Below are 57,534 nucleotides of genomic sequence, written 5' to 3'. Positions count from 1 at the left end.
ATCTGCCACGCTACGCCGGCCTCGCCTCAGCCCTCGCCCCGCTGGCGAACCTGCGCAACCGCAGCGCGGTGCTGCGAAAGCTGTTCGAGCGCTTTGCCGGCATCAGCGCGCGCCGGGCGCTGCCCGCCTTCCGCCGCGACGTCTTCGTGCCACCTGCGGCCAGCGTCGGCCCGAAGGCTGGCCACGAAGTCGTGCTGTTCATCGACACCTTCAACCGCATCTATGAGCGAGAAAATCTCGACGCCGCGCTGCGTGTTCTCACGGCTGGCGGCTATCGCGTGCACCTGCCGCAGCCCTCGGGCGGCGGCCGCCCGCCATGCTGCGGTCGCACGTTCCTCTCGGCAGGCCTCGTCGACGAAGCCAAAGCCGAGCTCGATCGCCTCGTTGCAGCCTTCGCTCCCTTTGCCGCGCGCGGCGTGCCGATCGTCGGCCTCGAGCCGAGCTGCCTGTTGACGCTGCGCGACGAGCTCGCTTCGCTGCGCAAGGACAATGATGCGAAGACCGTCGGCGCCCACGCGCTCACCTTCGAAGAGTTTCTGGTGCGCGAGGCGGAGGCCGGACGGCTGCAACTGCCGCTCGGCGCCGTCGCCGACAAGGCCATGGTGCATGGCCATTGCCACCAGAAATCCTTCGGCGCCTTCAAACCGGTCGAGCAGGTGCTGCGCCTGATTCCCGGCCTGAAGGTCGAAACCATCGAGTCGAGCTGCTGCGGCATGGCCGGCGCCTTCGGCTATGGCGCAGACACCTACGATGCCTCGATCGAGATGGCCGAGCTGTCGCTGTTGCCGGCCGTGCGGCGCGCCGACCAGGCGACACTGGTGGTCGCCGACGGCACCTCCTGCCGGCATCAGATCCACGACGGCGCACAGCGCGAAGCCCTTCACGTCGCGCGCGTGCTGGCGATGAGCCTTGATCGAGCTACAACCCAATCCATGACCTCACCCGTTGCAAAGGACAACAACCATGGCTGAACTGCCCCTCGACGTCGCCCGCAAGATCCTCGACGCCGCCTTCGCGAAGGCCACCGAGCTGAAACTGAAGCCGCTCGTCGTCACCATCCTCGATGCACGCGGCGTCCTCAAGCTCGCCGCGGCCCAGGACGGCACCAGCCTGATGCGCGCGGAGATCGCGCACGGCAAGGCCTATGGCGCGCTCGCCCTGGGCCTGGGATCGCGCGCGCTGTACCAGCGGGCGCAGGAGCAGGCCTATTTCATCGACGCCGTGAACACGATCGCCAAGGGCGCGCTGGTCCCCGTGCCCGGCGGCGTGCTGATCCAGGACGGCACGACGCTGCTCGGCGCCGTCGGCGTATCCGGCGACACCTCCGACAATGACGAAGCCTGTGCCATCGCCGGCATCCAAGCCGCAGGGCTCAAGGCCAACGCGGGCTGAGACTTCGCCGTCACAAAATATCGAAAACAACCCCATGCAAAGTAGCCGGTGGATGCCGGCAGATGTCTTTGCGATCCCTGCGAAGCCAATTGACACGTCGGGCAAAACAGGAGCAAAACATCAATATCGGAAAATCAGCAATACTCGGCACCGTCACCCTCGCGGGGTGACGGAACGGGTGGAGACGGCACGGGGGGACTGAGCCCCCTCACCGCCCCGTCCACGCAGGCTTGCGCTTTTCGGCGAAGGCCTTCAGGCCCTCCTTGGCGTCCTCGGTCATCGCGAGCAGTGCGATCTGGCTTTCGGTGTAGGCGATGCTCTCGTCGAACGACATCGACGCGATCGCGCGCATGGCATATTTGCCGCGGCGGATCGCGGTCGGAGACTTGTCGACGATGCGGCCGATCAGCCAGTCGACCTTGGCGTCGAGCTCGGCTGCCGGCACGACATAGTTGAGCAGCCCTGCCCCTTGCGCTGACTTCGCGTCGAACGGCTCGCCGGTGAGCGCCCATTCGTTGACGAGGCGCGGCGGCGCGATACTCTGCAGCAGGCTCAGCACCTGCATCGGAAACACGCCGACCTTCACCTCGGGCAGGCCGAAGATGACGTGGTCGGCGGCGACCGCCATGTCGGTCATGCACAACAGGCCCATGCCGCCGGCCATGCAGACGCCACTGAGGCGCGCGATCGCCGGCTTGGTCGCGTTCTGCGACAAGCGCAACAAATCGGCATAGTCGACATTTGGCTTGGAATGATCCATCGCGAAAGCCGCGCCGGAGTTCTGCAAGTCCGCGCCGGCGCAGAACGCCTTGTCGCCCGCGCCCGTCAGCACGATGACGCGGACGTCCTTGTCGTCATGCGCGTCGCGATAGCCCTTGGCGACGCCGGCGATCACCTCGCCGTTCAGCGCGTTGCGCTTCTCCGGCCGGTTGATGGTGATCCAGAACGCCTGCCCGCGTTTCTCGGTGATGACGCTTGTGGTGTCGGTCATGGCACGCTCGCTTGTTGTCTTCCGCTTGCCCGACATTTGCGGCAGACAGGACGGCAGGCGCAAGCGCAATCTCTGACGCCATGCCGCTTTAGCGCCTCGACACAACTTTGCGGCGCGATCGCAGCGAAAGCGCGTGCCTCAGGCCGCGCTGGCCGCCTTCCGGATCCAGACCTTGTTGTCGTGGAACGCCGCACCGCCGATCGGCGCGATCGTGTCCGCGCCCGTCAGCATGTTGATGCCGCGCCCGCCGATATGGTCCATGTTGGGATGAACGGACTCCGCGATCAGCACGCCGCGCCGCACGCCCTCGAACAGGGTCGCGATCAGCGTGGTCTCGCCGCGGGTGTTGCCGAGCGTCACCGCATCGCCGTCGGCGATATCGAGCGCGGCCGCATCCAGGGGATGGATCATCACGCTCGCCTTGCCCTCGCGCGCCTGCGAGGACGGCGTCTCGTTGAAGGTGGTGTTGAGGAAGCTGCGCGACGGGCTGGTCGCAAGCCGGAACGGATGGACCTGGTCGGCCTGCTCGATCACGGCCCAATGGTCCGGCAGCGCCGGCATGCTGTCGATATCGCCCATCATCTCGCCGAGCGGTGGATGCGCCCAGTCGGCCTTGAAGTGGAACTTCTTGTCAGCGTGCGCAAAGCCGTCGAGAAAATGCGAGGTGCGGAAATCCGGCTGCAGGTCGCGCCAGATGTCGGCCTCGAGCCCGGCGATGTCGCCATGGCCGCTCAGCTTCAGCGTCGCGTCGATCAGCTCGCGCGACGTCATCGCGAAGCCCTGGTGCTTCGCGCCGACGCGCAGCGCCAACGCCTGCAGGACCTCGTGGTTGGAGCGGCATTCGCCGGGCGGATCGATCAGCTTCGCGCCCACCGAGATGTGCTGGTGGCCACCGCCGTAATAGAGGTCGTCGTGCTCCATGAACATGGTCGCCGGCAGCACGATGTCGGCCATCTGCGCCGTCTCGGTCATGAACTGCTCATGCACCGCGACGAACAGGTCCTCGCGCGCAAAACCCTGGCGCACCAGTGCCTGCTCCGGCGCCACCGTCATCGGGTTGGTGTTCTGGATCAGCATCGCCTTGATCGGCCCCTTGCCGTGCAGGGCTTCGGTGTCGCCGGTCAGGATGCGGCCGATCTGCGACTGGTCGAGCGCGCGCGTGGCCTTGTCGATCGCGTCGTGGCCCTCGATGATGGATTCGTCGAAATGCCACAGCGCGTAATTGTTGAAGAAGGCGCCGCCGCCTTCATACTGCCAGGCACCGGTCACCGCTGGAATGCAGAGCGCCGCATGCATCTGCGTCGCGCCATTGCGCGAGCGGGTGAAGCCGTAACCGAGGCGAAGGAAGGTCCGCTTGGTCTCGCCGACCGCCTTCGCGAAGGCCTCGATCTCGGACACCGGCACGCCGCAGATCGCCGACGCCCATTCGGGGTTGCGCGTCTTCAGATGCGCCTCGAGCTCGGCCGGGCAATCGGTGTAAGCGTCCATGTAGGCACGATCAGCATAGCCGTCGCGGAACAGCACATGCATGACGCCGCAGGCGAACGCACCGTCGGTGCCGGGCCGCAGGATGATCCTGATGTCGGCCTGCTTCATGGTCTCGTTGTCGTAGATGTCGACGGCCGCGATCTTGGCGCCGCGCTCCTTGCGCGCACGCGCAGCATGCGTCATCACATTGACCTGGGTGTTGACGGGATTGGTGCCCCAGATCACGACGAGGTCGGACAGCGCCATCTCACGCGGATCGACGCCGGCGATCCTGCCCGTGCCGATCGCATAACCGACGCGGGCGACATTGGCGCAGATCGTCGAGTAGAAGCGCGAATATTTCTTCACATGCGTGAGGCGATTGAGGCCGTCGCGCATCACCAGCCCCATTGTGCCGGCGTAGTAATACGGCCAGATCGATTCCGCGCCGAACTCGCTCTCGGCTGCATTGAAGCGATGCCCGATCTCGTCGAGCGCCTCGTCCCAGGAAATCCGCGCAAACTGGCCGGATCCCTTCGGGCCGGTGCGGCGCATCGGATACATCACGCGCTCGGGGTGATGGATGCGCTCGGCATAGCGCGCGACCTTGGCGCAGACCACGCCGGCCGTGTAGGTCTGCCTTCTCGAACCGCGGACGCGGCCGATGCTGCGGCCTTCGACCACCTCGACATCGAGAGCGCAGGCCGACGGGCAATCATGCGGGCAGGTGGAGTGGCGGATCTCGATCCTGGCGTGCTGGTTCATGGGAAAATTCGTAACATCAAAATTCCCGGCAGCCGAGGGCATTTATCCGGCAGTGCCCATGCAATTGGCTCAAGCCGGGGGTACCGCCGGTTCCTGCCGCGACCGCGAAATGGCGCGTGGTCACCCCGAAAACGGACCGATATTCCCACCCGGATCGACTTTCTGAGGCGTCGACAGTCCGCGCGCCCCGCCGCTACAGTGCCGGCCAACAAGAACGACAGAGGGAGGTGGGCATGACGGCTTCAAGATTCGTGCTGGCGCTGGCGGCCGGCTTGCTCGGCGCATTCTCCGCACTCCCCTGTTCGGCGCAAGAATATCCTGCCCACGCGGTCCGCATCGTCGTGCCCTTCGGCGCCGGCGGCCCGGCCGATGTTGCGGCGCGGCTGATCGGCAACGTCCTCCAGGAAAGCTTTGGCCAACCCTTCGTCATCGAGAACCGAACCGGCGCCGGCGGCGTCATCGGAACGGTCGAAGCGGTCAAGTCGCCCGCCGACGGCTACACGCTGCTGATGATGTCAAACACCCAGACCGCCAACGAATCGCTGTTGACCCCCGCTCAGCGCAAGTACGAGCTGATGCGCGACCTCGTGCCGATCGCCCCGGTCAACTATTCCGATCTCGTCATCGTCGTGAACCCGCAGGTCGCGGCGAAGACGCTGCAGGAATTCATCGCACTCGCCAAGTCGCAGCCGGGCAAGTTGAACTACGCCTCCTCCGGCCAGGGCACGCCCTACCACATGGCCGGCGAGCTGTTCAAAGCCATGGCCGGCATCGATGTCGTCCACGTTCCCTATCGCAACAGCGGCGAGGCGCGCAGCGGCGTGATCGGCGGACAGGTGCAGATGATGATCGATGCGGTGCCGGCGATGGCGCCGAATATTGGCGAGAACCAGGTGCGGGCGCTCGCGACCACCGGCCAGCAACGCTCGGCGGTGTTGCCGAACGTGCCGACCGCCGGCGAGGCCGGCGTACCCGGCTATGAGGCCACGATCTGGCTCGGTCTGATGGCACCGGCCGGCACACCGAAGCCGATCATCGACAAGCTCAATGCCGCCGTGAACGCAATGGTGAAGAGGCCCGACATCGCAAAGCTCTGGACAGAACAGGGTGCCGTGCCCATGTCGATGACGCAGGAAGAATTCGACAAGTTCCTGCGCGGCGACATCGCCAAATGGGCCGACGTCGTCAAGAAGTTCGACAAGTCCTGAGGTCCCGCTCGATCATGCCGACCATTCGTTTCCATCTCAACGGCGCCGCCATTGCAGTGGACGCCGAACCGGATCAGATGCTGCTCGATGTACTGCGCGGCCGGCTCGGCGTGACCGGCCCGCATTTCGGCTGCGGGGCCAATGAATGCGGCGCCTGCTATGTCATGGTCGGCGATCACGCGATGGCCTCCTGCGACATGCCGATGTGGTCGGTCGCCGACAAGGGGATCACGACGATCGAAGGCCTCGGAACGGCCGAGCAGCCGCACCCGCTGCAGCGCGCCTTCATCGCCGAACAGGCGATGCAGTGCGGCTATTGCGTGTCGGGAATCATGATCAGCGCGGCGGCGCTCTTGAAGCGCAATCCGTCGCCGACGGAGACTGAGGTCAGGGCGGCGCTCGATCGCAATCTGTGCCGCTGCGGATCGCATAACCGCATGGTGCGCGCGGTGCTGCGGGCGGTCTCGGAGATGGCGGCGTCATGACCACGCCCTCCCCTGCCCCGAAACTGCCGGTCAGCCTGGCGGCCAATCCAAAGCTGTCGTCCTGGGTGAGGTTCACCGACGAAGGCCGTGTGGCGATCTCGCCCGGCAAAGTCGAGATCGGCCAGGGCATCGTCACCGCGCTGGCCCAGATCGCCGCCGACGAGCTCGATGTCGATATCACCCGGATCGAGATGATCCGTGCCTCGACGGCGAGCAGCCCGAACGAGGGCGTCACCTCCGGCAGCCTCTCGATCCAGCAGTCCGGCCGCGCGCTGCGCCAGGTCTGTGCGGAGGTGCGCCAGCTCTTCCTCGCCGCTGCATCGGAACGCCTCGGCGTCGATGCGTCGCGGCTCGATATCAATGATGGCACGATCTCGGGCCCCGGCAATGTCAGGACCAGCTATTGGGAGCTGGCCGGCGACGTCTCCCTGGACCGCGAGGCCAGCGCGGGCGCGACGGCGAAGCTCGCCGCTGCACGTGGCGTTGCAGGGCATTCTGTTCAGCGCGTCGACATTCCCGACAAGGTGTTTGCGCGGCCTCGCTTCATCCATGACCGTCCGCTGCCGGGCCTGCTGCACGGACGCGTGCTGCGGCCGGATATCTCGGGCGCGAGGCTGATCGCGCTTGACGAAGATGCTGCACGAGGCGTTCCCGGTCTCGTCGCGATCGCCCGAGACGGCGGCTTCGCCGGCGTGGTCGCCGAGACCGAAGCAGCGGCCGAAGCTGTGCTCAAGGCATTGCGAAAAGGCGCGACATGGTCAGCCGGCGAGCCTTTGCCCGACGAAGACGACCTCGCGGGTTTCCTCAGGAGCCAGCCGGTCGAGACGACTGTCATCGACACCAGAACATCGGCGGCGACCAAGAAAGCCGCCCACACCCTCCGCCGGCAATACACCCGGCCCTATATCGCGCACGCCTCGATCGCACCGTCCTGCGCCATGGCGCAGTGGAACGGCGATCGCGTCCGTGTTTGGACCCACAGCCAAGGCGTCTATCTGCTGCGCGCCGATCTCGCCATCGTGCTCAAGCTGCCGGTCGAGAGCATCATCGTCGAGCACACGGAGGGCGCCGGCTGCTACGGACATAATGCGGCCGATGACGTCGCACTCGATGCCGCGCTGCTGGCAAAGGCCGCCGGCGGCCATCCGGTCAGGGTGCAATGGTCGCGTCACGACGAGATGTCCCATGCGCCGTTCGGCGCGGCGATGGCGATCGAGATCGAGGCCGATCTCGATGCGGACAATGAGATCATCGGCTGGCGCCATGCGATCTGGAGCAACGGCCATGCGGCGCGGCCGGGGCGCGCGGCGCAGCCGGCGCTGCTCGCGGCAACCGAGATCGCGAACCCCTACCCCCGTATGATCTCCTCCAATCCGCCCGCCGCGAATGGCGGCGGCGGAGACCGCAACTCCGTTCCGCTCTATGATCTCCCGGCCTGGACGATCACGAGCCATCGACTCCTGACCATGCCCGTGCGCACCTCGGCGCTGCGAACGCTGGGTGGGCAAAGCAACGTGTTCGCCATCGAATCCCTGCTCGACGAGATCGCCGCCCTGCGCGGCGAGGACCCGGTCAAGTTCCGCCTGCGCCATCTGCGCGACGAGCGAGCGAAGGACGTCATCCGCGCCGCGGCGCGACGCGCGCACTGGAAGCCGCAGAACCGAGCCGGCGTCGGTCACGGTGTCGGCTTCGCACGCTACAAGAACACAGGCGCCTATTGCGCCGCGATTGCCGAGATCGAAGGTGCCGACGACATCCGTGTGAAGCGGCTCACGCTCGCGGTCGATGTGGGTGAGGCCATCAATCCGGATGGCGTGATCAACCAGATCGAGGGCGGCGCGATCCAGGCGACGAGCTGGGTGCTGAAGGAGCGCGTTCGCTTCGACCGGACACACATCACGTCCACCTCCTGGACGGACTATCCGATCCTGACGTTCAGCGAGGTGCCGGCCGTCGATGTCGAGATCATCCAGCGGCCGGAGATCGAGCCGGTCGGCGCCGGCGAGGCCGCGCACGGCCCGGTGACGGCGGCGATCGCGAATGCGGTGTTCGATTGCCTCGGCGTGCGCATGCGCGATCTGCCGATCACGCGCGACAGGATCATTGCAGCCATGGAGCTTGCGTCGTGACGACAGTGAACATTTTAAGCGGAGGCGCGGCGCAAGGCCTCGTTCATGGCCTCACCGAGACCTTCAAGGCGCAGACCGGATTCGGCATCGACGGCCAATTCGGCGCAGTCGGCATCATGGCCGACAAGCTGCGCGCGAGCGCGCCGGCCGATCTCGTCATCCTGACGCACGCGCTTGTCACCAAGCTCGCCGACGAGCAGCTCGTGACAGCCGCATCGATCGCGGACATCGGCAGAGTCGAGACGGCGCTCGCAGTTCGCGCTCGCGATCCCAAGGTGACGGTCAAAACCGAAGCCGATCTGCGCGACGTGCTGCGCACCGCCGATGCCATCTTCGTCCCGGACACCAAGGCCTCGACCGCCGGCATGCACGTCGCAAAAATCCTGGATCAGCTCGGCATCGCCTATGAGGTCGCATCGCGCCTCAAGATCTATCCGAATGGCGCGACGGCGATGCGGGAGCTTGCAGCGTCGACCGCGCAAAGGCCGATCGGATGCACGCAGGCGACCGAAATCATCGCGACCAACGGCATCGTGCTGTCGGGATCGCTGCCACCGGGATCCGAGCTCGTCACGATGTATACGGCCGGCGTTGCCACGCGTGCCGCGCATCCGGCAGAGGCCCGCGCGCTGATCGCGCTGCTGGCCGGCGCAGCCCAGAGCGAGCTGCGCCGGCGCGTGGGCTTTGCCGGCTAGATACGCGCGCCTTTGCTCAGCTGGGTAAGGCCTGTAGGCGGTCCGTCGACGGCGGTCCAGCCACCATCGACGAACAGCGTGCTTCCGCTGACATAGCTCGCGGCATCCGAGGCGAGATAGGCTACCGCCGTGGCGACTTCGTCGGCACTGCTCCAGCGATTGAACACGGTGTGGCCGGCGTAGAGATTGTAGATGTCGGGGTGCTGCTTGAAGGGACCAGTGAGCGCCGTCTCCGCGATGCTCGGCGCAATCGCATTGACGCGCACGCCGGAGCGGCCGACCTCTGAGGCAAATCCCTTCACCAACAGGCCGATCGCCGCCTTGGTCGCGCCATACACCGCAAGGCCTGGTTCGATGGTCACAGCGCGCACCGAGGAGCAGGCGATGATGCTGCCGCCCTTCTGCTCCACCATGATGCGACCGAAGGCCTGGAAGAACCAGACGGTGCCTTTCACGTTCAGCGTAACGACGCGGTCGAGATCCTCCTCGGTGTAGTCGAGGATGGTCTTGCGGATGTTGAGCCCCGGCGTCGTCACCGCGATATCGAGCCGCGGGAATTTCTGCATGACGGTCGCGGCCAGCGCGTTGACGTCAGCCGCGCTCGCAGCATCGCAGGCAGCGGCCTCGGCCCAGCCGCCCTTCTCCCGAATGCCGGCGGCGGTCGCCTCGGCAGCGTCAAGCGCGCGGTCGGCGCAGACGACACGGGCGCCGAGCCCGGCCAGCGCCTCGGCCGACGATTTGCCGATGCCCGAGGCGGCGCCGAGCACCACTGCGGTCTTGCCGGTGAGATCGAAGAGCTTGCGATAGTCAGTCACAGACAGATTCTCCTGTTGCTGCGACGCAAAGTATCGCAAGGCCGGTTCGCCCGCCAAGTGCCGGCGCACGCACGGCAGCTATCCCTTGTACCCCATCAGCAGGCGCGGCAGCCAAAGCGAGAATGCGGGAACGTAGGTCACGAACATGAGCGCTGCGATCAGCGCGGCGTAGAACGGCAGGATGGTGCGCATCACCGCGCCCACCGAGATGCCGCCGATGGCGCAGCCCACGAACTGCGTCGTTCCGACCGGCGGTGTGTTCAGCCCCAAGGCGCAGTTGATCAGCATCAGCATGCCGAACTGCACCGGATCCATGCCCGCCTTCATCGCGATCGGCAAGAAGATCGGGGTGCAGATCAGGATGGTCGCCGCCATGTCCATGAAGGTGCCGAGCAGGAACAGGATGACGTTGATGAGCAGGAAGATCATCCAGGGTTCCGAGGATACCTTGTTCATCAAGTCGCCGGCGAGGTCCGCCACCTCGTAGAGCCCCATCAGATACTGGAACATGGTGGAGACGCCGATCAGCAGCAGCACCACGCCCGTCGTCTTCACCGCCTTGGCCGCGGCCCGCAGGAAGTTCTGCAAGGTCATGGTGCGGTAGATGAAGAAGGTCAGCAGGATCGTGTAGGTGACCGCGACGGCTGCGGATTCAGTTGCAGTGAAGACGCCGGACAGGATACCCGCCAGGATGATTCCGACGATCAGAAGGCCGGGCAGCGCGGCCGCGAAGGAGCGGAACACCTCGGCCCAGCCTGGAAACTTGCCAGCCGGATAGCCTCGCTTCACCGCGACGGCGTAGGCGGCGACCAGCATGCACGCCATCAACACGAGCGCCGGCAAGATGCCGGCAGCGATCAGCGCGCCGATCGATACCTTGCCACCGGCGGCCAGGGCATAGATGATCATATTGTGACTGGTCGGCATCAGCGCTCCGACCAGCGAGGCATGGGTGGTGACGTTGACGGCGTAGTCGGTGTCGAAACCCTCCTTTTTCATCATCGGGATCATCACCGCTCCCATCGCCGACACGTCGGCCACGGGCGAGCCGGATACGCCGCCGAACAGCGTGCATGCGACCACGTTCGACATGCCGAGCCCGCCGCGGATGTGCCCGACGAGATTCTTGGCGAGCTGCACGATCTTGTCGGCGACGCCGCCATGCAGCATCAGCTCACCGCTGAAGACGAAGAACGGTATGGCGAGGAAGGAGAAGATGTTCATTCCGGACATCATCTGCTGGAAGATGACGGCAACCGGCAGGCCTTCGTAGAGGATGGTACAAATCGCCGAGAGGCCAATCGCGAAAGCGACGGGTACGCCGAGGATGAGGAAGCCGAAGAAGGTGGCGCCGAGAATGATCAGTTCCATGAGGGGACGACCTCTTCGCCGCGCAGGAGAGCAATGATGTGCTCGATTGAAAAGGAGACGATCAAGACGCCGGAGGCGATCAGCGGTACGTAGCGGACGACCTCAGGAAGGCCGAGATTGGGTATCTTCACGGTTCCGACCGACGCCCCGAGGATCCAGCCGTTGTAGACCATCGCAATGCCGAACAAGGCCACCAGAATGTGGATCACAAGCTCGATCTTCTCTCGCAGATGATCCGGAAGCATCACCAGCAGACTATCCATGCCGATGTGTCCGGCATCGCGCACGCCGACGGCGGCGCCGATCAGCGTGACATACAGGATCAGAACCAGCGCAAGGTTCTCCGTCCAGGTCGGGCTGGAGTTGAGCACGTAACGCCCGAACACCTGGTAGAACACGATAGTGACGATGACGAGCAGGCCACTCACGGACAGATACATGCCCGCGCGAGCGACGACGGCATTGATCCGCGACAGCAAGCCGGTCGACGGGCGTCCGGCTGCTGCCTCCGGCTCGTGGCTTACGACGTGTGGGTCTGACATCCAGGTCTCCTTGCGCGTCTCCTTGCGAGGGTCCGGTGTCGCCAGTCGGCGGCTCCGGACCCGACGCCATGTTCTTACTTCGTGTCCTGGATACGCTTGACGAGGCTCTGCAGTTTCTCGTCACCGGCGAACTTCGCGTAGACCGGCTTCATCGCATCGACGAATTCCTGCTTGTTGGCGATCGTAATGACCTGAACGCCAGCCGCCTCGACGGTCTTGCGGGACGCCTGCTCACGCTCGTCCCAGAGCTTGCGCATGACGGGCACCGATTCCTTGGCCGCCTTGCGGATCATCGCCTGATCCTCCTTGCTCAGCGTGTCCCAGACCTTCTTGGACATCACGAGAACTTCGGGCGCCAGGGAGTGCTCAGTGACGTTGTAGAACTTGGCTGCCTCGAAGTGGCGCGACGACTCGTAGGAAGGCCAGTTGTTCTCGGCTGCGTCCACCAGACCGGTCTTGAGAGCGGTGTAGACCTCGCCATAGGGCATCGGCGTCGGGTTGGCTCCAAGGCTCTCGATCATGCCGACCCACAGATCGGATTGCTGGACGCGAATCTTCAGGCCCTTGAGGTCCGCGAGCGACTTGACCGGTGCCTTGACGGTGTAGATGGACCGCGCGCCGCTGTCGTAATAGGCAAGGCCGACCAAGCCCGCAGGCTCCATGGCCGCCAGGATCTCGTCGCCGATCGGCCCGTCAAGGACGGTGCGCATGTGCTGCGTGTCCCGGAAGACGAAGGGCAGGCACAACGCGATGGTTTCCGGCACGAAGTTGTTCAACGGCGATGCGTTGATCCGCATCATGTCGAGCGCGCCGATCTTGAGCTGCTCGATGGTGTCCTTCTCGGAGCCCAGGGCTCCATTGGGAAACACCTTCACGCCGAGCTTGCCGCCGCTCGCCGTCGCGAGCTGCTTGCCCATAAACTTGACGGCCTCGACGGTCGGATAGTCGGCGGGATGTATGTCGGCGGAGCGGAAATCGCGTGCGGTCGCCAGGGGTGCTGAGACCGCCAGAACAACGGCTGCGATGATGCCGGTTAATGTCTTCATCTGGGCTTTCCTCCTGAGTTGATTATGTCGTCGTCGGGCAGGTGCTGCGGGCCGCCTTGGGTCGCCCTCCTTCAGGTGTGAAGTCGAGCGCTACAACTGCACCACCTTGGTAGGATTGCGAGACGGAGTCGAGTGGATTTGGCTGCTTCGTGATCGGGGATCTGCGCGGCAAGTGCCGGCCGCCCTGCAATCGCGCCCCGCCGTCGGCCAATGCCGGATACGAGACAACGATGCTCGTTGTATCCATGAACGTTCCTCTCGTTTTATGCTCGACCGCTATTGGTTGCGGCTTGGAGGTTCGGACGAGACGGACGCCCCATCCCTGCGCGAACGCGCTGCATCAGCGCGCGACGTCGCCAATGTCGTCCCTAGGCCGGGCGGCATTCTGAGTCCAAGCCAAATCCGGCATCGATCAATGCAAGAGTTGCATCGATGGATCGGGCGGTGCTCCGGGGAGGCAATCAGTGGATGGTCCCATTTTTCCGAAGCCGACTGGCCGTACTTCAGCACGATGCGGTTCATGCTGATGCGCGTCATCTATACGCCAGAGATTTCGTTCTGGCTGCCGCGCATGGTGCTGCGGTGACACCCATCACGCTGCGTTGACGTCGCCGGCGCGTTACTTGACGTTACCGGTAGCCCGCCCTCAGGATGTGCGGACGACCCCGGACATCTCGAGGGAAATGCCATGCCGCGAAAGCTGATCGATATCTCCGTGCCGTTGCAGAACGACGTGCCGGCCGATCCGCCGGGCAATCACCCGAGGATCCAGTACATCGATCACCAGCAGGGCCTGCCGCACATGCTGCAGTTCTTCGATGGCCTCAAGGCGGAGGACCTGCCGGACGGTCAGGGCTGGGCCGTCGAGCAGGTCTCGCTCTCCACCCATAACGGCACGCATCTCGATGCGCCCTGGCACTTCCACCCGACCATGAACCGCGGCGAGCGGTCATGGACCATCGACGAGGTGCCGCTCGAATGGTGTCTTCAGCCCGGCGTGAAACTCGACTTCCGGCACCTGCCCGACGGCTACGTGGCCACCGCCGAAGACGTCGAGAAGGAGCTGAAGCGCATCGGGCACACGCTGTCGCCGCTGGAGATCGTCGTCGTCAACACCAGCGCCGGCGCCAAATTCGGCCAGACCGACTACGTCAACTCCGGCTGCGGTATGGGCTACGAGGCCACCATGTACCTGCTTGAACGCGGCGTGCGGCTGACCGGCACCGACGGCTGGAGCTGGGATGCGCCGTTCGTCTACACCGCCCGGAAATATGCGGAAACAAGGGACGCCCGTCTGATCTGGGAAGGCCACAAGGCGGGACGGCACATCGGCTATTGCCATCTCGAGAAGCTGCACAATCTGGACAGGCTGCCCTCGAGCGGGTTCACAGTCTCGTGCTTTCCGGTGAAGATCGAACGCGCCTCAGCGGGCTGGACCCGCGCGGTCGCCATCATCGACGGCTAGGTAGGCGCCGTCATTCGCCGTCGAGGCCGCTCTCGGCGAGCTCGCGCAGCGCATCGGTATCGAGCACGACGATCGCGCCATGCTCGAGGCGGACCCAGTTGCGTCCGGCCCAGGCGCGCAACTGCTTGTTGATGCTCTCGCGCGTCATCCCCACCATCTCGCTGATCTCCTGCTGCGTGATGGCCAGCGTGCCGCTGCCCGAATCGAGCTTGCGTTCTTCGGTGAGACCGAGGAGCGCGCTCGCGAGCCGGCCCGGCAGGTTCTGCAGGATCACCTGCTCGACCTGCTGGCTGGTCCAACGCAGGCGCGCGCAGAGCAGCTCGATGAACTTCATCGCCAGCGCCGGCTGGCTCTTCACGAAGGGCAGAAAGTCCCGCCGATCGATGACGTAGAGTTCGCAATTGGTGTTGGCGGTCGCATCCGCCGAACGCGGCGCGCCGTCGAGGACGGCGATCTCGCCAAAAATCTCTCCCGGACCGATCAGATTGAGAATGGCGTTCCGCCCATCGGGCGAAGAAGAGGAAATCTTTACTGTCCCCGAGATCACCGCAAAAAGATTGTTGCCCGCGTCGCCCTTCGCGGCGATCGTCGCGCCGCGCTTCACCAGGGTGTGCTTGGCATACCGGCAGAGCTGATCAAGCGCCTCCGGCTCCAGATCTGCGAAGATCGGGTGCTTGCGCAGGACCGATAGTTTGTTGCCCGACGACTGTCGGGGGTCACCGGCCTTGTCCTGAGGCACGCCGCGGGACTCCTAAGACTGCGAGGCACTGAGTTCCTGCGTAGTCAACGTTAGCAGGCTTTTCAACCGGAAAGCATGCACATGATTTGAGGCAAATGCCGCGAAAATGCCGCGGTCGTGCTGAAAGCCGCATCCGCAGGATGCGCCAATGCGATCCGGGCGATGCAGAGTTGCAGATGCCGCAAGCCGCGAAGGGCCGATCAAGGCAAGCAGACGCGCGCGGTGGGCGCGTTGGAACGCGACCGCGGTCTCAGGGGCTTCAGCGTTTGAAATCCGAATCGGGGCGCGCAGTGCTGGCCTGTCGGTCCGCCCAAGCCAAGGCCGCGGAAAAAACGGCAAAGACGGCTACGACGGCAATGGTCACCAGCAAAGCATCAGTCGGCATCGCGCCTCTCCCGAATCGCTTTCGGCATTATTCGCCGCACGCGCCGGGCGTCATTGATCGGGATCAAAAATCGGAGGGGCCCATGGAAGACCCTGGCTTCAGGCGGCCGCCAACGCCCCTGCCCGTTCGGCATCGAGCAGGCCGATGCCGCCCGGGATGATCTCGATCACGCCGAGGCGCTCCAGCTTGGTGAAGGTGCGGCTGACAGTTTCGATGGTGAGACCCAGATAGTCGGCGATGTCCTGCCGGCTCATCGGCAGCGGCACCGTCCCTATCGTTCCCTTGAGCAGGATCAGCCGTTCACGCCAGCCGAGGAGAAAGGTCGCCACCTTTTCGTCCGCCGAGCGGCGGCCAAGCAGGACCATGTGGTCGCGCGCCTGGGTCAACTCGCGGATTGCCAGCTCGTTGATCCGCCGCAAGAGATGCGGCCGGTCCTCGATGAAACGGGTGAAGGGCGCCTTCGCGAACTGGCAGATCGTCACCGTGCCAATCGCATCGGCGGAGAAATTATGGCGCCCGGAAATGTTCATCCCCAGGAAATCGCCAGGCAATGCAAAACCGACGATCTGCCTGCGGCCATCAGGCAACAGCTTGTACAGCCGCATGACGCCGTCGAGGACGTTGTAGAACGACGAAGTGATGTCCTCCTCGGAGAAGACGGTCTGGCCCGCGGCAAAATGGACGCGCCGTCCCAGATGCTCGAGCTCCCGGAGTTCGGCCGCGTCCAATGACGAGCAGACCGCGAATTCGCGGACCGCACAATCGCTGCAGGAATGCCCGTTCGGCTCAATCGTGACCAGGGAAGCCTTCATCCACCGCTCCAAGCGTCGGCTGCCCCTCGCATCAACCGAGTATGCCGCGCGGCCTGCATTTTACTGCATCGGGAGAGAGGCACTTGAGGCAAATCAAATTGGCGGACATGACCGCCTTGATCCGCCGCGAGGAGGACCTGTCCACGAGTTCAATCCTGTCCGGCAGCACCAGTCATCCTGCTGGGACCATTGATTTTCTTGAAATTTCGGTCCTGAGTGCCACACGAAAGTGCCACACGGACCATGGTTTCCCTGAAGTTTTCAATGTCCAAACGTGCCGGCTACAGTATTCTCCAATTCCGAATTCGTGTCCCTGCTAAGATCGTAGATCGGTTACGCGGCAAGCGTGTTTTGCTCAGCATCGCGACCCCGCACGACTACCGTGCGTCGCATCCAGACCCACTGTCGTCGCCGTAGCAGCGGTCTCGGACGGCATAGCCGATACCTTGCCCGGAGCGGGACTAAGCGGCCTGCACCGCTTCTGCCGAGATGCAGTCGTCGCGCTTCTTGTTGATGAGGTTCAACAGCCGGGCCGCCGCCCGAGCGTCGCATAGCGCGCGATGGTGATCTTCGAGCTCGATGTCGTAGATCGCGCACAACTTTCCGAGTCCGTACGATTTGTGCCCGGGATAGCGACGCCGCATTCCCACGCAAGTGCACAGCTTCGGAAAACGGAAGCGTCGTTCGAGCCGTTCGTACTCGTACGACAGGAAGCCGTAGTCGAAGTTCACGTTGTGGGCGACGAAGATGCCGTCGGCCATGAACGCCATGAAACTGTCGGCGATTTCGTGGAACACGGGCGCATCCCGAACCATCTGGTTGGTGATGCCGGTCGAGATAGTAGTAGACCGGCAACGTTGTAGGCTTCATGTGACGCGTGCCGGGTTCCCATCAAATCTGGTCAACGAATCTGTTCTCAACGACCAGCCGAAGACGTTTTATCGTTCCTTTTTTGTTCTGACAGCTTTATTTGTCAAGGCGGAGCGAAGGACAGACCCGTAGAGATGGACGCAAGCCGACCCGACGCCGGCCTTTCCCACCGCAAGATCATCCACATCGACATGGACGCCTTCTACGCGTCGGTCGAGCAGCGGGACAATCCGGATCTGCGAGGCAAGCCGGTCGCGGTCGGCGGCTCGGCGGAACGCGGCGTGGTAGCTGCGGCAAGCTACGAGGCCCGCAAGTTCGGGGTCCGCTCGGCGATGGCGTCCGTCATCGCCAAGAGGCAGTGTCCGGACCTGATCTTCGTGAAACCGCGCTTCGAGGTCTACAAGGCGATCAGCCGGCAAATCCGCGACATCTTCGCGGAGCACACGCCGATCATCGAACCGCTGTCGCTGGACGAGGCCTATCTCGACGTCACCGAAAACCTGCAGGGCATCCCCCTCGCCCGCGACGTGGCACTTCGGATCCGCGAGAAGATCAAGGCCGAGACGGGCCTCAACGCTTCGGCCGGCATCAGCTACAACAAGTTTCTGGCGAAACTCGCCTCGGATCACAGGAAGCCGAACGGACAGTACGTCATCTCTCCAGAGATGGGCGCCGCGTTCGTGGAGTCGCTGCCGGTCGGCAAATTCCACGGCATCGGTCCAGCGACGAGCGCGAATATGAATGGCCTCGGCATCTTCACCGGAATGGACATTCGCAACCAGACGCTAGAGTTCATGAATGCGAACTTCGGTAAGTCGGGCGCCTACTACTACTGGATCTCGCGCGGGGTCGACGACCGTCCCGTGCGCGCCAATCGCATCCGCAAGTCGATCGGCGCGGAGAACACGTTCTCAGTGGACCTCACGACATTCGACGCCATGGCTGCCGAGGTCCGGCCACTGATCGACAAGGTCTGGCGCCACTGTGAGAGCACCGGCAACCGGGGACGAACGGTGACGCTCAAGGTCAAGTTCTTCGATTTCGAGATCATCACGCGGAGCCGGTCCGTCCCGACGGTCGTCTCGAGCCGGGACGACTTGGAGAGCTTGGCGATCGCCCTGCTGCAGGCCGAGGTGCCCTTCCCGAAGTCGGTTCGCCTGCTGGGCGTGTCGCTGTCCTCGCTGCAAACGCTGGGGAACGACGATGTCGAACCTCAGCTCGATCTGCCCATCTAACGCTGCCCATGGATGCGACTTACCTGGCGGCCGAGATGGCGCCGAAAGCTTCGTGTGGCCGAACATGCGCGGCGCGGCCTATCCGTCTTCAAGATCGTGGATGATCGGTTTCAGTCCGACGGGCGTGACTTCGAGGCTCGCAAGCGTGATCGGCAGCTTGAAGCGCCGGCGCCCGGCACTGCCGGGATTCACGTAGAGTAAGCCGTCTACGGTAACGATCTTCGGCATATGGGAGTGGCCGGAAACAATGACATCGATGCCGGCGGCTACGGGATCGATCTGCAGGGTATTGAGGTCGTGCAGAACGTAGAACAGCCGTCCCGCAAGCCGCACGAACTCGGTTTCGGCAAATTCGGTGGCCCACTCGCCCGTGTCCACGTTCCCTCTGATCGCCGTGACGGGAGCAATTCTCCTCAGCGCGGTGATGATCTCGGGATCACCGATGTCACCGCCGTGAATGATGCGGTCGACCTGGGCCAGCACGCGAAGAGCCTCCGGCCGAAGCAGACCGTGCGTATCCGAGATGATGCCGATGGTGAAGGTCATCGAAGCGTCCGGTCGAAGCACCCTATCGCGCGTTTAGCCGCAGCAGTCGATCGCGGATCGCGTCTTCCTGAAACGCCGCCGGCTCCGGGCAACAGCCGCCTAAGCCGACTTCCGCCGCTGGCCCGTCGCCGGCTTCTTCGCCGCCGCTTCCTTCGCCGGCCGGAAACTAGTCGCGGATCCTATCGACGATCTCAACCCAATTCGGCTGCTTGCCCATCGGATATTGCTTGACGTTCTTCAGCTCGCCGCTGTCCTGGTCGATCGCATGGACTGTCAGGCTCGCTGAATCCATCCCCACCGCCAGCAAGAACTTGCCGCGCGGATCGATGTTGAAGCCGCGCGGGGTCTTCTCGGTCGGCCATTTGCCGATCCCGGTCAGCGTCCCCTTCTCGGGATCGATCTTGTACCCATACAGCAGGCTGGTCGTGCGCACGGCGCCGTAAAGGAAGTTTCCGTTCGGCGTGATATGGATGTCGGATGCGAAGGCCGAATCTTTTTGGTTGTAATCGCCGGTGTCGACGAACGCCACCTCGGTAAGGGTACCCTTGTCCTCGTCGATCGAATAGGTGCCGATCGTCGCGGTCGTCTCGGTGCTGAGATAACCCCATTTGCCGTTCGGGTGGATGGTGAAATGGCGCGGGCCGGCGCCGGCCTTGGTGGCGACCTTGGGCGGATCGTTGGGCGTCAGCATGCCGGTGCTGGCATCGAACTTGAACTGCATGATGTAATCGGCGCCGAGCACCGGGACATAGGCATGCTTGTTGCTGGCGTCGATGAAGACGCAATGGGCCTTCGGCTTGGTGTCGATGATCTGGGTCGCCTTGCCTTCGACAATATAGCGCGCGTCGATCGGGTAGACTGCCACCTTGGCGCCGGTATAGGACGCGCCGAGCAGGTGTTTGCCAGTCTTATCGACGTTGATGTAGGCCATTTGATCGACCAGTGGCGTCGCGTCGAGATGGGTGAGCTTCCCGCTGGCGTGGTCGATGGAGAACGTCGACACCGGATACGGCTCACTGCGCAGTTGCGCGTAAATGAAGCGCTTGTTTGGGGACAGCGCCATCGGTAAGCTGACCAGCGAGGTCTTCTCCGCGCCGGGCACCGGCGCCTTCTCGACCATGGTGAGCTCACCGGTGCCGCGGTTCATGCCGAGGACATAGATGTCCTTGGTGCCAGCGTTCGAAACGTAGACGAATGTTTCGTGGTCATCAGCAGCCATTGCCCTCTGCGCTCCGATCCGGGGAACGGCGCCGAGCGCAGCGATCCCGCCGAGCCCGAGTTGCAATACGCGGCGTCGTCTCGTGATGTCCTCCTACCGTTCCAATTCACGCGCGGCACGAGCCGCGGTCTCAAGGGCGCCGCGAGAGCCAGTTTGCGGCTTCGGGAACGGGCCGAAATGCGTTCCGCGCCGGCCAGGCTCAGGACAGGATGGCGGTGACGTTGAGGTCGGCGACGCGGTGAAATCTCCGCTGATTGAATCTTATACCTGAAACTGGGACCGAGCACTCAAAATCACACCGCAAAGGCGCTGGGCCTGACGGTACCACCCACGTTGCTTGTCCGCGCCGACGAGGTGATCGAATGACGAATGTCGTTTGCTGCAATGCATGAGTCAGGTCCTGGCCCGAATGCGAAGTCCAGGTCGCGTCCCGCGTTGGCTGCTTATTGGGGTAGACCGGAAGCGACCGGCCTCCCTTCCGAACAGCGTTCATGACCCATCTGCGACATGGGCAGGTTCAGCCGACCAGCTGGCAGTGCCCGCTGATGACAGTACCGTCGCGTTTATGCGCCTTAAGCGTGCCGTCGACGCGGTTGATGAAACCTTGCCAGACGGCGGTCGGGTCGAACAGATGTTGCCAAATGTTGCCGAGCGTAAGCGCCGTCTCAAAGAACAAGTGCGTATCCGTGACGTGGACGGCCAAATTGCTTCCGAATGTCCGAGAGTGCATCGTCCCCTCGTCCAGATTAACGGTGACCTGTTCCCCGTTTATGTAGACCGAGTTGCGCTCGCCACCCGTAAGGCCCCGCGCCCAGCATTTCAGATCGATCGTCTCGGCATGTGCAGCCGTTGCAGCTAGCAGCGCTGCGACGATGATGGTTGCTTTCAGCTTCACAGTTATCTCGTCGCTTTGTGACGGCCCTGCCGGGGAGTTCGGACACGGCAGGACATTCGATGACTTTGCCGAAATTTCGGCAAATTTGGGGGGTGTGGGCCGCGAGCCTCAGCCGCTATGTGTGGCGAGCGTCAGCCGTGGCCATGGGCCGCGAGCGCTTCGCGCTAATCTAGGCAATGGCCACCCTAAACGGAAATCGGGCGTCGCCTGATCGGATTCACAAAATCCCGCTCAATGGGGTTTGCGACAAGGTGCGTGGTTTGCTGCCTAAATCGCGCGGGCCGTTCGCCACATGGGGTCAAGCTGAAGAACCCGGTTTCGCCCTCGAAGGATGTGAAGAGGACTCAGTCGTTCAGAGATGAGCACGCGGCAATAGCCATCCCATGATCTTCTGATACGGATCGCGACGACTGCGGCCGCATGCGTTCTCGTTCTGCTGAGCGGCGGTCCTGGCGAATTCAGAAATCCCCTCCATAGACTGCCGTTTATCCTTCGGAAGCTTCGCCCATTGGCGAATGATCTTCCGGCGGGCTTCGCGTTGCTTTTCCCTTACGTCAGGCATCGGGACGCTGCTTGAAGAGGATTATACCGGTCGACCTAGTATTGTTTGGGCTCACTAGAACTTCAACGTCCAATCAAGAACTCTTAGCCCCTCTGATCGTGCAGCGCTATACACGGGAGCTAGTCTCATATTGGCTTTGCAGGCCCGCCGCCCTAGAATTGCGGCGATCGCAGGACGGGCAAAATGCAGTATGTTTGCGACGCGCCGAAGGGCAAGACCTGGTTCCGTATCGAGACGGAAGGTGAAGCGATGCATGAGTCGCGCCTGATGGGCCACACAGTTGAGAAATATTTCCGCCGCGAGCGGGAGAAGGCAGTCCAGTCCTGGCGTCCCGAGCGGCCCAACGCGATCGAGCGCGACATCGGCCTCGAGGCCCATGTACAGCGAGAGATGCCGCTTTTCCTCACGCTGCGCGACAGGGAGGGCAATGCACTAACTACAGCGATGCTGCCACCGGGTGGCAAGGATCGCGGCGGGTTCCGGATCATCATCGTTGCCGCATCCAATGCCGATCCTTATCCTCAGCAGGACGCGGCCATCGCTGCACTGGGAGCGCATTTCGGTCTCACACTCGATCGCAACCGCTGCTTCCCCTACGGCCGCTAAGGAGCCTGACAACTATCGCCGCTTGATTGGAGCGATGTCGGCTCATGGCCCGAAGCGGCTGATGGCCGATGGGCAGAGCGTGTCCGCTCTGCCCTGGCGATTCAGACATCAATCTGTTCGGCAATCGCGAGCGCATCGTCAACCTCGATGCCGAGGTAGCGGACCGTGCTTTCGATCTTGGTATGGCCGAGCAAGAGCTGCACGGCTCGCAAATTCCCTGTGCGGCGGTAGATCAGCGTTGCCTTGGTCCGGCGCAGGGAATGAGTGCCAAACACCTTCGGGTCAAGCCCGATGCTCGCCACCCAGTCGGAAAGAAGGCGAGCATATTGGCGCGTTGTCATCGCCCGATCCCGCCCACGGCGTCCAGTGAATAGGTATTCATCTGGCTTCCTCCCGGCTTCCTTCAAGAAGTCGTCAACGGCCTGCCGGGTTTGATCCGTCAATTCGAACTTAATTGGTCTCCCAGTCTTCTTCTGCCGGACGGTCGCACGATCGATCGCATAACCATTCGGAGCGACGTCTTCGACCCTCAAGGCAACGACGTCGCAACCACGCAACTTGCTATCGATCGCAAGGTTGAAAAGCGCCAGGTCGCGGGTCCGTCTTTCGATCAGGAGCCGGGCTCGGATCGACCAGACTTGGTTTGGCCGCAGCGGAGGTTTCGCTCCGATGAGCTTGCCCTTGTTCCAGGGTGTGCGACGAGCTTTAGTGGAGAGGCTGTTTTCCTCAGGCATGATCGTACTCCTCGGTTTGTGAGGGCCCGAGCATGCGTTGTGATGAGTCAGATCGTGTCTGCTTTCAGAGGCTTGCGCCGGAGGGGGTGCCGTAGGGCCGCTTTAGGTCGGCAGCGAATGACTCGTTGCAGACTGCCGCGGCGGTCCGGTTGGAATTCACGCTTGAGCCGATCGACTCGCGGACAGCCACAGCACGGAGCCGCCGAAGTTGTCGTTCTTGGTCAGATTGCGATCGATTGCAACACCGTCGATCTTGTCGTTGCGGATGATCGTCTGAATGAGCTGATAACCGCGATGCGGAATGTCGGGAACCCTGCTTCCTGATTTCCAATAATGTTTGGTCGTCAAACGCCAGAACAGCTCGTTCCCCGTCAGAATTGCCCTGGCTCCAACGTATACTCCGGGAACGAATCCCGCGCTCTCAACCTCGGCGAACCATGCGTTGCAGTACGCGATCATCGTCTCATGCGGTGTCGAGGTCTTCGCGCCCTCGAGGTCAAGCCAGACGTTGACGCCGTCCGGAAAACCGATCTGACGCGCATGCCTGGCCGCATTCTTCCCGTTCTTGGTCCCCAGCGCCTGCGACGGTGACCAATTCTCGGGGGCAACGTGCTGAACGACCATCAAGGCCAGCCCTGCATCGAGGATGACGTTGGCCTCTGCCTCGGATAGGTCTCCCACCGGCTGCACGTCCTGGCGGGACACGTATCGAATACAAAATTCAAACCCCCTTGCCTTCGCAACCTCGCAAATGCGGCGATTAAGCACCGAGTTGGCATCGAATCCGTGCACTCCCGGCGGTGCAGCTACAACTCTTCCCCGCAGCGGCATCTGGCGTCTCCCCCGTGAACCTGAACCGGTGATCGTAGGTTTTGCCGCACCGGTGCTCCTTCCCAACGCGGTTCGAACATGCGCCGATGCTGCGGTCACAATTACCCACCGGCCTTGTTTTTCAACGAATTCTTCGAGGTATCCCCTATCGGACCCTTCGCGCGAACGTCGAATGTGCGCGCTCCGAGCTCCGGCGGCATCGGCTCCAGCCACGGCGCAGCCATTATCGTTTCCTGCGCATCGGAGAGACCCTGCGCCCATCGCGCTTCCATCGTCGGGCGGTCGAATTCGTAGTCCTTTGATTGTCCCAGCGCGTGCTCCGGACGGTAAATCACTTCAACGATGTCCATCGTAGTCACGCAACGGAATTCGTCGAGCAAGGCGACTTCCGGGCCGATCCTTAGATCGTCGGGAAGTCTCTCCCAAAGCATGTTGATGCTGTGGCGCAGATCGTGCAGCCGCCGCAATGTGTCCGTACCCGCCCGAGTTCGGCTGGAATAGCGGATGTCCTTGTCCCGCTCGGTAACCTCGTTCAAATTCCCGGGCAGGGCGCCGCGGGCTGGGAAAAGGTCCACCTGGAAAATGAGATGGCTACGGCGCGGGTAATACTCGATCACGTATTGCAGCGGCGTATTGGATACCAGGCCGCCGTCCCAATAGTGCTCTCCGTCGATTTCCACGGAGGGAAAGCCTGGCGGCAAAGCGCCGCTCGCGAGGACGTGCTCCGGCCTTATCTCGGTCTCCGCATTATCGAAGTACGCGAAATTTCCTGTCCTGACGTTTACGGCTCCGACGCTGAAGCGAATTTCTCTGGAATTAATGCGATCGAAATCGACAAGCCGCTCCAATGTGGATTTCAGCGAGCTCGTGTCGTAGTAGCTGGTCGGCGTGTGGCCGAACCACCAGTCGGTAGGCTTTCGCGGTGCGAAGAAGTTAGACTGGCCGAAGATCAGCGCATGCATTGCGCTGATCTGCTTTCCAAGGTCGAAAGGCAAACCCGCGCTGTTGACGAGATCAGAAATCCGTACGGGCCATATCGCGGACGTTGTGATCGTGCGCCAGAATTCACGCAGTTTTTCAACCCGCATTTCCGGCGAATTGCCAGCGATCAGGGCGGCATTGATCGCGCCGATCGAGATGCCGGCCACCCAGTCAGGTTTGTAGTCCGACGAGGCGAGCGCCTCGTAAACGCCGGCTTGATAGCTTCCGAGGGCGCCGCCGCCTTGCAGGACGAGTGCAACCTTCTTCGTGTATGATTCTGGCCGCAAGGCAGCTTGCTTCATTGTCCTTCCTCTGTTTTTGATCGACAGAATTCTCCGGGCGCGCGCCCAAGCGAACTCCCGGTCGAGACCCCAACCAAATTCGAGCTAGTCATCAATCTCAAAGCCGCCAAGGCGCTCGGCCTCACGATACCGGAATCGTTCCTGCTGCGCGCCGACTAGGTGATCGTATAAAGCAGGTAATTGCTGCGGTGCATGAGTCTCTTCATGGCCCCAAGCAGCGGTTGCGGGACGTCTGCTATTCCGCCGCTGTCAGGGGATAAGCAGACATCCGCGAAACGAGCCCAAAGTGACGCGAGTGATCCCGAGCGGACCTCGATTGATGGTTCGGTTGATCCTCCAAAGATGCAGCCGCCCCAGCATCGTGCCCAGAACTGGTCTTTCAAGCCTGAGGCGGCCCCGTCGAGCGGGCGTCTGACCTCGACGGGTGATCGCGCGCGCGCTGCGGCCTGCCATTCGGTTCGGCGGCGATGCTTTTGCGGCGAGACATGAGCCGCCTCCGGGTGTAGGCTGCGTACCATCGTGCCAGCAGGGCCGGAAGGGCCGCGGCTGCGTCGATCAGACCAACAACGTGTCTGAATGATGCGTCGGCGTCGATGCCCCAATTTGCGGCATGCTCTCGATTGCGCCGAACAGACCATGCGTCTCGCCGTCGATGCCGTCTGCGAAGTAGAGGGTGTTCGGGCTGCCGTTGGTGGTTCCGCCGCCCCCGAAAGTCAGGGCCCAGAGACCGCCCGGCGTGTGTCCCGAACCGGGTGAGATCGGGATGGTGCCTTCGAACTGGTGGGTCTGAAGATTGAAAGCGTTGATTTCACTGTGCTGGAAGCTGAAATTGCCCACCAGAAGGTCGCCGCTGAACTGGCCGAAATTGTCCGGAGCGATAGCGACGCCCCATGGAGCGGCGAGAGGGGTGTGACGGCCACCGAGCAGCACTCCATGCGGTTCGAGTTTGCCGCTCTCGCTGAAAATGGCCACCGCCCCGTCGCCTTCGTCGGCCATTGTCTGCGCTGCACGACCGGAAGGCGCATAGGTCACATACACTTCGCCGCCGATGTCCGTCGCATTGAAGGGGACGAGCCCCCGGGCTGCGATCTGGCCCGGGGTCCGAAACGCATGATCGCCTAGGTCGACCGGGTCGAATTTACTGTCGAAGACGTCGATCGTCCCGGCGCTGGTGTTGGCGGCGTAGAGCATCGTATGAGCCTCGTCGACTGCCAAGCCGGTATAGACGGCGCCCGGCGTCGTCACTTCCACCTCCGCTTTTGTCAGGCTCGGGTGCCACGCAGAGATCGTCCCGTTGAGATCAGCGAAGATGAAGCGGGCGCTCATGTCGTCGTTCAGGTGGAAAGACGAGGCGTTCGTATTGGAGACCTGTCCCGTGGGGCCTTGGGGTCCGGTTGCGGTGGTTGGGATGCTTACCGTGAGAACCGGGCCAGAGACGTTGGTGCTGTCGGTCACCGGGTAGACAGTGGTCACATTGGAGCCCTGGTCCGAGATCCAGAAGGGGCTGCCGGGGCTGCCGGGGACAAACGAAACGCCCCAAGGATTCACCAAATTCGGGTCGGTTACCGTAGCGAGTCCGAGGATGTCCGAGACCAGATTCGTCTGAACATAGATGGCCACATCGGCGGCGTCGGCGGAGGTCGGGTCAGATTGGAATGGCGCTTTCATGATTGTTCCTCCATGATGCAACGACTGACTGAGAGGGTCGAGCAGCTGTCTTTCATCCGAGAACATTCGAAACCATGCCGCCTGGCGGATTCAGGCGGAAGCGATGAAGTCGTCAGCTCCAAGCAAAGGGCTTCAGTGCTTGATTGCAGAGGTAAAATGATGGGCGGCAATCACCGGCCCAGTGCCCCATTCTGCCGTGACCTGTTGAAGGACTGGCGCCCAACACTGCGCCCGCTGACGGAAGCAACAGGCAGGCGCAGATTGCGAGAGAGGCTAACACGTGTTTCATCGCTGCCCTCCCTTTCCAGACGGTTTTACTTCTAGACGATTTTGCGAGCAGTGCCGTATTGGCCAATGCAAGCGCGCATTGACCGTCCAAGCGATGAGGTCCTGATCGCTGCCAATAAAACCCCGACAAGGTACAAACTATCCCGCGCCGTCCCATTTTTTTTGCGCCGCTGCGAGCAATCTTGTGTGCACCACGGTCGACGGCAGATAGGCCGCATCTCATTTTGCCGCTGCGACAGCCCCTGACTTATCTGTCAGAAACTAACTCACGAATTATTTGCGGTTTTGTACTGGGCCCCAGCGCGTGGGCAATTGATGCTGTTGTCGGCTCCTCCACCGGCACGAGAGTGCCAAGGAGTGGGCGCCGTTTTGAGGCTCCCACGATTCGGAGGAGCAGCCTATGCAGTCAATTTCGACGATCGGTCTGGATATCGCGAAGTCGGTCTTTCAAGTGCATGGCGTTGATGCAGCCGGCCAGGTGCTCATCCGCCGTCAGTTAAAGCGGCAGCAGGTCGTGGCATTTTTCCAGAAGTTGCCGCCATGCCTGCTGGGGATCGAGGCTTGCGCCTCATCGCATCATTGGTCCCGCGAGCTGCAGACGTTGGGGCATACGGTGCGATTTGATGCCTCCGGCCTCTGTGAAGCCTACGTCAAGCGACAGAAGAACGACAGCACGGACGCGGAGGCGATTTGCGAGGCAGTCACGAGACCCAACATGCGGTTCGCGCCGACAAAGACGGTCGAGCAACAGGGCTGTCTGGTGCTCCACCGGGCGCGCCATCTCTTCATCCGCCAGCAGACTGCCGTCATCAATTCGATCCGCGCCTATCTTGCCGAGTTCGGGATTGTCGCCCCCGTCGGACCCGGGGGTGTCGAGCAGTTGCTGGAGGTCGTCGCCGATAGAGCTGACTGCCGGCTCCCAGAGGTGGCCCGCGCGTGTCTTGCGGCTCTCGGCAGCGATTTGCGGTCACTGAAGGCTCAGATCCTGGAGTTCGACCGCCGCATCATCGCCTGGCATCGATCACATGCGACGAGCAAGCAGCTCGACGCGATCCCCGGCTTGGTCCGGCGCTGGCAACGGCTTTGGTCGCGAGCACTCTGATTCGGAGGCCTTTCGATCGGGACGGGACTTCTCGCCTGGGTCGGACTCGTGCCGAAGCAGAACTCGAGCGGTGGCAAGGACAAGCTCGGCAGCATCGGCAAGCAAGGCGATCGCTACTTGCGCAGCCGGTTCACGGCAGGCGCACTCGCCGTGATCCGCTATGCCAAGATCCATGACACGGGGCATCGGCCCTGGCTCATCGCGTTGTTGGCGCGGCGCCCCACCAAGGTCGCGGCCATCGCACTCGCCAACAAGCTCGCCAGGATGGCATGGGCGAGGATGGCCAGGACGAATGCTACAAGGAACCCGCCACTCTTACGGCGTGAACGAGATCACAGCCGGTCATCCGGGTGCGACGTAACGGTTGGAAGGGCGAACAGCACTAATGCAGCGCCGGTCGATCCGGCGATCAGGACAACCCACTTGGGCCACAGCATCGTCGAATGCGTGCTATTGACCGGGACCTGATCCGCGGAGGGCATTATGGCCAGCGGTCACGTGAACCGCGCTAACAGGCCGAACACATGGCGCTCCGACCAACGCCGCAAGTGACGATTCTTCTTGCTAGCCCGGAGCCGTCCATAGGCGACTTCAGTCTCCTGAGTCGCAAAAGCGTGGCAACATTTCTGCTGTAACCGGCCTTTAGGGCTCGTTAGATTCGATTTCCGTCGGGCAGAGGAGCTAACCATGTCACATCTCGCGCGAATTGCACTCGCGTTCCTGCTGGCGACGGTGCAACTTCCGGCAGCATTTGCGCTAGACAATGCACCAGCGACCATTTCTCAGGAGCTTGTGCCATTCTCGTCGGATGAGGGGCTTGCGCGGCTGGCCCACTCAACTGCAAAGGTGGACTTTCCCGCCCTTGCCAATCAATTTGAGGCGGAGTCTAACGGCGCGTTCTGTGGACCCGCGTCTGCAGCAATTGTGCTCAACGCCGTTCGAGGTCGGAGCCCTGATCTGCCCCGGGACCGGAGCCGATTACATTCAGAAGACCTTAAATACATTCCGAGCGCATACGATCCCACGATCCCTCGCTTCACGCAGGACAACGTGATCATCAAAGGCCTGAAGACCCGCGCGCAAGTTCTCGGCGAACCGGTGACGATCAATGGAAAACAGATTCAGGACTTCGGCTATCAGGTCCGTCAGCTCGATGAGATGCTGAGGGCAAATGGCCTAACGACCCGGCTTGTCATCGTTGATGACAGCAAGCCCGAGCAGGATATTCGGACTGATTTGGTTGAAAACCTCAGGCGTCGGGGCGACTATGTGATCGTCGCCTACCAACGCAAGGCTGTGGGCCAACAGGGCCCCGGACATATCTCGCCGCTTGGCGCATATGACGCTGAATCCGACTCGTTCCTTGTCCTTGACGTCAACCCTGCGAGCGCTGGCTGGGTGTGGATGCCAACTGCGACCCTCGTTAAGGGTATGCGCACATTCGATACGGTTGAGAATCGCGGGTATATTCTTGTTGAGACCCCTTGAGGCGTTCTTCACTTCGCGTCGATGAAATTTCCGCACGGCCCGAATCGGCCCCCTGGCGACGTCCGCCTTCTAACCGTTCCTCGTCATGATGTCCTTTTCATGTTTACGCGGACGCTTGGAAGAGATGCAAAACATTTTGCAAACGCGAATGCATCCTTGAACGGAACGCGGAGTACCTCAAAACGCGAGTTAGCGCTTAGAACGGACCACCAGAGCGAGAGTATCGCGCATACATTATGCGCTCTACGGGCATATCGAGCTTCGTATCGATCTAATGTGCAAGGACGAGACCGAAGCCAAGAGGCGCGCCAGACGCTTGGCAGACCGCCACGACGTAGAGCTCTAGAGCCAAGATCAAAAGATCGCGCAGTTTAAGAGTGAGTAAGGCTGACGTCTCAAATGCTCGTTGGTTTCACAGTGAACCAGATGGGCGAGGTGGCGTTAGAAGGCAATGGACAATGACGACCTTCAAGCGCGCAGTGAACAAGCTCTTGTCGTAGTGTCCCTCAGTACGGCAACGCTGATTGCGTGCTCGGCCTCTTGGTATCTGCAACGCCGCCTCGGTTGGCGGCCTTTTTTTTAAGTACTCGGTCAACCTGCCATGTCGCTTGTTGGCCTACTTCAAAGCCCGGGCTGCACATGGCAGCACCAGGATTACCTGTGACGCGGGCGTCCGGGCTATCGAACGAAGCTATAACTGACGATGTTCACCAGAGAGACGGTCGTCCACCTGATCGGCGAGCCCTGCCTGAAGTTGTACCGGGCCAAAGGCAAAGACCATTGGTATTTCGAATTCGACGACCACGGGCTGTCCGGCATCAAGAGGGTGATGGTGAAGCGGCTCAACGACCTGCCGCTCGCTACATGGTTGAATGAAGGCAGAACATTTGCCGCCGCAATGCGGGCGAAGCGCGAGCGGTGACGATCGCAGGAGCAAGCGGTGATCGACAGACCCCAAGCAGCCGGGAGCTGCAGCCGGGCCGCAGGGCGCGATGAATCCACCGACGGCGGGCGGTCCCGCGCCGGGTGGTCCGCCGATCAGACCGGGCAGCTCACCGGCACGCCGCCGCCGCGTCCGCACCCGACACCGGCCGCGCCGCCGATGCCGGGTTGAGTTAGGCGCGCGCTTAAAAGCGCGAATGTCGGCTTTAGCGGGCTAGGCCGAAATCCTCTGCTCAATTAGGAAATGCCGGCTTTTGACCCTGGCTGGGTGAAAACGCTGGCGGCTTATGATTCTCATGTGATTCTTTGGGGGAATCGATGAGGCGCTTCGTTGAGGAGGCGGATCGTGGGCAACGGACGCTGCTGCCTGAATGCCTCGATGATTTCATTGACGAAGTGGAGCTCTACGCCTTCGATATGTGAACAGCGCAAACTGGTACTGTCCGCGTCCGGATTTGTGCTCCTGGCTGATGTCCTAATCTGCCTGTGCGGGTGTCAAACGAAAGACCCCAGCCGGGATCGGATTGGGGCCTCCCCGAACAAGACCCTGCAAGGCCCCATCACAGCGCTTACAGGACCGCAGACCCCACCGCTTACCGAAAGACCGTTCCTAACTCTGCCCCACATGCAGCGGCCCCGCCTCGCGGGGGGTGCGTGGTAGGGCCGCCTGCTTCCCGGACAGTGGGGCTGAGTTAAGTCCGGTCAGCCCTCTAACTCTATGCCCGTAAAGGACAAAAGGTACTTAATTCTGAATGTTTTAATCCGCTTCTTCAGAGCGCTCGTTCCTAAACACAAAGGGCCGCTGCCCGGCCACAGCGACCCTCTCCGGGTTCAATGATTGCGCGATGAAATGGATTAGCCAGCCCGGGATTGCCTATTTTTCCCGACAGCATCGGGTCCGGCGAACACATATGTGAATCGAGAGTGTCCTAACTTCAAATCTCGCCCCGCGCATGAAGAAGCCACCTGCCTAAAAGCAAGGGCCGCTGCTTTGCAACAGCGGCCCGACGGGGTCACAATAAATCCGAGATGAAATGCGCCAGCCCAGTAAGTCGAAAATACTTCGGGGACTGTGACGTTCCGAATGCTAGGAGCGCACAAACCTGATCTGCGTCAGCATTTTCCTGAACGCTTGCGAGTTTCCGTTAGCGTCTGTTCGGACGGCGCTAAGGAGTTAGCGCGATCATCTCACTTGCCACGGGGGCCATCACGCCGATTTGCAGCCGGCCCTCTGGCTGGGGTTGAGGGCCCGCCCATGCGCCAGCCCCGGCGGGCCTTCCCCCAATGGATATCGCGAAGTCGGTCTTTCAAGTGCATGGCGTTGATGCAGCCGATGAGGCGCAAGCCTCGATCCCCAACAGCCAGTCCACTTTGTTTTGTTTGGCGATGCGGCCAGGTGGTTATCCGCCGTCAGTTAGAGCGGAGCAGGTCGTGGCATTTTTCTAGAAGTTACCGCTCGAACCGCGCCGACATCGGCACGCTTTTTTGTTTCGAGAACGCTAGGACGAAAGAAGCGTTCGCAATGACCTGCGACAACTTCGGCATTCCATGCCAAGACGGCTAGCCAACTGAGGGACACCCGGGAGATTGCCAAGGGTGAAGCCGTTCAAACGAAGGGGCCGCCAGTCGGAACCGGCGGCCCCTGCTCCGATTTCACTTTTTCAGGCAAAGACCGATCGTCGGTGAAGTGCCGCACTTCCCGCCATCAGCGCTCCCACCACTGGGACAGAATACTGAGACAAGCGTTTCGCTGCTGTCGCAATTGACGGCGCCGTCGGCCTGCACCGCCCGGATATTGACCGCCGCCGGATCGCCTTTGTCTCCCTTGTCACCTTTCGGCCCCTGCGGTCCTTGTGGTCCTTGCGCTCCGGCTGGGCCCTGTGGACCTGGCACCCCCTGAATCCCTTGGGCACCCTGCGGGCCGGCCGGGCCCTGCTGTCCCGGGTCGCCCTTTGGTCCTGGCTCCCTTCCACATCCGGCAAGTGCGAGAGCGATCGTTAGCGCCGCAGCGGCGGTCAGCTTGTGCATTTTGACCTCCTTCGATCGGAAGTAACAAGCGCGATGAGAGTGCCGCAAGAGAAGCCCGCGGGCGGGCTGAGAACGGCCCCCGCTAGGTCCGGTTGATCAAATATCGGCGCGAAAACGGCCCCAGCACAACCCTAAGTGCCGGCGCCGCTAGAGGTCTGCTTGGCGGTAATGGGATCGCCAAACGCTGGAAGACTAGAAAAATGCTGCGTTTCGTTCTGTTCACTTCGGTACATTGGAATGCGGGAAAAACCTGCAATTTTCGGAACCTTAGTTCCGAGCCGATGTTCGTTCCCGCGATGGATTGGATTTTAGGGATGGCTGCGGTCTTCTGCTTTGCTGTCGGGCTAAACACCCTCGCCCTCGCGCTTGGCGTGGGGGCGCTAATCAGCAACATCGGTATCATCGCACTGAGATTGAGGGCTCAGGCCCGAGGAGCTTTTCACGACGATGGCTGGGTGGACCCAAAACTCTTTACGGCGGCGGTCCTCGTCGCGGCTGTGTGGTTGTTCGCCCTGAACGCAGGCTATATCGACTAGCCCCTCCGATTCGTAATCCGCCGCGCGCCAAGGCAGGCACGCTCCTTGCCAATTCGACCTGCGATGAAAAGAAGGCGTGCAGCCATGGGACACAAGAATCCAATTTTGAAGCGGCGGGGGCGTGTTTTGACACATGCCCTGATTGATCTCCTGAGAATGCTTCAGGAACTCGAGGACTTGAGAGAGAAGGTCAGGATCGCCGAGGCCGCTCGGGTATTACATTAGCTCGGTAAGAGCGCTGCACCTGCCATCCGGCGATGGGGCGAGAGTTATGAACCGCATTGGTCGCATGATCGTCTACGCGATGCAGTTCTTTGCATCACTGTGAGTGGCGCCCGAGCTATGGCCGAAGTTGCTCAAACCTCTCTTCAATCGGTCGCAAATCATCATGAACCTGCTTCAGAGCATAGCCCCGATCAGTGTTGCACGAAGTCGAATTCTGGTTTCCAAGCAATTGGCGACGAAGCTCGCGCATATCCTCTACCAGCGGAAACGAGCGTTTCGATTGTGGATGACAACAGTGGCTCCTAAAAACAACAGTTCTTAAATGAGCGCACGCTAATCCATTTGAGGCATCGAATGACAGGAACCTTAATATGGTTGCACAGGTTCGTGACTCGGCTAGGCCACTGATTAATGATGTTTCCGAAATGAAATTATGCGCCTTCTCATTCGGAGCATCCCTTTCCCTGACCCGCCGTGTTGCTGAACCTTCTCTGCGCTCTTGGGCGGCATCGTACCGGCAAGGTATTTCGCGCTAGCTGCGATCTCAAGGGATGGCGGAGCAAGCCGGCCCAACGATGTTCGCGCGTTTCGGCATCATGCGAGCCCTGAACCGCGGCGGCCCGCCTTAGGCCTCTCTCTATGCTCGTTCCGGAAGCGTCGATACCGTCGCGGTGTCGGCTCAACGTTCGACAGGTCATCGTTACCGAGAATCGCAGGAACGAGTTCGTCGCTCACAACCTTCTCCATTACAAATCGCACAAGCTTGGAGCGAGAGATCCCGCGTTCGTTTGCCGCCTTCTGTAGATACTCGACTTCCAACGGAATGGTGATGTTCTTGATGGTCACAATGAGTCCCCCCCCCGTGATGCTCCTTTTTTTGGTACTCTCGTTTGCTGACTGGCAAATTTGGTGAGAATTGGAAAGCAATGTGGCAAGGGACTAAAAGCCAACGCTGGCGCAACATCGACCCCGACACGCTTGAGGCTCGTGACAATAACGGCGTGGTAGTTGAGCGAGGACATCGGGGCAGCAAGGTGGCGCACCGCGACGATGCGCGCGCCTGTGTCCAGGCGAGAATGGAGGGACTGACGCAAGGACCCCCAGCCGAGGGCGTGCGGACTGGGGGCCCCCTTGGAAACCTGGTCATGCACTGCGGATGCACGATCACATGCCCCACGGCTTACCGCAATGAGGGTTCGTCCAGCCGATGGCCGGAGTTTTGCCAAATGCCCTCGCTCCAGAGGGTACTGACGTGGCCTTACGTGACTTACTGGCCCCAGCTCACCCGAAGCTGGGACCTTTTCTCAACGCCTGTCGATGATTAGGCCGCTAGGTTCGCGCCGCTCGGCGAACGGCAGGCCGGTTTCGCGGGCGAGACGTTCACCCAGCTCATGCGCTTTGTCGCCGCTATCCCTGCCTAGGAAGGTCTCGATCATGTCGAGAAATTCACCCGCAGCGTCGAGCGTGCAGACGTGACATTCGAAGGGAGCGTGCGGGATTTGCGCCTGAGATCGGAACGGTGTCACCTCTTCCGCCCGAGGACAGTTAACGTCCTGGCCTGATTGAGGAGTGTTCCGATGCGCGTTCCAGTCCTTCCAATTCTCGTGAGTGGCGCACTCTGCGCCGCCACATCCGTGCAAGCGCAGACTTACGATCCCGCCTACCCGGTTTGCCTCCAAGTCTATACGGGCGGCTTCATGGATTACTATTTCGAGTGCGCCTACACCAATATGGCCCAGTGTCAGGCCTCCGCATCGGGCCGCGCGGCATCATGCGTGGTCAATCCCTACTATGCCGGGAAAGGCGGAAAGCCCGCAGTACGTCACAAGCGAACGCATCATCACTGACTACCGATTGAGCCCTTTGCCCTGTGTCGCCATTCCCGGCGGTTTCGTAGGATCGGCAAAAGGCGCGCATGCGCCGTGCTAGTCCACCTCGATGGTGCCTGCTTCCGGCGAGATCGGTCCCATAGCTGCACCCATAGCGGCGGCGTCGAGTGCCTTTCTCTCGCCGCCGCTAGACCCGTCGTAGCTCAGTCGTAGGCCCCCAGCCAAAGGGGCGCACCGGGGACCTCTTCCTCCGTCGAACAGGCCGTGCAGAAATCCCGCCACGGCACTTGCATGTCAACCGGCGTCCAAATTTTGCATGCCGAAAGACAATCGAGACCCGCTTCGTGATCGGGCTGTTGCTGCTCAAGCGCATTTACGGGCTGTCCGATGAGGGAGTGTGCGAGCGCTGGGTCCACGACCCGTATTTCCAGTTCTTCACCGGCGAAGAGTTCTTCCAGCACGCTTTCCCACACGAGCGCTCGGACCTGAGCCATTGGCGCAAGCGGCTCGGCGACAAGCTGGAACTGTTGCTGGCCGAGAGCCTGCGGGTGGCGCACGAGGCCGGCGCGTTGCGCAGCCAGGACCTCAAGCGGATCACGGTCGACACCACAGTGCAGCCGAAGGCCATCACCTTTCCGACCGATGCCAAGCTCCTGCATGCGGCCATCAAGGGGCTCAACCACCTAGCGACAAGATACGGCGTCAGGCTGCGGCAATCCTATTGTCGCGTGGCCAAGGCCGCGGCGATGATGGCTTCCCGCTACGCCCATGCCAAACAGTTCAGGCGGCATCAGCGCCAGTTGCGCTAGCCGGCTGGGCCAGGATCATCCGCGACATCCGCCGCAAGATCGAGGGGCAGCCAGCATTGGAGGAGGCCTTCGCCCTCCCACTTGGCCGAGCCACACAGATCCGCTCACAGCAGCAGCGCCAGCGCGGCTGGAAGCTCTATTCCTTCCATGCCCCGGAGGTGGAGTGCATCGGCAAAGGCAAGGCCGCCGCGCCCTACGAGTTCGGCGTGAAGGCCTCCATCGTCACCAACGACCGCCGGGCTCCCGGCGGCCTGTTTGTGCTGCACGCCAGCCCAATGCCCGATAACCCGTACGACGGCCACACCTTGCGGGGCGTCATCGACCGCACCGGGACGCTCACCGGCTGTCCGATCGAGCGGGCCTATGTCGACAAGGGATACCGCGGCCACGACGCGAAAAATCCGCGTCGCGTCTTCATCTCCGGCCAGAAGCGCGGCGTCTTCGGTGTCATCAAGCGCGAACTGCGCCGCCGTTCCGCCATCGAGCCCATCATCGGACACATGGGCCGAAGGTCATCTGGGCCGCTGCTACCTCAAAGGCCGCGCCGGCGATGCGGCCAACGTCATCCTCTCAGCCGTCGGCGACAACTTCCGCCGCATCCTCGCCTGGCTCAGAGAACTCTTGGGTCTGTTCCTGGGATTGCTGTGGCGAACGCTTGCATCTCCAACCCAGCGCAATCCGGCTTCTTAACGGACGACTACTGCCGGTCTCCCGGCGCACCGCTCCAATCCATCATCGGCACTGTAGAAAATTTTCGGTCTAAGCCATTCATTTGCAGAGGTATTTCGACCTCCTCCGGCCCTCGATGTTTATTGGACCGATCGAGAAATCTGGTTTGAGTAAGCTTCAGCTAGTTTGGCTCTTCTAGGACCATATGTGCATGAATGGGAAGCGAAAATCGCTTCTTCGGATTATCAGTGCACACGTCACGCCAACGAGAGCGAGAGCACACGCCACTCCACAGCGAATATGAGAGATGCTGCCGCCTTAATGCGATCGCGGCCCGCTTCCAATCGAAGATCTGCACGCAGGCAGATCATGCGCGGCTCCTGATCAAGTGTAGCAAATGTCTTCCGAAAATCATCAGTGGCGGGAGTGTTTGCTCAGACTGACAAGCTCTGGCATTCCAGGAGTGAAGATTTCAGGCCCGTGTCGCGAAGATCGCAATTTGCCACGTCACAATCCTTGCGTTGATCTATGTCAAACAACCGCGTCGTGGCTGGATGGCGTGCCGTTTGCGGCCTTATGCCCGGATAGGTGCCCACCACAATAGTGTCGCAAACGCCACATTGATCACGAGTAGTGGTGGGGCTAGAGTACTACGATCATATGTTAAAGAGCGGCGTTAGCTCAGGGTAGGCGCCGTTTCACGAAAACGCTGACGAATTCATTCTAACGAACAGATTGCGTAGCCGTACCTGTAACAGCGTACTTTTGCGCCTCGGGGGGCCGAAATGCCCTGGAGTAGAGTTCTTGCGTTTTCAGATCCGTTGCTATGCCAGGCAGCGATCCTAGCTGCCGACGTCGAGATACTGCCAACAACGAAGGATGCTTTTGAGGTCGAGATCACGCAGGTCGGCGCCAACCGGCTCTGGGTGCAAGATCTTCGTGCATCCGCGCCAACAGTCTGCACCGTCGCGTGCAGACCCGAGCGGCGATCGATCGGTTTTCTGACCGAATCTAATTCGTCGCCCCTCCAGCACTGTGGATTGGAGGTCTTGCCCGGCGACATCATCGTCAACAAGTCTGATGTCGTTCATCGGCGATCAGGCCGTGATTTCGACTACGGTTCGCTCTCTCTACCAACCGATGAGCTGAATCACGCAGTCGGAGCGATCATCGGCTGCGAGTTCGTGGAAAAATCAGATCAGCGTATTGTTCATCCGCGCCCTCAATTGATGTCACGGCTATTGAAGCTGCACAGAGCGATCGGACAGCTCGCCCATGACACTCCAGATGTACTGCAAATCCCGGAGGTGCTTCGCGCACTGGAGAGCGAACTCATCCATGTCATGATCCGATGTCTCGCCGACGGCGTCGGCGTAGAACCCAAAACGGGTGACCGTCACCACGATGCGATCGTCGCTCGTTTCGAGGAGTTTTTGGCGGCAAATTCCGACCGGCCGCTTTATCTCACCGAAATCTGCGGCGCCATAGGTGTCGCGGAGCGAACACTTCGCGCCTCCTGCGAAGAGCATCTGGGCATGGGGCCGATCCGTTTTCTCACCCTGCGCCGGATGCACCTCGCGCGTCACGCGTTGCTGCGGGCGGATCCGTTGAAGTCAACCGTCACGCGCATTGTCGCCGATCATGGTTTTTGGGAGCTTGGCCGCTTTTCGGTCGCCTATCGCGCGCTGTTCGGTGAATCGCCATCCGAGACGTTGAGGCGCCCTGCGGAGAGGATTGCTATCCACCTCAATCGGCCATCGTCCCTTGTAGTCACCGAACCTGGATACGCCTGAGTTCAAGAGACGCAAGCAAGCCCCCGTCTGAGCGCTTGGGCAGTCTGCAGATGCCTACGCCCTCTTTGGAGAGCCGCCGTCAGACATAACGACGGTCCACCCATCAGGCGGCAATGCAGCCCAGTCATCTCTCACCCCTTGCCACCGGTTACACCTAAGCGCGTCTTTGTCGTTACCTCCCTGCTCTAGTTGAACCATGTGCGGGGACCGGTGGACGACGACCGGCTTTCAAATCACCGATCCTGAATAGCGCACGATCAATTTAGGAACGCCGTGACGTCCCTGGCGTTACTCGGGCAGATCGCAAACCGAAATAGGTTGCGCCGGCCGGCTGCAGACACGGCAGAGTCTGGACGCCTGTAACATAGGCGCGACACCGGCCACGAAAATTTGCGCGCGTTGGAAAAAGCTCCGGATAAGTCGGTCCGCTCTGTTGCCCAGTCGCAGAGTCGCTCATTCACTGTGACTAGATACAGGGACTCAAAAAATGCGTGGACGTGCCGATCATCTGCTGCTCGGTTCCTTCCTTCTGTTTGCGACCACCCAGCATGCTGGTGCAGCTTGTATCGATCCCGCACAGCTCGCGCACTCGACCGTCAGCATCATGCGCCATTTCGATGACGCCGACCGCGATGCGCCTCCGAACCTCATCGGCGTGCGAGGCACCGGTTGGTTCCTGTCCCCAACGACGATCGTCACCGCCGAGCACGTGACGGCGGGTATGAAGCTCTCGACGGAGGAGTGGAAGTCGCTCGAGATCGCGGACGGAGAGAGCAGCCATTTCATCGCCGCGCGCATCCAGCGTCTCGCGGGAGCCCGGGCGGAAAAGCTCGCCGTCATCGAACTCGAACATGCCGTTTCCGCCGCGCGGAGCGTCGCCATCCGGAGGGAGCCGCTCGTGCCGGACGAACAGGTCATAACGCTCGCCTATCCGGCCGGCAGCCTGCATCCAGTGGGAGGACGGTTCGTTCGTTTCGGAGACGATGGGAAGCTCGCCGGCATGGCACTCCTGGAATTCTATGAAGGCGAGAACCGCCTTGTCATCGATCATGGCGCGTCGGGAGCACCAGTGATCGATTGCGACGGCCGAGTCGCGGCAGTCATCAGCAACGTGTTCACGCAGAGTATCGTCTGGGCGTCCCATCAAATACGGATCTCGACGGCGTGGGGAATGCCCAACGTCGTCTCCGTGCCGGTCCAGGTGCTGGACGAATTTGCCCAGGTCAACTGAGATTCAACTGCGCAACTATCTTGGGCCGGACGTAGAGGCCAGCTGGGTCCATCGGCCGCACGCGCGAACTCCGCAAGAGGGGTGATCGCGTGAAAAGGCAGGACGCATGGGCTGTCTATTGCCGACCTCATGGAGCTGAGCCCGCCCTCAGACTGGCGGACCGCTCCGGGTTCGATTCCGAACCTGCATAGTCAACCACGCGAAGTCGGCGCTAACCTGCCATGGCTTGCTATCGGCGGGCTCGGCGGCCTGATGAGATTGCGTATCTTCTTCAGGCACACCACCCGTCAACCGACTATGCCGGAGGGTATCATGCTCTTCAAACTGCTGCGCATGCTCGCCATCACCGCTCCCGTATTGGGGATGACAAGTCTAGCATCGGCACAGACAACTCCTCCACGCCATGTCTCGGTGCCGAAGACAATCAGAGTAGCCAAGCCAGAAACAGTTTCCTCACTTTCCGTCGTTCGGGACCTGCGGAAAATTCCGCCACCAGTTGATGGCGGCAGGTGCGGCTGTGTCCTTTGGCAAGATTTGTTCGATCGCAATAACCCGAATAACTTGCGATCAGATTATCCCGCTCCACCTGCTCAACCCGGCCAGTTCTAATCGTTACCAGATGAAAGCCTCCTATACGGAGAGCGGATTTTGTGCTCCCAACCGCCCGTTTCAGTTGGGGGATCCTTGCCGTAAGTGCATAGCCGCCCCCCCGCTCCGCAACCTCGCTGCAGACGCAAACGGCAAAAAAGACGGATGTCAGGGGCCGCACGTGCCGAATGTTTCAGGCGGGCCAATGCCGCCGCAAACAGCGTGTCGGTCGGTTTTTCCGGTTCGACTGTCGACGGGCAGGCTCTTGGAATAGACGCCTATCGTGACTGTTGCCGCAAAATGGGGATACGGCCATAGACATTCGGCTGCTATCTGAAAAACCGCCCCCTTAGGGCGGCCTTTCAATTAATCACGGCGCCTGGTCAAGAGCCCTTCCCGCCTGCCGAACTTACATAGTCGTCGGACTCCGCAATGCACCTTTCAAGTTCCGAAGGCGCATAGTCGAAGAGCGTCAATTGCCTAATGCTGGCTCCCTTGGTGCGACCCAAGAAGCTTCAATCGGTCGCAAGAACTGTTCCGCCGGTCCGACGGGGCATGGGATATGGCAGAAGGCGGTACACGCACATTTGGCGATCCGGATGGTTACGCAGCCGCGTTTGGCGACGTACGCGTCAACCTCACGATTGCGGGCGCCGGAGACTTCAGGGCCCGGCTGACACGGTTGAAACTGAATCATCTGGAAATTTATCGGTGTTACGAGAGCCTCCCCCGCATTGCCTATATTTCGCTGCTCCGCGAACGGACCTTCCTGTCGTTTCCAGTCGCCACTGCATCTATCGGATGCGGCGGATTGGCCTTGCAAAACGGCGACATGGTCCTTCACAGCGGCGGCGAGCGCGTGCATCAACGCTCTAACGGTGAGTGCCAGTGGGGGTTACTGTCGTTACCGCCCGAGCAACTCGCCGACGGCGGCAAGGCATTGACCGGACGGCTGATCGCATCACCACCCGCCAACAGGAAATTCCGTCCTTCGCGCGCGCTCGCGTCAAGATTCCAGAGCCTGTTCAGGCAAGCCTGCCATCTCGCGGAAAGCCGAAAGGAATTGATCGAGCGCCCCGAGATCGCAAGAGCGCTGGAGCAGGAAATGCTTCACGCCATCATCCATTGCCTGGCCGCCAACGAGGCTGACGACCATCCCAGGGGAAGACATCATCACGCCGCCGTCATGGTTCGCTTCGAAGAAGCACTGAGCAAGCGGATTGATCAGAAGCTCAACATGCCAACGCTTTGTGCGGAGATCGGCGTGGCCGAGCGAACGTTGCGGATGTGTTGCACCGAGTTCCTTGGCGTAAGCCCCACACGATATCTTTTGTTGCAGCGCTTGAACAAGGCTCGCGCCGCGCTGCGGCGCGCCGATCCTTCAAAATCGAGCGTCGCGGAAGTGGCCCGAAATCATCAGTTCCTTGAGCTTGGCCGTTTTTCGGTGACGTATCGCACCACCTTCGGTGAATCGCCTTCGACCACGCTGCAACGTGCTCCGCAGACACAAGCGCCACCTGACGAAAGCGCATAGCCCATCCTGCCCGCTTCGCATGCGCGGGTCGCGCGGGTTCCTCGCAACCGATCCTGATTGAAACGTCATGCGGCCGCATGGTCTGACGCATTCACCACTCCGGCGGCCGGACTATGCAGCTTCGAAAGCCTCGGAGACCGCAGCAAGGGCGGATTCATGAGGAAGCCGCGCGAACCCTTGCGCAGAAGTTCGTTGAAGAGAGCATCCGCGAATTCTGCCGGAAGCGCATAGCCAACTACGCTGCGGCCGCCGACAATGTCGGACTACGGTTCTGTTTCCTCGCGCGAAACCAAAAGAGTGGAATCGACATACAAATTAGAGCGGGGCGCACGGCTGGCCGTGCGGTCAGCCATTTCAGGTCGGCATGATTGGCCAAGGTCCAACGCGCGGCGACCCATGCCCATGTACAGGGCCGCTATTCCAAGCGCGCAGCTTTAGGAAAGGAGAATGACCATGTTGCGTAAGGCTTTGATTGGCTTTGCAGCCACCGTCCTTGTAGGCGCAACCTTAGGTCCCGACGACGCGCTCGCCCGTGGTGGTTTCCGCGGTGGCGGTTTGCATGCTGGAGGGTTTCATGGCGGCGCGGCACATTTCCGAGGGGGCGCTGTAGCGGGGCGGGGCGTGGCTTATCGCGGCGGCGCCTATCGCGGGGCGGCTTATCGTGGGGCGGCTTATCGTGGCGTCGCTTATCGCGGAGGATATCCCTATCGGGGAGCGGCGGTTGGCGCAGCGGTTGGGGCGGCCGCGGTGGGTGCGGCGGCGACCGGCTATTACGGAGCCTACGGCTACAACAACGGCTGCTATCGTAACGCCTACGGCGCTTGGGTCTGCCCATAACGCGCGCAGTGCGCTTCAGACGGTGGCACGTACCATCGGGAGTTGCTGCCGTCGCATTCGTCATCTTCGGTCGTTTGCGCCGGAGTAACGCATTGTGGGCACGTTTGATACCGAACCTAAAATAGGCGAGATCATCTTGGTCATCGCTAAGGGATGGTATCCTCGCCGGAAAAAGACCAGCATGCAGGACATCAGAGCCCGGCGATGCGAAATCGGCACGTCCGGCCGGCAAGTCTTTTTTCGAAGACTGTGCGTCTGAGACGCCACACAGCGCTCGCCGGAATCGCATAGCGCATCGCGGGCCCTTCAGCCAAATTCCTGCACGCATGGCGACTGACTGCTCGGATGATCCTGAATGGATCGGCAAAGACCGTCAGTGGGTGGATTGGGGCGAAGGCTGCGGCCCGGCTTCGGCAGCCGACATCAAGGAAGCAACCATGAGCCTGTTCAGAACAATCCGGGCCGCTGTTGTCGGGGTGTTTGCCGCCACGACAATGGCAAGCGTTTCCGCCTCCGCCCAGCAGCAGGGACCAAAACCCAACATTCTCTTCATCATGGGCGACGACATCGGCTTCATGCAGCCGAGCATCTACCATCGCGGCCTGATGGTCGGCGAAACGCCGAACATCGATCGCATCGGAACCGAGGGCGCCATCTTCATGGATTACGTCGCCATGCAGAGCTGCACTTCCGGCCGCAACGCCTTCTTTACCGGCATGTATCCGCTGCGCACGGGCATGATCCCGCCGCAGCTGCCCGGCAGCCCGTCTTACCTGCGCCCCGGCACCCCTGCGATCGCCAAGTTCCTGCTCGATCTCGGCTACAACACCGGCGAGTTCGGCAAGAACCATCTCGGCGATCACACCGACGCGCTGCCGACCGCGCACGGCTTCCAGGAATACTGGGGCTATCTCTATCATCTCGACGCCATGCAGCAGGTGAGCTTCCCCGACATCAACAAGAACACAACGACACAAACAATCGCGCCGCCGTGCAAGAACACGCCAATCCCCGGTGTGCCGGAAGTGCCCGGTGCAGCGGATCCCAGGACCACAACCTGTCTGACGCCCCCGCGCAATATCTTGTCATGCAAGTCCTCCGACGGCACGGGTAAGAACCAGATGTGCCACGACGAAGGCCCGCTGTCGCTGGAGCGCTCAAAGACGGTGGATGAGGAGATCTCCGCCAAGGTGATCGACTTCCTCGATCGGAATGATCCGCGACGCACCAACAAGCCGTTCTTCGTCTGGTACAACCCGGCGCGCATGCACATCACCACCGTGCTGCCGGACAAATACCTGGCCATGCTGGGGGAGCAGGGTGGCAAGGATTGGGGCATCCAGGAAGCCGGGATGAAGCAGCTCGATGACAATATCGGCCTCGTCCTCAAGAAGCTCGACGACATGGGGCAGACGAATAATACCATTGTCGTCTTCACCACCGACAACGGCGCCGAGACGATTTCATTCCCTGACGGCGGCATCACACCGTTCAAGGGCCAGAAGGGTGGCGCCTGGGAAGGCGGCTACCGCGCTCCGATGGTCGTTCGCTGGCCGGGACATATCCAGCCAGGCACGGTCAAGAACCAGCTGTTCGCCGCTCTCGACTGGATGCCCACCCTCGTCGACATCGCCGGCGGGCCGAAGGGCGATGCGCTGAAGAAGCAGATCGAGGCTGGCCAGTATCCCGGCATCGTCAAGACGACGCTCGACGGCTTCGACCAGCGCGAGTACCTCGAAGGTACGTCGCAACAATCGGCGCGCGATCACTTCTTCTACTTCTCGGGATCGACGCCGTCGGCGGTACGCTACAAGAACTGGAAGATGTACTACACCATGCCACAGTCCTCGGCGGCTGCTTACATCCTGCCGCTCGTTCCGTACCACTTCACCCTGGTGCAGAACATCAAGCGCGACCCCTTCGAGCAGGCGGTCGGCGACGATCAGAAGACGGCCATGGGCGTGGGGGGCGCCATCGCGGCCCCGAGCACTGCCTATCAATATGACTGGAACATGCTGCCGATCGGCCAGATGCTGTGGGAAAAGCACCTCCTGAGTTACAAGGACTTCCCACCGATGCAGGCGCCGGAAACCTACAATCTGGACGGCGTCCTGAAAGAGGTGCAGGCACACGGACACGCAAGCGACTAGCCGCGTAAAGCGGGCGTGATGTGACCCGGCGGACGCCCCCACGGGCGTCCGCACGCGACCGGAAAGCACGCACACGCTTCACGCGTAATTCCTTTGAAGCACGTCAACCTGACTCATATGCTTGGGCACCTCCTGGAGGAATGGGCTCCGAACAATGAAAGCGATGAGAGCTTCACCGAACGAACAGGAGGCATGCAATGCGCACCAAGAGATTGATGATCTTAAGCGGTGTTGCGATTGCCGCAACAATGCTGGCGCTGGCTCCAGATCCTGCTGCAGCGAGAGGAGGCTTCGGCGGCGGTGGATTCCATGGCGGCGGATTTCACGGCGGGGGATTTGCGGGAAGAGGTTTCGGGGGCGGTTTTAGAGGCGCCGGATTCGCGGGAACCCGCGCCATGGCTATTGGTGGCTTTCGCGGCGGCGCTGTGGTTGCGCGACCTGGCTGGGGCGGCGGCGCTGTGGTCGCGCGCCCCGGCTGGGGTGGTGCTGCATGGCGCGGCGGATGGCGCCCAGGCTGGGGCGGAGGCTGGGCTGGATGGCGGCCCGGCTGGCGCGGTGGCTGGGGATGGGGCTTTCCGATTGCGGCTGGCGTCGCCGCCGGTGTCGCCGCTAGTAGCTGGGACTACGGCTATTCGTATGCGGGCTATGACCAGTGCATATTCTGGGACGGCTTGGCCTGGGTGAACGGCTGCGATCAACCTGATGGCTGGTGGTGAAACAAGCCCGAGGGAGCGCCTGATACGCATCATATTCACCTAGGGGCGGCAAGACATGAAGCTTGTGAGCGGAATGTTCGCGGCAGCGCTCATGCTCGTGTGCATAGGAGCGTGCCAGGCAGCGGTTCGGATTGCAAATGACCGGGGAGGACCGATCGATAGCTACTTGGACAGTTATGAGGAGCTGGGTGCTTCCGGCCAAAGGGTGATGATCGACGGCCTTTGCGCGTCGGCGTGCACCATCGTGCTGGCGGCGATCCCATACGACAAGATTTGCGTAACCTCGAGGGCCAACCTCGCCTTCCACGCGGCCTGGCAGTTCGGCGCACACCGACGCACCGTCACGAACCTTGAGGCAACCCGGGCGCTCTATGCGATGTATCCCGTGCAGGTGCGGCGCTGGATCGCTCGCCACGGCGGGTTAACTCCGCGGACAATCTTCCTCCGCGGCAAGCAACTGCAGACGATGTATCGCCCGTGCTGACTTGGCTGCAAGTCCGAGAACCAACTCGGACAGCACGGGTCCTCGTGCGGCTAACGGGAACAATCTCGCATTTGCCGAACTAGCATAGTTGTGCACGCGCCCTCTCCAGTAGGCTCAGGATTGAGGAGACCCGCAGCCATCCCGCGAGGAAACAAACCCTAGAGGAGGATCGCAATGAGTGATCTCGTCGTAATCGCATTCCCAACTGAAGCGAAGGCAGAGGAAGTCCGACAGAAACTGCTGGCCATGCAGAAGGAGTACTTGCTCGAACTAGGTGATGCAGTGGTCGCCGTGAAGGACGACAAGGGCAATATCAAGCTAAACCAGATGATGAACACGACCGCCGCGGGGGCCGTCGGTGGTGCCTTTTGGGGAACGCTGATTGGCCTGATCTTCTTGATGCCACTCGCCGGTGCTGCGCTGGGCGCAGCCTCCGGCGCTGTCGGCGGCGCTTTGACCGATGTTGGCATCAACGACAAATTCATGAAGGATACGGCGGCCGCCATCCAGCCCGGGACAGCAGCGCTCTTCGTGCTGGTGCGGAGGGTCACTGCAGACAAGGTGCTTGAAGGCCTCAAGGGTGAAGGCGGTACAGTGTTGAAGACTTCGCTCGATCACACCAAGGAAGCAGCGCTGCAGGCGGCTCTGGCCGGCGTCCAGGCGGCCGTACGTGCTCCGTCTCCCTGAGTTGCATCTGCATGCGGCTATCTACCCTACCCGCCCAGCGGCTGAAATAGCGCGGATCGATCACGCATTCCTACTAGTGCCGGCGCAAGCGATCGTCGCGCAGCACATCGCGAGCTTCCGCGAATTCCAGCCCCGCCAGCGGCCCGGCAGCTTCTCGGTCGAACAGGCGATGGAGAAGCTGAGGCTTCCGCCGTCCACGAACTAGGAGGCGATCATGCATTCTCTCTTGAACTATCGCACGAACCGTCGCGTCCTGATTTCGACCTTGGCGCTGTTGCCTGCCTTGTCCGGACCGCTCCTGACGGTCAAGGCATCGGCGCAAACAACACCATCGGGAAACCCATTGCCTTCGTGGAACGACAGCGCCCCGAAGCAGGCGATCCTCGACTTCGTGCGCGCCACAACCGACCCCGCAAGCCCGAACCACGTGCCGCCCGAGGATCGGATTGCCGTCTTTGACCAGGACGGCACGCTCTGGGTCGAGCATCCGATGTACACGCAAGTGATGTACTGTCTGGAGCGTGTCCCGGCAGTGACGGCGGGCAAGCCGGCACTCAAGGACGCCGAACCGTTCAAGACCGTGCTCTCGGGCGACCGGGAAGCGATCGCCAAGCTTTCGATGCGGGATCTTGAGGAGATCCTCGCGGCGACGCTGACCGGCATGTCGGTGGACGAGTTCGACGCCGAAGCGAAGAAATGGCTCGAGACCGCCCGGCATCCGCGCTGGAAACGCCCGTATACCGAACTCGTCTATCAGCCGATGCTCGAAGTCCTGCGATTCCTGCGCGACAACGGCTACAAGACCTATATCGTGACCGGCGGCGGGCAAGACTTCGTGCGCGTCTACGCCGAGCAAGTCTATGGCATCCCACCCGAGCAGGTCGTCGGCAGCGCCGGCGGAACGAAATATGGCTATGGCAACGACGGTAAGCCGTTCCTGACCAAGGAGCCGAAGCTCATCCTGAACGACAACGACGCCGGCAAGCCCGAAGGGATTCACCTCATGATCGGCCGGCGGCCGTATGCCGCATTCGGCAACTCGACCGGCGATCGAGAAATGCTGGAGTGGACCGGTGCCGGCGCCGGCGCTCGGCTGAAGATGCTCGTGCTGCATGACGACGACGCCCGCGAGTACGCCTACGGCCCGGCGCAAGGCCTGCCGGACAGCAAGGTCGGCACTTTCACCTCCGCGCTTTATGACGAGGCGAAGAAGGACGGCTGGAGCGTGATCAGCATGAAGAATGACTGGAAACGCATCTTCGCGTTCCAATAGCTTGCCGAAAGTGCATAGCGCACCCAGGGCGTTTCGACCAATCTCCCGCCAGCGAGCCGTCCGACCGATTGCCGACCTGTGATCCTCCATCGATCACAGTGCAAACTCGATTGGTGGATGGAGTTGGGCGAAGGCTGCGGCCCGGGCTTCGGCAGCCGACATCGAGGAAAGCAACCATGAGCTTGTTCAAAGCAATCTGGGGCGCTCTTGTCGTGTTGGGTACCGCCACGACACTCGCGTGCATGCCTGCCTCCGCGCAGCAGCAACGGCCGCCCAACATCCTTGTGATCATGGGCGACGACGTTGGCTGGTTCAACGTCGGCGCTTACCACCGCGGAATGATGTCCGGCAAGACGCCAAACCTCGACAAGCTGGCGTCCGAGGGCATGATGTTCACCGACTACTACGCCGAGGCAAGCTGCACGGCGGGGCGAGCCAACTTCATCACAGGCGAGTTGCCGATCCGCACCGGATTAACGACCGTGGGTCAGGCGGGCGCCGATGTCGGCATACCGGACCAAGCCGTCACACTTGCCACCGCGCTCAAGTCGCTCGGTTACGCAACGGGACAATTCGGCAAGAACCACCTCGGCGATCTCAACAAATATCTGCCGACGGTGCATGGCTTCGACGAATTCTTCGGATACCTTTATCACCTCGACGCGATGTCCGATCCGTACTGGTACTCGTTCCCAGCCAACCAGGACTACTACAACAAGTACGGCCCGCGCAGCCTGATCCACAGCTACGCAACGGATAAGGACGACCCCACCGAGATGCCGCGCTGGGGCAAGATCGGCAAGCAACGGATCGTCGACGAGGGGCCGCTGCCGCCGTTCCCGGACATGTCGAACGTGCCGAATATGCATGATATGCCGTTCGTGAAGGCGAAGTACGACATGACCACCTTCGACGAAGTGTTGGCCAAGGCCTCCAGCGATTTCATGGACAAGGCCAAGCGCGACGGCAAACCCTTCTTCGTCTGGCACAACACGACGCGCATGCACGTCTGGACGTTCCTGCAGAAGAAGTACAGCGCGATGCAGAACTCCGAGACGAACTACGGTCTCGAGGAAGCCGGCATGGCCCAGCTCGATGACAGCGTCGGCACCCTGCTCAAGCATATCGACGACATCGGCGAGACCAACAACACCATCGTCATCTTCACGACGGACAATGGCGCCGAGGTGTTTACTTGGCCGGATGGTGGCATGACTCCGTTCAAGGCCACCAAAGGGACCAGCTATGAAGGCGGCTTCCGCGTGCCCGCTATCATTCGGTGGCCGGGCCGCATCAAGGCGGGTTCCGTCGAGAACGGCATCTTCTCAGGGCTCGACTGGTTCCCGACACTGACCGCTGCGGCGGGAAATCCCAACATTACCGAGCAGCTTCTCAAGGGTGTGGCGCTGGAAGGCCGCACTTACAAAAATCACCTCGACGGTTACAATCAGATGGATCTGTTGACGGGCAAGGGCCCCTCCGCTCGCCACGAGATATTCTATTTCGCTGGCCCGCATCTCGGTGCTCTCCGTCACGATAATTTCAAGTTCCAGTTCTTCCAGCAGCCGTACGGGTGGCCGGGCGAAAAGGACACGACCGACATGCCGACCGTCATCAACATCCGCCAGGACCCGTTTGAGCGGACGCCGATAACCCGCGGCGAAAGCCTGAACAACGCCGGCGGGGGCTATATGAACGATTTCATGGGCCGTGAATTCTGGCGGTTCGTGGTTGTTCAACAGGAGGTTGCCAGATTGGCGCAAACGGCAATCGAGTATCCCCCAATGCAAGCGCCGGCGAGCTTCAATCTTGAAGCCGTAAAAAGAGAGGTTGAGCAAGCCATCAAAGCTCATCAAGGGCAGTGATCGGCCCGACCTTTCAACACGCGGGCGCTCTCAGGAGAGCGCCCGCAACCCACAACGAGATCGTCGGAAGGAGCCTCCAATGAACGGCGCGTTCTTGTCACTCGCACTGGTTACTCAACTTGGCGGTCCATTGGTAATGCCCGTCGGAGATGTGGTGCCCGTTATCAACGTCGAAAGGACCTGCAAGGAAACGGCGGCCACGGACAAGGCCATGAACCTTGATCTTCCTCAATCAGTCGAGAATTGCATGCGCGACGAGAATTCCGCGCAACAGCAGCTTGCCGCCATCTGGTCGAATTATTCCGCTTCCGTTCGTGACCGCTGTGCAGCCGAAGCGACGCTTTTGGGATCAGGCAGCTATGTTGACCTGTTGACCTGCATGCAGATGAACGACCCGGCGACATTGTCAGCAACACCAGCCTTAAGGGGCGCGAGCAAGAACCGGAACAAGAATTAGCGCCGATCACTATGCTTGTTGCCGAATCTGCATAGCCCGAATTGGCCCTTATTGATCAAGCTCTGAGGATCGCAGGTCTAAGGGGCAGAGCCAGTGGCGCGCAACAAGGGCACGACCGGCAAGATTGACAAGCACTCCCGGCGCGGGGTCACTTCGAAGCCGGGCCTCGGCAAGACGGACAACGCTCGGAGCGCCGCTTCCCGTTCAAAGCTGCTAATCGTGTCACTGGCAGCGGTCGGCGTGATCGCCGTTGGTGGCCTGGTCCCGTTGTTCTTGGGCGGCGGATTTGTCCTGCCCAAGGCTCTGCGCAGCGGCGGCGAGGCCCCGGCCCTGGCCTTTGTCGGCAGCGAGGCCTGCGCCGGGTGCCACCAGGCCGAAACCGCGTTGTGGAAGGGATCGCAGCACAAGCATGCCATGCAACACGCGACGGCCGCTTCCGTGCTCGGCAACTTCGACGATGCCAGCTTCGACTATTTCGGCGTTCATTCGCGATTTTTCAAAAAGGACGACAAGTTCTTCGTCGAGACCGACGGCCCCGACGGCAAGATTGCGACCTTCGAGGTGAAATACACCTTCGGCATTGATCCGCTCCAACAATATCTGATCGAATTCCCGGATGGCCGCGTGCAGGCGCTCTCAGTCGCCTGGGACAGCCGGCCGAAGGACCAGGGTGGTCAACACTGGTTTCATCTCTATCCCAACGAAGAGATCAAGCACGACGACGTGCTGCATTGGACCAGGCTCAATCAGAACTGGAATTTCATGTGCGCGGAGTGTCATTCAACCGGCGTGCAGAAGAACTATGAGGCGGCCAATGACCGTTTCCACACGACGTGGACGGACATCAGCGTCGGCTGCGAGGCGTGCCACGGCAAGGGCTCCCGTCACGTCGATTGGGCGCACAACCAGCGGAGCTGGTTTGGAAAAGATGATGACCCGCGCAAAGGACTGGCGGTCTTTTTGAACGAGCGCGACGGCGTCACTTGGCACCCCGATCCGAAGACCGGCAACCCGCAACGCAGCATCGCGGCTGCGGTCACACGCAGAGAGGTGGAGACTTGTGGGCTGTGCCACGCGCGACGCGGCGAATTCTCGGAAGATTGGGTGCCGGGACAACCCTTGTCCGACACGCATGTCATCTCCCTCCTTGCTCGTGGCCTGTATCATGCGGACGGACAGATGCGAGACGAGGTGTACAATTACGGCCCGTTCAAGCAGAGCAAGATGTTCGCGGCCGGCGTCACCTGCAGCGATTGCCATGAACCCCATGCCGCGAAGCTGCGCGCTCCAGGCAATGGCGTTTGCCTGCAATGCCACGCCTCCGACAAATATGAAGTTGCCTCACATAATCGCCACGAAGGCGTAACGCCGGCTGTAACCTGCGCGTCATGCCATATGCCCGTCAGCACCTACATGGTGGTCGACAAGCGGCACGACCACAGCCTTCGAATTCCCAGGCCGGATCTCTCCGCGAAGCTGGGCACCCCAAATGCCTGCAACAATTGTCATACCGACAAATCCGCACAATGGGCGGCCGACACGATCGAGCGCTGGCACGGGCCTGTCCGAAAAGGTTTCCAGAACTACGCCGAGGCATTCCAGGCGTCATGGACCGACCGAAGCGACGCGGCCGCGCTGCTGGCTGTGGTGGCGGCCAGTCCCACCGCGCCGGCAATCGCGCGGGCGAGCGCTCTCAGCGAGCTTCATTCGCGGGTCTCACCAGCGAATATTGAGCTCGCCCGCAAGGGATTGGCCGATCCCGATCCAATGGTGCGGGTCGCAGCGCTTGACATGCTCGATGGCCTCCCGGGCGACCGGATCTGGCCGCTCGTCTCGCCGCTTCTTTCCGATACAAGCCGCGGCGTTCGTATCAGGGCGGTATCCGTTTTGGCCGCCGTGCCTGCTGCCAGCCAGCCTGCCTCCGACCGCGCAGCATTTGAGCGGGCGTCGGCCGAATTCGTCGCGGCACAACGCCTCAACGCGGACCGGCCCGAAGCCCGCTCGGCGCTTGGAAACTTCTATGCGCGCCGCGGTCTGACAACCGATGCAGAGAGCGAATACAAGGCAGCCCTGCGGCTCAGCCCCCAATACACGCCGGCGGCGATCAATCTGGCGGACCTTTATCGGCAGCTCGGCCGGGATGGCGAAGGAGAAAGTGTCCTGAGAACAGCGATCACGTCTTCACGGCAAGACGGCGGCTTGCACCATGCTCTGGGGCTCACCCTTATCAGGCAGAAGCGACCGAACGATGCGCTCAGCGAATTCCAGACCGCAAGCGAACTCGAACCTGACCGGTCGCGCTACGCCTACGTGTACGCCGTGGCACTGCATTCGTCGGGTCGCGTCGGTGAATCAATTGAAGTCTTGAAGACCAACCTGGTCCGGCATCCAGACGATCGCGACAGCCTGTCCGCCCTTGTCACGTTCAGCCGCGATTCCGGAAACATCGGTGCCGCCCTCGAATATGCTGAGCGGCTCTCTCGCCTCCTCCCGAATGACCGTGAACTAAATCACCTCACCGATGATCTGCGCGCACGCTTGAAGTGAATGGCCGAGGAGACCGTGGCGGTCATTGGCTGAGCGCGTTGCGGATGCCGTGCCAGACCTGGTCCTTCAGGGCTATCAGCGGCGGTGGGGGCATCGTCACTGGCGCTTCTGTTCGCCTGGCACCATCGACGACCAGCGTGGCGACGTGGATTTCTCCGTCCGTATAGTACGGATCGCCTTCGCCGTTTCGGCCGAACAAGGTCGGGCCCGTTCCGGATATCTGGAAGAAGTCTTGTACCATGCCGGCCTCCCGCAAATCCCGCATCAGCAGGTCACGTTCGGCATCGATGTCGGGGGCGATGTGATGGGTCACCTGACCCGTGTCGTGACTGAGACCGACACCACGATCAAACGTGATTGAACCCAGCCAGACCGGACGGCCAACGCTTCCTTTTTCAAGGACCATCCAAAGCCGAACGTGATGGCGTCTATCAGCGCTCCTGCCATCCGGCTTCTCGTAGGCGAGCTCTTCCTTTTTCCCATCATAGTAAAGCGGGCTCACAGGCGCATCATGGTATGGCCGATCGAGCACCACGCTGCCGACGATTTCGATGCTGGAGCGCAACGTGATTGGGTCGGCAGGAAACCAACCGGCTGCATGCATGGCGCGCACCACATCTTCTTTGCTGCCGACGAGTCCGACATTGAGCGCATCGCCCGGGATGCCGCTCGCGGTACGGGTTACCATGGGCAAGGAAGCGAGACCCGGTTCGCGTTCGTGATGGTGCCACAATGCGGGCAGTATGACATAGGCCAGCATCAGGTAGGTAACGAGCACGCCCACCGGAAGGACCCACCACCGTCGCCTGCCTGCAATCTGCGTCATGCGTTACCGCCGCCGTCGACTTCGATAGCGTCGTTCGGCAGTGCGCCCTTCCTCCTCCGTGAGACCCGGCCGAACTCGCTCGCTCCGATCAGGATCAATTTGCTCAAGCGTGAGCTTACTTCGCTACGACGAGACGCGTTCGGACCTGCGCTCCTATTTCGTGAACCTAGGCCTTGTGGACGTCGGCGGCGTTGGCGCCGCGGGCGAAAGATTGAACGTCAGCCAGACATTCCAGCCCGCTGGCCGATTTTGATTGGCGAATTCGCCGTAAGCCTTCAGGTTCAGATATCCCTGCATGTCGCCGACCGGAAAAATGTAGCCGACTTGCGGGCCGACGCCGACCACCCGCGACTGGAAGCAGCCGACGCGGTCGCCGGAGCCGCTGTCGCAGCCGATCTGCTGATAGAGGTAGCCGACGAGGCCGACCTGCCATTGCTTGGTCAGGAATTGCGACGCGCCCCAGTCGAGGTGCATGTCGACACCACTCTGATATTGAGTGGCGGGGTTTTTGAAGTTGTATGAGAAACCCAGCACTGCCGTAGCTTCATGCCCGGTCTTTGGATCGAAATAGGTGTAGCCGCCACCAGCGTCGACTACCCAGTGCCCGAGCCCTAGATTTGCAAGACGGTCCGACTGATAGGCCCCGACCGGGATGTCACCGGTGATGTAGGTCATGTAGTTGTTGACCCCGGCATTCCACTTCATCTGGAACATTGGCAGCAAATCGCCAAATGCCGTGAGCGAGCTATCGATGGTGTCGAAGCGCGAGAAGGGGACCGTAGCGCCGCCCGGGAACGTCAATGCCCCCGTGAGCGATCCCGCCAGCGACGTGGAGTTGGAGCCGTAGACGCCCAGCAGGCTGGCAGAGGCTTGACCGCCCAGCACCGGCGTTGCAAAGGTGTAGGTCCCGGCCACAAGGCCAAGATCCACATTCGCCTTAACGTTCGCGTTCACGGTGGCCGTCAGATTTGCAGGGATACGACCGAGCGTGATCTCGCGGGCCCGCGCGACGTCGGCGCCTGCGGAAACCGAGGTGTGATAATATATCGAGGTCATCGACCAGCCCGGCGCCTGCGCGGGCACAGCCGCGAGGCTGCCGAAGAATCCGGGTATCCAAAAGCTGACGCCGCCTTCGTCGGCTCGCGCCGCATCATTGGGGAGCACGAGTAAGGCGGCAATTGCCGCCGCGCCCAACCGCCAAACAAAACCAGCCGTCGATACCGACGTCCCGACCTTTATCCGCATCTGCCGATCCCCACTCTTCTGCCCTCCACAACCGAAGAACAATCCGGCCGTGTGAGGACCCGGAAAACGAAGCAGACGCTACCACAGCGCGTCTATGCGGAATCGGCGCATTCCCAGCTTGTGCATCTTTAGCGGGAGACTGTGCCTTCCATGCCACATTTTCCCGGTGTGCAGCGTGGTGTTTTTGCCGTTTCTGCATACCGTCAACCATGCTCGCGACAAGCAAAAGGCGCCGCCGCCAGCGACGCCTTTCAAAGTTGAGCAGATTCGGAATGCGCAACTCCCCCAGCAACGAGACGGTCACGGCTCAAGAAGATCGGACTCCGCCGAGTGTTGCCGGGAACGAGTCGCGCTATGCACGGATTAGGCCGATGCCGGACGACCGACGCAGCATTCTACCTGCGTCGGAGCGGCGGCAAGCCTCGTTGCCAGATCGTCCCATTGTCGAACTGAATGACCACGCCGTCCGGGGAATAGACCGCCCCTTCGTTGAAGGCATCGATCCAGATCCGGCTCGTCGGCGAAAACCAGTCCGGCCATGCCTGTGCAGGGACACCTGCTTCGGTCAGGAGGTTGAGTGCAGCTCCGTTCTGCGTGATATGGGCAGGCAGGCTTCCGCGGCACCTGTCAACGCACGTATAGATGCCGGTAAGATTGATCGATTGTGCCGACGCGCCCGCGCTGGCGAGCGCGGGCAGGATCGCAATAACTAGCCACAAACGCTTCATGACATCACTCCGTTGTTAAATTAGTTAGTCAAACCGGGCTGAAAGCCCTCTTTCGGTCGCCTTTCATTGTTTCGGCGGGCACTCGCAGGGGGCTAGTCCAGCCTAACGCTTCCGGTTCATCTGACGATATGCGACTCCGGCAGCAGACACCTCAATGGCCCACTGCGTGTGGAAGGCAGTCAATCGCGACCAGTCGATCCCGTGATGTGATCCCGGCTTCGTTTGTAATGACCGATATCATGCAAGGAGATACGCGCCTCGCGCACCAGGTCCACCAGCGACAGAGTGAAGAAGCTCAGGGCGATGACAAAGAGGACCGCAACGCCATACTCATGTTGGAGTTGAAAGAACGCGCAGATGAAGGACACGATCACCAGCAACGACGTGACGATCGCGCTAATCGTGGAAAACACTATGGCCTTGTTCAAAAGTACAGCCCGGCGTTCCAGGTTTGGCACCTCGGTCCTTAGCCACGCTCGGGAGGTGTCCTCGTCGCTTATCAAGCTCAACGCTTGTAACCTGTCGACGATGCGGTTCATTCTCCCGATCAGCACCGAAACGAACGCTGCCACCGCGCCGAGGAGAAAGGAGCCGTCACCTGGGAGATAACCTGAGAGAGCTGCGTGGCGGATGGTGTCTCAATGGGCATTTGGCATGCTGTCCTTCGAACCGAGCAGTGCTCCGCGCTTCATACGGCGACATTGCGCACAGCGGCAGGCGATCGTAGCGAGAGGTCGTGCCCAGCGTGCATAGGGAACGTGGCCCGCGCTATGCAAGTTCGGCAGGATTGTCCGCAGCAAATTGTGATAGCGAGCATTGCTCATAGCCCACATTAGCTGTCATGAGATTTTTCTTGATCTCCCGGTGCACACGTCGTGCACAGACCGCCCTCTAACCAGTTGAAAAACCGGGACTCTCGCTCCAGTCCATCATGGGCCAATTTGAGCCAATTTGGGCCAGCAAGAGCCAGACGGAGCAAACGTCGTTCACTCTGTGCCACAACTGTGGCGCAAACGGCCAAGCTAGATCGCCGTATAGCCTCCGTCGGCATTGATGCATGCACCGGTGACGAATGACGCTCTTTCGCTTGTGAGAAAAGCTGCGACCTGCGCGATCTCGTCGGGGCGGCCGAGGCGCCCAATCGGTTGGCGCGCCAGCATCGCTTGTTGGGTCGCTTCAGGGAGCTGTGCCAGGAGCGGTGTGTCGACATAGCCCGGCGAGATACAATTGGCCCGGATGCCCTGGCGCGCGTAGGTCAGCGCTACCGATCGGGTGAGATTGACCACCGCAGCCTTTGCCGCCGAATAGGCATTACTGTTTTCCTGGCCGACATGAGCAAGGATCGAAGCCATATTGACAATCGCCCGCCAGCTCGCCGTGGAATGGGGGCCGCGGCTACCTCATCACCGTGGCCCCGCCCTTCCTGCAATCCGCGCTCGACAATGATGCCGATCTCGTCGAGGGCTTTCGCATACCGGTCCGATTTCTCCCGCAGCAAATCGGCGATGACATCGACCTTGTCGGCCTGTTCGCCTCGCTCGAGCATGAATTCGTCTGGTCGGCCCCGGGCCGCCGCACGGCCATCAAGGCCTATCTGCAACTGCTCGCGGTGACGGTGCGCCGGCTGCTCGAGCAGGAGCGCGCGCGCCCCGTGTCGACCGAGCGGGACGCCGACACGGTGATGCGCTTTCGCGAGCTGGTCGAGCGGCACTATCGCAATCACCCGCCGCTCGATTTCTACGCGCGCAAGCTCGGCGTGACGGCGGCGCGTCTCAATGCGTGTTGCCGCGCTACCACGGGCAAGTCGTCGCTGGCGCTGATCAATGACCGGCTGCTCACGGAGGCCAAACGCAACCTGCTCTATTCCGACATGACCGTGAACGAGATCGGTGCGGCGCTCG

At 61.5% G+C, this 57,534-nt stretch carries 54 protein-coding genes and 2 pseudogenes (1 of these 56 only partly in view); 32 read left to right on the top strand and 24 right to left on the bottom strand.

Translation table 11 applies throughout. The annotated features are described in order from the left end of the window. Both K289_RS0130950 and K289_RS0130945 read left to right on the top strand, forming a co-directional pair. Nucleotides 1-971: the end of an FAD-binding and (Fe-S)-binding domain-containing protein gene (locus K289_RS0130950; protein ID WP_027555029.1), read on the top strand. It extends 2,008 nt beyond the left edge of the window; only the last 971 of its 2,979 coding nucleotides appear in the window; the start codon falls outside the window, past its left edge; it ends in the stop codon at nucleotides 969-971. Further along, nucleotides 964-1,392 carry a heme-binding protein gene (locus K289_RS0130945; protein ID WP_027555028.1) on the top strand — a complete coding sequence of 143 codons (429 nt, stop codon included), beginning with the start codon at nucleotides 964-966 and terminating at the stop codon, nucleotides 1,390-1,392. The genes K289_RS0130950 and K289_RS0130945 overlap by 8 nt, the downstream gene beginning before the upstream one ends. Nucleotides 1,393-1,600: 208 nt before the next feature. Here the strand turns inward: K289_RS0130945 and K289_RS0130940 are convergent, their stop codons facing one another. Next, a complete protein-coding gene (locus K289_RS0130940) occupies nucleotides 1,601-2,383 on the bottom strand; it encodes an enoyl-CoA hydratase/isomerase family protein (RefSeq protein WP_027555027.1) in 783 nt (260 codons plus the stop codon). 138 nt (nucleotides 2,384-2,521) lie between these two features. Then, nucleotides 2,522-4,615 carry a molybdopterin-dependent oxidoreductase gene (locus K289_RS0130935; RefSeq protein WP_027555026.1) on the bottom strand — a complete coding sequence of 698 codons (2,094 nt, stop codon included), beginning with the start codon at nucleotides 4,613-4,615 and terminating at the stop codon, nucleotides 2,522-2,524. Between the two features lie 233 nt (nucleotides 4,616-4,848). Here K289_RS0130935 and K289_RS0130930 point away from each other — a divergent pair, with 233 nt between their 5' ends. From K289_RS0130930 to K289_RS0130915, 4 genes are read left to right on the top strand one after another with little or no spacing between them, the layout of a single operon-like run. Next, entirely contained in the window at nucleotides 4,849-5,823 is a 975-nt protein-coding gene (locus tag K289_RS0130930) for a tripartite tricarboxylate transporter substrate binding protein (protein WP_027555025.1), read from the top strand. 14 nt (nucleotides 5,824-5,837) lie between these two features. Next, on the top strand, nucleotides 5,838-6,308 hold the full coding sequence (locus K289_RS0130925; protein ID WP_027555024.1) for a (2Fe-2S)-binding protein: 471 nt from the start codon (nucleotides 5,838-5,840) through the stop codon (nucleotides 6,306-6,308). Continuing rightward, entirely contained in the window at nucleotides 6,305-8,437 is a 2,133-nt protein-coding gene (locus K289_RS0130920; RefSeq protein WP_027555023.1) for a molybdopterin cofactor-binding domain-containing protein, read from the top strand. Before K289_RS0130925 ends, K289_RS0130920 begins: the two co-directional genes overlap by 4 nt. Then, a complete protein-coding gene (locus K289_RS0130915; protein WP_027555022.1) occupies nucleotides 8,434-9,132 on the top strand; it encodes a substrate-binding domain-containing protein in 699 nt (232 codons plus the stop codon). Before K289_RS0130920 ends, K289_RS0130915 begins: the two co-directional genes overlap by 4 nt. Here K289_RS0130915 and K289_RS0130910 read toward each other — a convergent pair. The 4 genes from K289_RS0130910 to K289_RS0130895 form a co-directional block, all read right to left on the bottom strand. Then, complete coding sequence (locus K289_RS0130910) at nucleotides 9,129-9,947, bottom strand: SDR family NAD(P)-dependent oxidoreductase (RefSeq protein ID WP_027555021.1); 819 nt, start codon at nucleotides 9,945-9,947, stop codon at nucleotides 9,129-9,131. The two genes, K289_RS0130915 and K289_RS0130910, sit on opposite strands and share 4 nt — an antisense overlap. 78 nt (nucleotides 9,948-10,025) lie before the next feature. Beyond that, nucleotides 10,026-11,318, bottom strand: coding sequence for a TRAP transporter large permease (locus K289_RS0130905; protein ID WP_027555020.1), 1,293 nt, complete (start codon nucleotides 11,316-11,318; stop codon nucleotides 10,026-10,028). Further along, a complete protein-coding gene (locus K289_RS0130900) occupies nucleotides 11,309-11,860 on the bottom strand; it encodes a TRAP transporter small permease (RefSeq protein ID WP_027555019.1) in 552 nt (183 codons plus the stop codon). The genes K289_RS0130905 and K289_RS0130900 overlap by 10 nt, the downstream gene beginning before the upstream one ends. A gap of 74 nt (nucleotides 11,861-11,934) precedes the next feature. Beyond that, nucleotides 11,935-12,906, bottom strand: coding sequence for a TRAP transporter substrate-binding protein (locus K289_RS0130895; RefSeq protein WP_027555018.1), 972 nt, complete (start codon nucleotides 12,904-12,906; stop codon nucleotides 11,935-11,937). A gap of 172 nt (nucleotides 12,907-13,078) precedes the next feature. On the opposite strand from K289_RS0130895, the gene K289_RS50835 reads away from it, so the two are divergent. Both K289_RS50835 and K289_RS0130885 read left to right on the top strand, forming a co-directional pair. After that, the gene (locus K289_RS50835; RefSeq protein ID WP_198024804.1) at nucleotides 13,079-13,492 is read left to right on the top strand and encodes a hypothetical protein; all 414 of its coding nucleotides are present in this window, start codon (nucleotides 13,079-13,081) and stop codon (nucleotides 13,490-13,492) included. 102 nt (nucleotides 13,493-13,594) lie between these two features. Continuing rightward, nucleotides 13,595-14,371, top strand: coding sequence for a cyclase family protein (locus tag K289_RS0130885; protein ID WP_027555017.1), 777 nt, complete (start codon nucleotides 13,595-13,597; stop codon nucleotides 14,369-14,371). A 10-nt stretch (nucleotides 14,372-14,381) separates the two neighbouring features. On the opposite strand, the gene K289_RS0130880 is transcribed toward K289_RS0130885, so the two are convergent. The 4 genes from K289_RS0130880 to K289_RS0130870 form a co-directional block, all read right to left on the bottom strand. Then, entirely contained in the window at nucleotides 14,382-15,110 is a 729-nt protein-coding gene (locus K289_RS0130880) for a Crp/Fnr family transcriptional regulator (protein WP_027555016.1), read from the bottom strand. 259 nt (nucleotides 15,111-15,369) lie between these two features. Then, on the bottom strand, nucleotides 15,370-15,495 hold the full coding sequence (locus K289_RS52890) for a hypothetical protein (RefSeq protein WP_256380026.1): 126 nt from the start codon (nucleotides 15,493-15,495) through the stop codon (nucleotides 15,370-15,372). 98 nt (nucleotides 15,496-15,593) lie between these two features. Further along, nucleotides 15,594-16,307 (bottom strand): helix-turn-helix domain-containing protein, encoded by a 714-nt coding sequence (locus K289_RS0130875; RefSeq protein WP_027555015.1) that lies wholly within the window; start codon nucleotides 16,305-16,307, stop codon nucleotides 15,594-15,596. Between the two features lie 461 nt (nucleotides 16,308-16,768). Next, entirely contained in the window at nucleotides 16,769-17,134 is a 366-nt protein-coding gene (locus K289_RS0130870) for a PolC-type DNA polymerase III (protein ID WP_256380028.1), read from the bottom strand. Nucleotides 17,135-17,311: 177 nt separating this feature from the next. On the opposite strand from K289_RS0130870, the gene dinB reads away from it, so the two are divergent. Continuing rightward, complete coding sequence (gene dinB / locus K289_RS0130865) at nucleotides 17,312-18,412, top strand: DNA polymerase IV (protein WP_027555013.1); 1,101 nt, start codon at nucleotides 17,312-17,314, stop codon at nucleotides 18,410-18,412. 78 nt (nucleotides 18,413-18,490) lie between these two features. Here the strand turns inward: dinB and K289_RS0130860 are convergent, their stop codons facing one another. The 4 genes from K289_RS0130860 to K289_RS0130845 form a co-directional block, all read right to left on the bottom strand. Then, a complete protein-coding gene (locus tag K289_RS0130860) occupies nucleotides 18,491-18,958 on the bottom strand; it encodes a metallophosphoesterase family protein (protein WP_027555012.1) in 468 nt (155 codons plus the stop codon). 166 nt (nucleotides 18,959-19,124) lie between these two features. After that, complete coding sequence (locus K289_RS0130855) at nucleotides 19,125-20,177, bottom strand: lactonase family protein (RefSeq protein WP_035686431.1); 1,053 nt, start codon at nucleotides 20,175-20,177, stop codon at nucleotides 19,125-19,127. Nucleotides 20,178-20,694: 517 nt separating this feature from the next. After that, nucleotides 20,695-21,072: a hypothetical protein gene (locus tag K289_RS0130850; RefSeq protein WP_027555010.1), complete on the bottom strand. Its 378-nt coding sequence runs from the start codon at nucleotides 21,070-21,072 to the stop codon at nucleotides 20,695-20,697. 352 nt (nucleotides 21,073-21,424) lie between these two features. After that, on the bottom strand, nucleotides 21,425-21,634 hold the full coding sequence (locus tag K289_RS0130845; RefSeq protein WP_027555009.1) for a hypothetical protein: 210 nt from the start codon (nucleotides 21,632-21,634) through the stop codon (nucleotides 21,425-21,427). 183 nt (nucleotides 21,635-21,817) lie between these two features. On the opposite strand from K289_RS0130845, the gene K289_RS0130840 reads away from it, so the two are divergent. Then, a complete protein-coding gene (locus tag K289_RS0130840) occupies nucleotides 21,818-22,240 on the top strand; it encodes a hypothetical protein (protein ID WP_027555008.1) in 423 nt (140 codons plus the stop codon). Nucleotides 22,241-22,341: 101 nt separating this feature from the next. Here the strand turns inward: K289_RS0130840 and K289_RS0130835 are convergent, their stop codons facing one another. From K289_RS0130835 to K289_RS45740, 3 genes are all read right to left on the bottom strand, one after another. Next, complete coding sequence (locus K289_RS0130835) at nucleotides 22,342-22,974, bottom strand: tyrosine-type recombinase/integrase (protein ID WP_027555007.1); 633 nt, start codon at nucleotides 22,972-22,974, stop codon at nucleotides 22,342-22,344. Nucleotides 22,975-23,130: 156 nt separating this feature from the next. After that, on the bottom strand, nucleotides 23,131-23,805 hold the full coding sequence (locus tag K289_RS0130830) for a glycoside hydrolase domain-containing protein (RefSeq protein WP_035686396.1): 675 nt from the start codon (nucleotides 23,803-23,805) through the stop codon (nucleotides 23,131-23,133). A 101-nt stretch (nucleotides 23,806-23,906) separates the two neighbouring features. Beyond that, nucleotides 23,907-25,088 carry a patatin-like phospholipase family protein gene (locus K289_RS45740; RefSeq protein ID WP_063614223.1) on the bottom strand — a complete coding sequence of 394 codons (1,182 nt, stop codon included), beginning with the start codon at nucleotides 25,086-25,088 and terminating at the stop codon, nucleotides 23,907-23,909. On the opposite strand from K289_RS45740, the gene K289_RS50830 reads away from it, so the two are divergent. Continuing rightward, the gene (locus K289_RS50830) at nucleotides 25,080-25,247 is read left to right on the top strand and encodes an ABC transporter substrate binding protein (RefSeq protein WP_156918278.1); all 168 of its coding nucleotides are present in this window, start codon (nucleotides 25,080-25,082) and stop codon (nucleotides 25,245-25,247) included. The two genes, K289_RS45740 and K289_RS50830, sit on opposite strands and share 9 nt — an antisense overlap. 396 nt (nucleotides 25,248-25,643) lie before the next feature. Here the strand turns inward: K289_RS50830 and K289_RS45735 are convergent, their stop codons facing one another. Further along, complete coding sequence (locus K289_RS45735; RefSeq protein WP_051310983.1) at nucleotides 25,644-26,756, bottom strand: TIGR03118 family protein; 1,113 nt, start codon at nucleotides 26,754-26,756, stop codon at nucleotides 25,644-25,646. 688 nt (nucleotides 26,757-27,444) lie between these two features. Here K289_RS45735 and K289_RS45730 point away from each other — a divergent pair. The 4 genes and pseudogenes from K289_RS45730 to K289_RS0130795 all read left to right on the top strand — a co-directional run. Next, nucleotides 27,445-28,434 (top strand): annotated as a pseudogene (locus K289_RS45730) (IS110 family transposase); the annotation flags it as partial. Nucleotides 28,435-28,833: 399 nt separating this feature from the next. Then, a complete protein-coding gene (locus K289_RS0130810; protein WP_027555005.1) occupies nucleotides 28,834-29,634 on the top strand; it encodes a phytochelatin synthase family protein in 801 nt (266 codons plus the stop codon). Between the two features lie 703 nt (nucleotides 29,635-30,337). Next, nucleotides 30,338-30,556: a hypothetical protein gene (locus K289_RS0130805; RefSeq protein ID WP_027555004.1), complete on the top strand. Its 219-nt coding sequence runs from the start codon at nucleotides 30,338-30,340 to the stop codon at nucleotides 30,554-30,556. A 2,248-nt stretch (nucleotides 30,557-32,804) separates the two neighbouring features. Next, nucleotides 32,805-33,140, top strand: coding sequence for a hypothetical protein (locus tag K289_RS0130795; protein ID WP_156918277.1), 336 nt, complete (start codon nucleotides 32,805-32,807; stop codon nucleotides 33,138-33,140). A gap of 1,529 nt (nucleotides 33,141-34,669) precedes the next feature. Here the strand turns inward: K289_RS0130795 and K289_RS52885 are convergent. Beyond that, entirely contained in the window at nucleotides 34,670-34,801 is a 132-nt protein-coding gene (locus tag K289_RS52885; RefSeq protein WP_256380025.1) for a hypothetical protein, read from the bottom strand. A 141-nt stretch (nucleotides 34,802-34,942) separates the two neighbouring features. On the opposite strand from K289_RS52885, the gene K289_RS49180 reads away from it, so the two are divergent. The 16 genes and pseudogenes from K289_RS49180 (at nucleotide 34,943) to K289_RS45705 (ending at nucleotide 52,834) form a co-directional block, all read left to right on the top strand. Beyond that, nucleotides 34,943-35,212: a DUF3551 domain-containing protein gene (locus K289_RS49180; RefSeq protein ID WP_084788787.1), complete on the top strand. Its 270-nt coding sequence runs from the start codon at nucleotides 34,943-34,945 to the stop codon at nucleotides 35,210-35,212. 302 nt (nucleotides 35,213-35,514) lie between these two features. After that, nucleotides 35,515-36,693: pseudogene (locus K289_RS45720) on the top strand (IS5 family transposase); the annotation flags it as partial. A 764-nt stretch (nucleotides 36,694-37,457) separates the two neighbouring features. Further along, nucleotides 37,458-38,465 carry a helix-turn-helix domain-containing protein gene (locus K289_RS47915; RefSeq protein ID WP_084788786.1) on the top strand — a complete coding sequence of 336 codons (1,008 nt, stop codon included), beginning with the start codon at nucleotides 37,458-37,460 and terminating at the stop codon, nucleotides 38,463-38,465. Between the two features lie 487 nt (nucleotides 38,466-38,952). Further along, entirely contained in the window at nucleotides 38,953-39,696 is a 744-nt protein-coding gene (locus K289_RS0130765; protein ID WP_027555002.1) for a serine protease, read from the top strand. A 312-nt stretch (nucleotides 39,697-40,008) separates the two neighbouring features. Then, nucleotides 40,009-40,305, top strand: coding sequence for a hypothetical protein (locus tag K289_RS50825; RefSeq protein WP_156918276.1), 297 nt, complete (start codon nucleotides 40,009-40,011; stop codon nucleotides 40,303-40,305). Between the two features lie 541 nt (nucleotides 40,306-40,846). Continuing rightward, nucleotides 40,847-41,818 (top strand): helix-turn-helix domain-containing protein, encoded by a 972-nt coding sequence (locus K289_RS47910; protein WP_027555001.1) that lies wholly within the window; start codon nucleotides 40,847-40,849, stop codon nucleotides 41,816-41,818. A 621-nt stretch (nucleotides 41,819-42,439) separates the two neighbouring features. Beyond that, the gene (locus K289_RS53155) at nucleotides 42,440-42,655 is read left to right on the top strand and encodes a hypothetical protein (protein WP_371260875.1); all 216 of its coding nucleotides are present in this window, start codon (nucleotides 42,440-42,442) and stop codon (nucleotides 42,653-42,655) included. Between the two features lie 494 nt (nucleotides 42,656-43,149). Further along, on the top strand, nucleotides 43,150-44,805 hold the full coding sequence (locus K289_RS0130745) for an arylsulfatase (protein ID WP_035686416.1): 1,656 nt from the start codon (nucleotides 43,150-43,152) through the stop codon (nucleotides 44,803-44,805). A gap of 395 nt (nucleotides 44,806-45,200) precedes the next feature. Then, nucleotides 45,201-45,521, top strand: a complete 321-nt coding sequence (locus K289_RS50820) for a hypothetical protein (RefSeq protein ID WP_156918275.1) — start codon at nucleotides 45,201-45,203, stop codon at nucleotides 45,519-45,521. A gap of 55 nt (nucleotides 45,522-45,576) precedes the next feature. After that, nucleotides 45,577-46,005, top strand: coding sequence for a hypothetical protein (locus tag K289_RS0130735; protein WP_027554996.1), 429 nt, complete (start codon nucleotides 45,577-45,579; stop codon nucleotides 46,003-46,005). Between the two features lie 174 nt (nucleotides 46,006-46,179). Next, entirely contained in the window at nucleotides 46,180-46,692 is a 513-nt protein-coding gene (locus tag K289_RS0130730) for a DUF1269 domain-containing protein (RefSeq protein ID WP_027554995.1), read from the top strand. Nucleotides 46,693-46,768: 76 nt separating this feature from the next. Beyond that, complete coding sequence (locus tag K289_RS52880; RefSeq protein WP_256380024.1) at nucleotides 46,769-46,897, top strand: hypothetical protein; 129 nt, start codon at nucleotides 46,769-46,771, stop codon at nucleotides 46,895-46,897. 9 nt (nucleotides 46,898-46,906) lie between these two features. Next, nucleotides 46,907-47,965, top strand: coding sequence for an HAD family phosphatase (locus tag K289_RS0130720; protein WP_084788785.1), 1,059 nt, complete (start codon nucleotides 46,907-46,909; stop codon nucleotides 47,963-47,965). Between the two features lie 176 nt (nucleotides 47,966-48,141). After that, nucleotides 48,142-49,830 (top strand): arylsulfatase, encoded by a 1,689-nt coding sequence (locus K289_RS0130715; RefSeq protein ID WP_027554993.1) that lies wholly within the window; start codon nucleotides 48,142-48,144, stop codon nucleotides 49,828-49,830. A gap of 79 nt (nucleotides 49,831-49,909) precedes the next feature. After that, nucleotides 49,910-50,287: a hypothetical protein gene (locus tag K289_RS0130710; RefSeq protein ID WP_027554992.1), complete on the top strand. Its 378-nt coding sequence runs from the start codon at nucleotides 49,910-49,912 to the stop codon at nucleotides 50,285-50,287. Nucleotides 50,288-50,380: 93 nt separating this feature from the next. After that, nucleotides 50,381-52,834: a tetratricopeptide repeat protein gene (locus K289_RS45705; protein WP_371260874.1), complete on the top strand. Its 2,454-nt coding sequence runs from the start codon at nucleotides 50,381-50,383 to the stop codon at nucleotides 52,832-52,834. A 22-nt stretch (nucleotides 52,835-52,856) separates the two neighbouring features. On the opposite strand, the gene K289_RS0130700 is transcribed toward K289_RS45705, so the two are convergent. The 5 genes from K289_RS0130700 to K289_RS45690 form a co-directional block, all read right to left on the bottom strand. Beyond that, nucleotides 52,857-53,660 carry an LssY C-terminal domain-containing protein gene (locus tag K289_RS0130700; protein ID WP_027554991.1) on the bottom strand — a complete coding sequence of 268 codons (804 nt, stop codon included), beginning with the start codon at nucleotides 53,658-53,660 and terminating at the stop codon, nucleotides 52,857-52,859. A 153-nt stretch (nucleotides 53,661-53,813) separates the two neighbouring features. Next, a complete protein-coding gene (locus K289_RS45700; RefSeq protein WP_084788784.1) occupies nucleotides 53,814-54,905 on the bottom strand; it encodes a transporter in 1,092 nt (363 codons plus the stop codon). A gap of 395 nt (nucleotides 54,906-55,300) precedes the next feature. Continuing rightward, nucleotides 55,301-55,633 carry a hypothetical protein gene (locus K289_RS0130690; protein ID WP_027554990.1) on the bottom strand — a complete coding sequence of 111 codons (333 nt, stop codon included), beginning with the start codon at nucleotides 55,631-55,633 and terminating at the stop codon, nucleotides 55,301-55,303. A gap of 179 nt (nucleotides 55,634-55,812) precedes the next feature. Then, nucleotides 55,813-56,172 (bottom strand): DUF2721 domain-containing protein, encoded by a 360-nt coding sequence (locus K289_RS45695; RefSeq protein ID WP_245284046.1) that lies wholly within the window; start codon nucleotides 56,170-56,172, stop codon nucleotides 55,813-55,815. A 483-nt stretch (nucleotides 56,173-56,655) separates the two neighbouring features. Continuing rightward, nucleotides 56,656-56,994: an SDR family NAD(P)-dependent oxidoreductase gene (locus K289_RS45690; RefSeq protein ID WP_256380027.1), complete on the bottom strand. Its 339-nt coding sequence runs from the start codon at nucleotides 56,992-56,994 to the stop codon at nucleotides 56,656-56,658. Nucleotides 56,995-57,041: 47 nt separating this feature from the next. Between K289_RS45690 and K289_RS45685 the strand changes: the two genes are divergently transcribed. Then, nucleotides 57,042-57,534, top strand: a 493-nt coding sequence (locus K289_RS45685; protein WP_371260873.1) for a helix-turn-helix domain-containing protein, incomplete at its 3' end; no start/stop codon positions are given.

The organism is Bradyrhizobium sp. Cp5.3, assembly GCF_000426265.1.
Taxonomy (GTDB): Bacteria; Pseudomonadota; Alphaproteobacteria; order Rhizobiales; family Xanthobacteraceae; genus Bradyrhizobium; species Bradyrhizobium neotropicale.
The sequence above is the reverse complement of the archived record's forward strand: the minus strand, read 5'-3'. Positions and strand labels throughout refer to the sequence as shown.

Coding starts and splice junctions, on each gene's coding strand:
- K289_RS0130945 (WP_027555028.1), top strand. CDS start 964: ATGGCTGAACTGCCCCTCGACGTCGCCCGCAAGATCCTCGACGCCGCC.
- K289_RS0130940 (WP_027555027.1), bottom strand. CDS start 2,383: ATGACCGACACCACAAGCGTCATCACCGAGAAACGCGGGCAGGCGTTC.
- K289_RS0130935 (WP_027555026.1), bottom strand. CDS start 4,615: ATGAACCAGCACGCCAGGATCGAGATCCGCCACTCCACCTGCCCGCAT.
- K289_RS0130930 (WP_027555025.1), top strand. CDS start 4,849: ATGACGGCTTCAAGATTCGTGCTGGCGCTGGCGGCCGGCTTGCTCGGC.
- K289_RS0130925 (WP_027555024.1), top strand. CDS start 5,838: ATGCCGACCATTCGTTTCCATCTCAACGGCGCCGCCATTGCAGTGGAC.
- K289_RS0130920 (WP_027555023.1), top strand. CDS start 6,305: ATGACCACGCCCTCCCCTGCCCCGAAACTGCCGGTCAGCCTGGCGGCC.
- K289_RS0130905 (WP_027555020.1), bottom strand. CDS start 11,318: ATGGAACTGATCATTCTCGGCGCCACCTTCTTCGGCTTCCTCATCCTC.
- K289_RS0130900 (WP_027555019.1), bottom strand. CDS start 11,860: ATGTCAGACCCACACGTCGTAAGCCACGAGCCGGAGGCAGCAGCCGGA.
- K289_RS0130895 (WP_027555018.1), bottom strand. CDS start 12,906: ATGAAGACATTAACCGGCATCATCGCAGCCGTTGTTCTGGCGGTCTCA.
- K289_RS0130885 (WP_027555017.1), top strand. CDS start 13,595: ATGCCGCGAAAGCTGATCGATATCTCCGTGCCGTTGCAGAACGACGTG.
- K289_RS52890 (WP_256380026.1), bottom strand. CDS start 15,495: ATGCCGACTGATGCTTTGCTGGTGACCATTGCCGTCGTAGCCGTCTTT.
- K289_RS0130875 (WP_027555015.1), bottom strand. CDS start 16,307: ATGAAGGCTTCCCTGGTCACGATTGAGCCGAACGGGCATTCCTGCAGC.
- dinB (WP_027555013.1), top strand. CDS start 17,312: ATGGACGCAAGCCGACCCGACGCCGGCCTTTCCCACCGCAAGATCATC.
- K289_RS0130860 (WP_027555012.1), bottom strand. CDS start 18,958: ATGACCTTCACCATCGGCATCATCTCGGATACGCACGGTCTGCTTCGG.
- K289_RS0130855 (WP_035686431.1), bottom strand. CDS start 20,177: ATGGCTGCTGATGACCACGAAACATTCGTCTACGTTTCGAACGCTGGC.
- K289_RS0130845 (WP_027555009.1), bottom strand. CDS start 21,634: ATGCCTGACGTAAGGGAAAAGCAACGCGAAGCCCGCCGGAAGATCATT.
- K289_RS0130840 (WP_027555008.1), top strand. CDS start 21,818: ATGCAGTATGTTTGCGACGCGCCGAAGGGCAAGACCTGGTTCCGTATC.
- K289_RS0130835 (WP_027555007.1), bottom strand. CDS start 22,974: ATGCCTGAGGAAAACAGCCTCTCCACTAAAGCTCGTCGCACACCCTGG.
- K289_RS0130830 (WP_035686396.1), bottom strand. CDS start 23,805: ATGCCGCTGCGGGGAAGAGTTGTAGCTGCACCGCCGGGAGTGCACGGA.
- K289_RS45740 (WP_063614223.1), bottom strand. CDS start 25,088: ATGAAGCAAGCTGCCTTGCGGCCAGAATCATACACGAAGAAGGTTGCA.
- K289_RS45735 (WP_051310983.1), bottom strand. CDS start 26,756: ATGAAAGCGCCATTCCAATCTGACCCGACCTCCGCCGACGCCGCCGAT.
- K289_RS0130810 (WP_027555005.1), top strand. CDS start 28,834: ATGTCACATCTCGCGCGAATTGCACTCGCGTTCCTGCTGGCGACGGTG.
- K289_RS0130805 (WP_027555004.1), top strand. CDS start 30,338: ATGTTCACCAGAGAGACGGTCGTCCACCTGATCGGCGAGCCCTGCCTG.
- K289_RS0130795 (WP_156918277.1), top strand. CDS start 32,805: ATGCTGCGTTTCGTTCTGTTCACTTCGGTACATTGGAATGCGGGAAAA.
- K289_RS52885 (WP_256380025.1), bottom strand. CDS start 34,801: ATGATCGAGACCTTCCTAGGCAGGGATAGCGGCGACAAAGCGCATGAG.
- K289_RS49180 (WP_084788787.1), top strand. CDS start 34,943: ATGCGCGTTCCAGTCCTTCCAATTCTCGTGAGTGGCGCACTCTGCGCC.
- K289_RS47915 (WP_084788786.1), top strand. CDS start 37,458: ATGCCCTGGAGTAGAGTTCTTGCGTTTTCAGATCCGTTGCTATGCCAG.
- K289_RS0130765 (WP_027555002.1), top strand. CDS start 38,953: ATGCGTGGACGTGCCGATCATCTGCTGCTCGGTTCCTTCCTTCTGTTT.
- K289_RS50825 (WP_156918276.1), top strand. CDS start 40,009: ATGCTCTTCAAACTGCTGCGCATGCTCGCCATCACCGCTCCCGTATTG.
- K289_RS47910 (WP_027555001.1), top strand. CDS start 40,847: ATGGCAGAAGGCGGTACACGCACATTTGGCGATCCGGATGGTTACGCA.
- K289_RS0130745 (WP_035686416.1), top strand. CDS start 43,150: ATGGCAAGCGTTTCCGCCTCCGCCCAGCAGCAGGGACCAAAACCCAAC.
- K289_RS50820 (WP_156918275.1), top strand. CDS start 45,201: ATGGCTATTGGTGGCTTTCGCGGCGGCGCTGTGGTTGCGCGACCTGGC.
- K289_RS0130735 (WP_027554996.1), top strand. CDS start 45,577: ATGAAGCTTGTGAGCGGAATGTTCGCGGCAGCGCTCATGCTCGTGTGC.
- K289_RS0130730 (WP_027554995.1), top strand. CDS start 46,180: ATGAGTGATCTCGTCGTAATCGCATTCCCAACTGAAGCGAAGGCAGAG.
- K289_RS0130720 (WP_084788785.1), top strand. CDS start 46,907: ATGCATTCTCTCTTGAACTATCGCACGAACCGTCGCGTCCTGATTTCG.
- K289_RS0130715 (WP_027554993.1), top strand. CDS start 48,142: ATGAGCTTGTTCAAAGCAATCTGGGGCGCTCTTGTCGTGTTGGGTACC.
- K289_RS0130710 (WP_027554992.1), top strand. CDS start 49,910: ATGAACGGCGCGTTCTTGTCACTCGCACTGGTTACTCAACTTGGCGGT.
- K289_RS0130700 (WP_027554991.1), bottom strand. CDS start 53,660: ATGACGCAGATTGCAGGCAGGCGACGGTGGTGGGTCCTTCCGGTGGGC.
- K289_RS45700 (WP_084788784.1), bottom strand. CDS start 54,905: ATGCGGATAAAGGTCGGGACGTCGGTATCGACGGCTGGTTTTGTTTGG.
- K289_RS0130690 (WP_027554990.1), bottom strand. CDS start 55,633: ATGAAGCGTTTGTGGCTAGTTATTGCGATCCTGCCCGCGCTCGCCAGC.
- K289_RS45695 (WP_245284046.1), bottom strand. CDS start 56,172: ATGAACCGCATCGTCGACAGGTTACAAGCGTTGAGCTTGATAAGCGAC.